This is a genomic window from Flavobacterium melibiosi (assembly GCF_048158545.1).
In the GTDB taxonomy this organism is placed as follows: domain Bacteria; phylum Bacteroidota; class Bacteroidia; order Flavobacteriales; family Flavobacteriaceae; genus Flavobacterium; species Flavobacterium melibiosi.
In genome coordinates this window covers 57,672-115,342 of record NZ_JBLNKU010000010.1, presented here as the reverse complement: position 1 = coordinate 115,342, position 57,671 = coordinate 57,672, and the positions used below count along the sequence as shown (strand labels likewise).

The window sequence follows — 57,671 nt, the reverse complement described above, 5'->3', positions numbered from 1 at the left end:
AAGATCACAGAAATATCCAAGAGTCAAAATTTTTACTCTAAATTATGATACATTGTTTGAACAAGCTGCAAGAGAAAGTATGTTTACCGTTATTGATGGTTTTACATTTTCTAATCCTAGAGAGTTTAACGGAAAATATTTCGACTATGATATTATAGAAACGCGTCATAATAGGCAAGATAAAAAGGATAGTACAATTTCAAAACTTTTCTATCTTTATAAAATGCATGGCTCTTTGAGTTGGCAAAAAGTTGATAATAAAATTACTCAGGCTGATGAAAAAAGTATCAAAATTGATAATAGAGTAATGGTGTTTCCTCAGGACAGTAAATATGAGCACTCTTATGAACAACCTTATTTTGAAATGATGGCACGTTTTCAGCAAGCTTTGCGAACTGAAAACACATTATTGATTACAATAGGATTCAGTTTTATAGATAAGCATATATCATCAGTAATATTAGAGTCTTTAAAACAAAACCCTTCATTAAATCTAATAGCTTTTAGTTATCCAGAAGTTATTCCAAATGGTAATGAATATCAAAAAGAATTAAATACTATAGCTGAACATTATGAACATGTTACACTTGTTGCTGAAAAGTTTGAAGATTTAGCAAATGAATACCCTAAAAACAATGCACATAAAAGAAACGATATTATTGAAGAATTAGCTAAAGTTTTAAAATCAAAAAAGTAAATGAATCCATATTCAGAAAGTAGATTTATCGGTTTTGTCTCAATGGTTTCTCCATTACAAACAAAAGTTCATTTTCCATCTTCTGTATTATTAAAGAAATTTTTTAATGCAGACAAAGGGTATCATGCAATTACAGGAAAATATATTGTAATTGAAGGAACCGGAGTAGGTTTTTTGGGGAAAATAACTGAGATTGCTTTGCCTGAAAAAGAACGTTTTGAATTAACCGAAGCTAAATTTGAAAAAGAAGTTTTTCACCCAACAGGAAAAGTCGAAATTTTACTTTGCTTTGACAACTATAAACTAAAAGCAAAAAAGGGATTAGACCAATTGCCTCCAGTTAGTGCAAAAGTATATTTATGTTCAGATGAATTTTTAGGTTCATTACTTACTGAGTTTGGAGTTAAAGATGGCTTAAAACCAATTACAATTCCATTAGCTAGTTTACCCGATAATGAAAATCATAAAATAAATGTTTCTTCACAAGCCTTGTTTGGAAGACATTGCGCAGTAGTTGGAACTACAGGTGGTGGAAAAAGTTGGACAATTGCAAAACTAATTGAGCAAGTTGTTGAGCAAAATGGAAAAGCAATTTTAATTGATGCTACAGGGGAGTATGAAACATTAAAATCTTCTAACATAGAATACTATAAGTTTAATGAAATTTCAGATGATGGTATATATTTTAATTACAAAAAATTAAGAGAGACAGATTTATTTGCTCTTTTTAGGCCTTCTCAACAATCTCAATTGCCAAAGTTACAAGAGGCGATGAAGAGTTTAAGATTATTTGAAATTTTGAAAACAAAACAGCATGAAATTGGCGATGCAAGTGATGCAAAAATTATAGCTGAATTTTATAGGAAAAATATAGAGCATGATTATACAACTATAATTAAAAAAGGATTTAAAGAAGATTTAAATTATTTGTCAAGCTGTAAAAACAATCCTAAAGTTTATTCAAATAATTGTGAGTTTGAAGTTAAGGCTCTTTCATCTCAAATTTTAAACGAATGTATTTATGAAAATGGTACTGAAGATAAAACAGCAAAAAACAATTGTCAATCTTTAATTTCAAGAATATTATTAACCACAAATGACAAGTCTTTTTTAAATGTATTTGATTTCAAAAACGAACTTAATGCATTGTGTAAGAATGAATTTGAAGATGTTTTTGATAATTTCATAAAAAATAAATCAAATGTTTTAGTTCTTTCTGTTTCAAATGTTTCAACTGAAAATAAATTAAGAGAGATTTTAGTGAATTCAATTGGACGTTTTTTATTAGAAAAAGCTCTTGCTGAAAATTTTAAAGCTAGATCTAAAAAAAGTCTTTTGTTATTTTTAGATGAAGCACATTTGTTTTTAAATAAAAGAATAAAAGATGAATATTCAATAGAAGTAGAGTTAGATGCATTCGATAGAATCGCAAAAGAGTGTAGAAAGTTTGGTTTGTTCTTAGTTATTTCAACACAAATGCCACGAGATATTCCTAGAGGTGTTTTAAGTCAAATGGGAACTTTCATTGTTCATCGATTAATCAACCAACAAGACAGAGAAGCTATTGAGTTTGCTTGTTCGGATGCCAATAAAAGTGCTTTATCTTTTTTACCAATCCTAAGTTCTGGTGAAGCAATGCTTACTGGAGTTGATTTTCCAATGCCAATGATTTTGAAAATCACAGAGCCAAATATTAAACCCGATTCTAATACTCCAAGTGTTTTTTAAAAGATGAATAAAACACAACAAGCATTACCAATAGAACAAAACGAATATGTCAAAGACAACTTTGGTAAACACGTTTATATTCTTGATGTTGAAAGTGCTCAAAAACGTGATCCCGCATTCCGATAAAAAACAAATATTAATTTCGTATGAAATCTAAAAAGACACCCAAAAGCCTGATGTAGCAGATTTACAATCCGTTTTAGTAAAGGGATTTTCAAAAGAATGTTATTATATTCTTATTTCCTAACAATGTTAATTACTATTAAATTTCACTTATAAGTGAAATATTTATTTATCTTTGCACTCTCAATACAACTATGGAATGTACATTAGTAAAACTTGAAAACTTTAGTGGAACACATTCATCCATATATTCCGTGTATATTGAAGAGGAAGAAAAAACATTATTTGACAAATTCATTGAAGAGAATATTTCAGAGTATAACCTTGAAATAAAAGACATCGTTCAAAGACTACTTACTATTGGAAAGAAAACAGGAGCAAGAGAGCAGTTTTTCAAAACAAATGAAGGTGTTCCTGGAGACGGTGTTTGTGCGTTATATGATGATCCAAATTCTAAATTAAGATTATATTGTATTAGATATGGTAATGATATTGTTATTTTAGGTGGAGGTGGTTTTAAACCTAAAACAATAAGAGCATTACAAGAAGATAAAAAACTAGAAGCAGAAAATTATTTTTTAAGAGATCTTTCAAAAGAAATTACTCAAAGATTAAAAGATAAAGATATTACTAAGCCCAACTTTATGGATTTTGAAGGCGATTTAACCTTTAATTTTGAAGATTATGAAATCACCAAGATTCAGAAAAATAAATAAAAACGAAAAATGGGGATACCATATTCCAATAAAAAACAAATAGTAACTTCGTATGAAATCTAAAAACACACCCAAAACCTACAATAGCCCAATATTAGATTCTCTTATAGCAACTATTTCTAATGAAGAATTAGAAAGAACAGAGCGTAAAATGAGATTGGCAATTAAAATTGCAGATGCTATTGAAGCTACAGGCTTAAAAAAATCGGAATTTGCCAAAAAAATAAATAAGAACAATTCAGAAATAAGTAAATGGCTAAGCGGTACACATAATTTTACTACCGACACACTGTTGTTATTGGAAGATGTGTTGCCTATTAAATTGGTGAATTCAGAACTTAATGAAAAGATAGCCATAAAAAATGTGCATATTGAAGTAGCGTCATCTGGCGAACTTAAGAGAAGTTTTAATTTTTCCAGCTTGCTTAATTTTACAAAGCTAGATATATCGCATTCTTATTCATTAACAGCGTAAACATGGATATATCACAAAATATCAATTTTAGATTAAAGAACATCGAAATTGCTCAGTCGAGTTTAACTGCTATAGATTATGCACTTCCGGATGATGTTATTTTTAAATTCAATATCAATATAGAGCATTTGGTTAATATCGATCAAAATTTGATTGTTATTAAACCTATTGTTGCCATTTTTGTAGAAGATGAGAAATCTATTTTAGCTAATCTTTCGGTAAACTTGGTGTTCGAAATAGAAGATTTAGCAAGTTTTGCAATTGAAAAAGAAGTTAAATTGCCATCTGATATAATAATAGCTATGAATTCAATATCTATTTCAACACTTCGAGGTATTATGTTTTCGACACTTAAAGGTACTTATTTGCATAATGCTATTCTGCCAGTGATAGATCCTAAATCTTTTCATGTAAATAAATAAAAGATAACCCTGTGTGTAATTATTTTTTCAAAAGCGAATATCTTGACAAAATCCTGCGATACTATTAATTATAAATTTTTGTTCGTAAATTTGCGCACTCAATTTTTTGACAACGATTTCATTAATTGAGTTATCTTATGGAAAACAGAAAAAAAGTGGCTTTTTATACGCTTGGTTGCAAACTGAATTTTTCGGAAACTTCTACAATTGCCCGAAATCTTCAAGATGAAGGTTTTGATCGGGTAGATTTTGAGGAAGTGGCTGATATGTATGTGATTAATACGTGTTCGGTTACTGAAAATGCAGATAAGCAGTTCAAGCAAGTCGTGCGAAAAGCAATGAAATTGAATGATAAGGCATTTGTTGCAGCGGTAGGGTGTTATGCACAATTGAAACCGGAGGAATTAGCGGCAGTTGATGGCGTTGATTTAGTTCTTGGTGCAACTGAAAAATTTAAATTGGCTGATTATATCAATGATTTGTCCAAAAATGATTTTGGAGAAGTACATTCTTGTGAAATTGCTGAAGCCGATTTTTATGTGGGAAGTTATTCGATAGGAGACAGAACCCGTGCTTTCTTGAAAGTGCAGGATGGTTGCGATTATAAATGTACCTATTGTACGATTCCGTTAGCAAGAGGGATTTCGAGAAGTGATGAACTGGAAAATGTGTTGAAAAATGCATCTGAAATTTCGAAACAAAATATCAAAGAAATTGTTCTTACCGGTGTAAATATTGGGGATTACGGAAAAGGGGAATTTGGAAATAAAAAACACGAACATACATTTTTAGAATTGGTTCAGGAATTAGACAAAGTGGAAGGAATCGAAAGATTGCGAATTTCGTCTATTGAACCTAATTTATTAAAAAACGAAACGATTGAATTTGTATCGAAAAGTAGAACTTTTGTACCACATTTTCACATTCCGTTGCAATCCGGAAGTAATGATATTTTGAAGTTGATGAAACGTCGTTACCAACGCGAAGTATATACGGAACGAGTAAATAAGATTCGTGAAGTCATGCCGCATGCTTGTATTGGTGTGGATGTGATTGTTGGTTTTCCTGGTGAAACAGATGAACACTTCTTGGAAACCTATCATTTCCTGAATGATATGGATATTTCCTATTTGCATGTTTTCACCTATTCAGAACGGGATAATACAGAAGCGGCAGCAATGGAAGGTGTTGTTCCTGGAAATGTTCGGGCCAAGCGAAGTAAAATGATGCGTGGACTATCCGTTAAAAAACGCCGTGCCTTTTATGAAAGTCAATTGGGAACAAACAGAACTGTTTTGTTTGAAAGCGAAAATAAAGAAGGGTATATTCACGGTTTTACTGAAAACTATGTGAAAGTAAAAACACCTTGGAATCCAGAATTAGTAAATACATTACATGATATCAATTTAACAAAAATTGATGAAGATGGAAGTGTGCGAATGGAGTTCTTGAATGTTGAGGTTTAAAAAGATAGTTTTTTAGCACAAAGAATAGGTTCTGCTACGAATTTTTAGTCACTAATTTTTTCTCGTTTAATTTAAAGGAATTAACACAAACTCTATTTAACTCTTTTCAAATGTTTGGTTTAAGAATTCGAAATAGTTAATATGAGCTATAAAATCTGCTGAATCTACAAAATCTGCGTGAAAAATTTTTAGCACGCAGATTTTGTAGATTTTTGCAGATTTTTGTTTTGGACAATCTGTGTGTCTTGTCACTAATTTACGCGAACAGTTTTGTGTAAATTAGTGAAATTCGTGTTTAACCATTTTCTTATTACGGATTTGTTGACCAAATACTGCTGTTTTTGATAAATACGCGTCGGTTTAATTTGAGTTGCGCGATGATTAATTCGGCCATATCTTCTGCTTGCATGACTTTATCAGGATTGCCATCCGTCAAATTTAATTCTTTGGCCATGTCAGTGGCAACAGTGCTAGGCGTTAAAGCCGTTACACGAATATTATGTTTGCGAACTTCCTGCATTAACGATTCCGTTAATCCTAAAACAGCAAATTTAGAAGCACTATAAGCGCTCGTTAGCGCATTTCCACTTAATCCGGCTGTTGAAGAAATATTGATGATATCGCCAGTTTGTCTTTCAATCATATTTGGCAAAACGGCGCGTGTCACATAATAGGTTCCCATAAGGTTTACCTGTATGATGCGTTCCCAATCCGTTGGTTCTAATTCTAAGAATTTTCCAAAAGCGGCTATCCCGGCATTGTTGATTAAAATATCAATAGTTCCAAATTCAGCTAATGCTTTGGCAACGGCAGCGTTTACCGAATTAATATCAGCAACATCAGCGGTTATCGCCAGTGCTTTTACTCTTAAAGAACGTACTTTGGCAGCTACACTGTCTATTTCTTCCTGTGTTCGTGCTACTAAAATTATATTTACGCCTTCTTTGGCTAATGCCAAAGCGATTGCTTTTCCAATTCCTTTTCCTGCGCCGGTGATTAGGGCATTTTTATTTTTTAAATCTGTCATTTTATTCAAATTTGTAAGTTGTAAGCAAAGTTAAACTATTCACTTTTTTTTGAAGGAATCATAATGTGAAAAAAAGTATAATTTTATATTACTGTAATTGCGATGTTTTGTTGAGTAGAACTAATAAATCCCATAAGAAATGGCACATTATTAAAATTTTAATGTTTTTGTATTTTTTATAATGTAGAGCAAATACAAGTCCTATAAAAATGGGACCAATTATTTGTATTAGACTTCCGTAGCTATAATGTATAAGGCCGAAAAGAATACTTGATGTAAGGATTGCTACACGAGTGTTTTTTAGTAGTATTTCTAATCGGGGAATTAGGTATCCTCTAAAGATTAATTCTTCTGAAACTCCTGCAGTTATTGATGTAAATAGGATTAAAAAAATATTGTTTTTAAAAAGTTTCATGATTTCGTTCATCTTTTTACTATCAATATTTGAATCAGCTATTTTAAAAATAAAATAGACAACAAGCATTATCAGAAAAAGAGAAAGCATTAATTTAGCTACCGATTTTAAAAAAAAGTTCAGCGAATATTTTTCTTCAGGCCATAATAGAAAAGGCTGTTTTTCGATCTTAATGGAATACATATACAGTAAAAACAGACAAACCCAAATAGCTAATCTGGAGATAGAAAATGTTATTTGTTTACTAAAATTAGTGTGCTCTAATAATTGCAAAGATGCTGCGACAGTAAATAGAATTAGTAGTAAAAATAAAATCCCACCAATTAGGACTGATTTTTTAGTTGTTTTTAAATAGTCCGTCATTTTAAATTAAGTTGATTGTCAATTTGTAAATATTTGTTTCTAAAACTTCGGTGTCTTTGTCTTCACAAAGCAGGAATTCGATTTTTTCTTTTGAATTAGCGTATAAAGTCAATCCTTCGAATTTATGAGTACTGCTAATTTTTTGAGTGAAATCGATTTTCATGGTTTTCAGGTTGATTCTCCCAATAAGACTTCCTAAAACTTCACCATCATCATAAGTAGATTCGGTATCTTCGGCTGTGGCCAAAAAATAAATGCTGTCATCGACTAAAACGGCATCGGTAAAACTACTGCGTACTCCTTTTATTTTAGGGAGTTTGTATGCATTTGAAAGAATAGTAAAATCGTTAATCAGGTTTTTTCCTTCGATGGTGAAAAGGACATTCTTATTGGAACTTCCGTTGCCACGATTCAATAAAAACCAACTTTCGCCATTATATATGGCGCCTTCAATGTTGAAATCTTCGGGTTTTATTTCTCCAAAATTTTGCATGACCGCATATAAATCGGCGATGTCATTTGTAGCAATCACCTTTTTATCGCTGGAGTTGAGTTGTATCATTTTGTTCCTTTTTTCGGTGGAACCGGAGCCAAAAACATACAAACTATCACCAAAATAGGTTATGGCTTCAAAATCAGCTTTGTCTTTTTTTAGCGTGTTTTCTGTTGGGTTTTCTAATAACGGATGACGTTTTAAATTCTGGGAATCCATGTGGTATTCGTAAAGAAAACCGCTGTTGTCACCAATAATCAGTAGTGAATTGTCTTTGTAAATGAGTCCTGATGCTGAACCAATACCGATGATTTGAAATAATAATTCGAGTGTGAATTTTTCCATTGTATATGTTTTGAGAACGAGTGCCTAGCCCAGATAGCAGTGGAAATCCTTTTATTATTTTTCTTTAAAATAATAAAAGATTGCAACGAATAGCTGGAAAATGCTCCTTATAATTTGTTATATTTGAGTTTGCAAAGATAAAATATTTCTTATGAAGTCTATAAATCCCGATGATTTTAAAGTGATTGGCAAAATTGAATTGGCCAAAATCCCTACTAACTTGTTCAATGATTCCAGTGATGATGATAAAGAGGAAAAACTGGATAAAGTTCAGGCGAAATTGAGCGAGTTGCAGGATGTGATGTATGCACACAATCGATACGGCGTTTTGATTTGTTTGCAAGGCATGGACACATCGGGGAAGGATAGTCTGATTCGGGAGGTTTTTAAGGAATTTAATCCGCGTGGTGTTGAGGTGCATAGTTTTAAAACACCCAATTCTACGGAACTGGAACACGATTATTTGTGGAGACATTATTTGGCTTTGCCCGAGAAAGGGAAGTTTGCAGTTTTTAACAGAACGCATTATGAGAATGTTTTGGTTACCCGTGTGCATCCGGAATATATTATGAATGAAAATTTGCCGGGAATTGAAAATGTTTCAGCTATAACGCCACAGTTTTGGGAAGACCGATTGGAGCAAATCAATAATTTTGAAAAACACATCACGCAAAACGGAACCATTGTTTTGAAATTTTACTTTCACATGAGTAAGGAAGAGCAACGCAAACGCTTGCTACGCCGACTGGAAGAAGTAGAGCACCACTGGAAATTTTCACCCGGAGATTTGAAAGAGCGCGAGCATTGGGATGAATACATGCAGTATTATGAAGAGGCAATTAATAAAACCGCTACCGAAAATGCACCTTGGTATATCATTCCTGCTGACGATAAGGAAATGGCACGATATGTTGTCGCCAAAATTATCTGGGAAGAAATGCAAAAATATACCGATATCAAAGAACCGCAATTAGATGAGAAAGTAAAAGCTAATTTTGAAATGTATAAAGAGATGTTGAAGAAAGAATAGACCAAAAAAAATGCGCTGAATTTCAGCGCATTTTTTTATAGAATTATTTATGTTTTATAGTTTAAAACCATAAGCGATACGTAAAGCAATTTGATTTGTATCATATTCTGTGTATCCTTCATAACGTAAACTTACATCAATATCTTTACCAGCATATCCAATTCCTGGAGACCATAAGTAAGTATCTTGTTTGTGACCGTTTGTAACGGCGATTCCACCACCAACTTCACCTAAAACATAGAATTCGTCATTCCAAACGAAAGCTTTAAAACCTGCTTTTACAGGGATAAAACCTAAATCTTTAGTGTTCGTTAAATCTTGTGCATCTTTGTAATTAAATAAGTTTGTAAAACCAGTAGTTAATAAAAGTGAATATCTTTTAGTTAAATCATATTGACCTCTAACATCTGCACCTAATGACCAGTCGTAAACATCATTATTAGTTGGAACACCACCATTTATACCAACTCCTAAACGAAATCCTTGATCGTAATTTTTAACTTCTTTTGTTTCTTGAGCTTCAACATTGCTTGCGAATATTGCTGAGATTGCTAATACTAATACTGTTTTAATTTTTTCTGAAATTTTCATAATTGTAATATTTTGTTTAATAATTGTTTCATCATTTTGTTTTTTAATGATACAAAACGATGGTACAAAAGTAGTAGTAGTGTAACTCTGAAATGTTATAGAATTAATTGGTTTTGTTATAGAATTCCTCGTTTTGTTTAAAAAACCAATAAAAAAGAGGTGTTATATTTGCAATAGTATCGATGCAATTGAAACCTTCTAATTATCTTTGCCCAAAAAAGTATAAAAGTGAATTTATCTCAATATACCAAAGAGTTTTCTTATAATATTAAATTAGCATACCCTGTAATTTTAGGAATGCTCGGCCATACTTTGATTGGGATCGTAGATAATTTTATGGTTGGAAAATTGGGTTCTACGGAGTTGGCTGCCGTTTCTCTGGGTAACAGCTTTATATTCATTGCTTTGTCTTTAGGAATAGGGTTTTCGACAGCAATCACTCCATTAGTGGCTGAGGCTGACGCTGAAAAAGATGATCAAAAAATCCGTTCGACTTTTCATCATGGGTTGCTTTTATGCACGGTTTTAGGAGTTGCATTATTTATTCTGACGGTGCTCTCTAAACAAATTATGTATTTGATGCACCAACCCAAAGAAGTCGCTGATATGGCTGCTCCATATATTGATTGGGTTGCATTTTCTTTAATTCCGGTGATTATGTATCAGGGATACAAACAATTTGCAGATGGTTTAGCTAAAACAAAGTATTCGATGTATGCTATTTTCATGGCTAATGTTGTGCATGTATTTTTTAATTATGTACTGATTTACGGAATTTGGATTTTTCCAAAATTAGGAATTCTGGGGGCAGCATTAGGAACAGTACTATCAAGGGTAATGATGGTGGTTTTTATGCATTACCTAATGAAAAGAAATTCAGCGTTGAAAAAATATTTTAAGAATTTTAGTTTTAAAGAAATACGGAAATCAATTTTGAAAAAAATTATCAATCTTGGTTTGCCTTCAGCAATGCAAATGTTGTTTGAAGTAACTTTGTTTACCGCTGCGATTTGGCTTTCGGGTTCTTTAGGAAAAAATAGTCAGGCCGCCAATCAGATTGCACTTATTTTGGCATCCTCAACTTTTATGGTTGCAATGGGTTTAAGCGTTACTGCAATGATCCGAGTGAGCCATACTAAAGGAATGAACGATTATAAAAAATTGATTACTGTAGCGCGATCTATTTTTTTATTGGCAATTATATTAGAAACCTTTTTTGCGATAATCTTTGTGGTATTCCATAATTTTTTACCGCATTTGTTCTTAAATATGACGGATTCAGCTCAGATGCTGGATAACGAAGAAATCATCATTATAACTTCAAAATTACTCTTGATTGCAGCCATTTTCCAAATCTCGGATGGAATTCAAGTTGTTGTTTTGGGTGCATTACGCGGTTTACAAGATGTAAAAATTCCGATGTATATTACCTTTGTGGCGTATTGGGTTATTGGTTTTCCTATTTCCTATTATTTAGGAAAATACACTGAATTGAAAGCGGTTGGGATTTGGATAGGACTTTTGGCAGGATTAACAGCTGCCGCTTTATTTTTGTATATTCGCTTTGCGAGATTAACAAGAAAATTAGTTTTAAAGAATCATAATTAATAATGTTCTTACAATGTAACTTCTAATTTCTTTCCTCGTATAATAAGCATACAAACCTAACCAACCAAATAAAAAAATGATACTATTTATTATTCTTGGAATAATTTTATTGATTACAAGTTTTTCATTAAAAAGCAATGTAAATCCGTTTTCAAAATTTGCAAATGTTCTAAAAATTATTGGCGTTTTAGTAATTACTTTAGGGCTTTTTTCTTCGATGTTCAAACAGATTGATGCGGGAAAAGTGGGAGTTCAATCGCTATACGGAAGTGTGCAACCTGATGTTTTGGAAAGTGGATTGCATTTGATAAATCCATTGTTGGATGTAACTGATTTTGATATTCAAACTCAAAACTACACCATGTCAGCAGTTCATGGAGAAGGTGCTCAAGCAGGTGACGATGCGATTCGTGTTTTGTCAAATGACGGTCTGGAAGTGGTAATTGATTTGACCGTTTTATTCCGTGTTTCGCCAGAGTCAGCGCCGAAAATTTTCAAACAAATTGGTGTTGATTATTCCGATAAAATTGTTCGTCCCGTAACAAGAACCCGTATTCGTGACAACGCTGTTTATTATGATGCAGTCGCTTTATATTCTACCAAAAGAAACGAATTTCAACAACGAATTTTCAAAACAATAGAGGCTGATTTTAAAACCAGAGGATTGGTTTTAGAGCAATTGCTAATTAGAAATATCAATCTTCCTACTTCTGTAAAAACAACGATAGAAAGTAAAATAAATGCTGAACAAGACGCTCAAAAGATGACTTTTGTACTTCAAAAAGAAAAACAGGAAGCGGAACGAAAAAGAGTGGAAGCACAAGGTATTGCTGATTATCAAAGAATTATTTCTACTGGCTTATCAGATAAACAATTGCAATACGAACAAATAAAAGCACAAAAAGAACTGGCTGCTTCTCCTAATACTAAAATCATTTTTATGAATGGTAGAGGGAATACACCAGTTATACTTTCTGATAAATAGATTTTTTAAAAGTTTATTCGGTTATTTGTTTAATCGAATAAACAAAAACAACGATTAACCGATTAAACATAAAAAAATGGAATTACCAAAATTTTTACTAGGCGACAATACTGATTTTCCGGAAGATATTTTCATCATACACTTAGATTACCCAAGATTTATTATCAATCTAAAAGATGATGAGGTAGAGTTCATGGAAGAAGCAGAAGATCTTGATGAAGGCGAATTAAATGCTGAAATGGAAGGATTGATTGTTCTGGCGAATGAATTTTACGATAGGGAAATGGAGCGTTACGAAAAAGAGTAAGTTTATTTTTTAATTTTTTTCAAATAATATAAAAGCGATGCTAAAGATGAAATTTCATCATTTAGCATCGCTTTTTTTTGTTTAATTTTTTTATTATTGATTTTAAATATTATTAGTTAATTTTAATGGCTTAATTATAAGTTTGTTCTGTTAAATTTTTTTACTAAAATTGAGGGTAACAAAAATGGAACTTTATTGATATACTACTATAAACCATTAAATCTAAACTGTGATGAAAAATACAAAAACAATTTCAAAAGTTATTATTGTTTTGCTTTTATTGGCGCAAAATAGTTTTGCTCAATTAAAAAAATTAGATGCCTCTATAAAAGAGAAAAAAGTACAAAAAGATAATTCTTTAAATGGAATAGAAACAAAGGCAGCCCCAGAAACGATAGTCAATGCAAAAAGCAATATAAACAATATAAATGGAGGAATGCCAAATAGAATTTCGATGAATGTTACCGTTCCAAAACAGACTCAAGGAGCAACATTTGGCGAGAAAGTAAATGCGGGTAAAATAAATGTCATATTAACTGAAGGAGGTTGTGTCGTTTTATTTCCTTCTAATACAGGATACAAAGTTAATATAGCCAATAGTAACATTGTTGAATTGTCGAGAAATGAGAGTCTTGCTTTTGGCGAAAAAGTAAATCAAGGGTTACATGCTGCTGGAGGTGCATTATCACAAGGCGCTTCGTTATTGGGTGGTGCTTTGCCGGGTGGTGCTATTATTTCGGCAGCAGTTTCCAGTGTGGGTAATTTAGCAGGAGGTGCTGGGGGTGGTGCAGCTGCAGCTTCCTATGCAAGAACAGGAAAACTCGTTTGGAAAATGGAAGATAACGCAAGTGATTCTAAGTTGGAATTGTCAGAAGGTGATTTTGAATTAGCATTTGTTATAGTTGAAAAAGCGACTTCGGGTTTAAAAGACACCTTAAAAACTCAGGTTCGCGTTGGTTTTACCATAGAAAATGGGGTTTTAAAAACGAAACATGATACGGCTAAAAATTCCGTGGGTAATATTCGTTAAAAAATATTATTCCTATAATTTGAAGTATTCGAGACTAAAATTTAAAATATTTTTCCAATAATAATTGAGCGGCTGCAAAGGGTGAAATCTCATCATTTTGCACCGCTTTTTTAGTTGAATCCAATAATTGGTGAATTTTGGGATGATTGTAAAAATTCAATTTCAACTGTTCGTTGATGGTCTCTAACATCCAATATTGGTTTTGTTCTTTTCGTTTTTCAAAGAAATAATTGTTCTCTTTTGTCAGTTCCAGAAATTGGGCAATAGTTTTCCAAACAGCGCTAATTCCTTCATGAGTAATTGCACTACAAGTTGAAGTGGTAGGAATCCAACCTGATTTTTTAGCAGGAAAAAGATGCAAAGCTCTATTGAATTCTACTTTAGCTAAGTTGGCTTTTCTAATATTATCGCCATCGGCTTTATTGATTACGATAGCATCTGCCATTTCCATAATGCCGCGTTTGATACCTTGCAATTCATCACCGGCGCCTGAAATTTTTAACAGTAAAAAAAAATCTGCCATACTGTGAACCGCAGTTTCGCTTTGACCAACTCCCACTGTTTCAATAATAATAGTGTCAAACCCGCAAGCTTCACAAAGCGTAATTGTTTCTCTGGTTTTTCGGGCAACACCACCCAATGTTTCTCCAGAGGCAGAAGGACGAATAAAAGCATTTTCATCTTTAACCAATTCTTCCATTCGGGTTTTGTCACCTAAAATACTTCCATGCGAAATGGTGCTACTGGGATCAACGGCGAGAACTGCCACTTTTTTTCCTAAACTGGTCAAGTGTTTTCCAAAAGCTTCAATAAAGGTGCTTTTTCCAACACCGGGAACTCCAGTTATACCTATTCTTATTGATTTATTAGCATGAGGTAAACAAGCATCTATAACTTCGTTGGCTTTCGCCAAATGATCGCTATTTGTGCTTTCAACTAGCGTAATTGCTCGACTCAGCGCCGTTATATTTCCTGCTAAAATCCCCTCAACCAATTCTTTTGGGGAAGGTTGGATTTTTCTGAATTTTTTGATATGCGCAACAGCGATTGGACTGATAATCTCTGGGGGAGAAATTCCAGGTTTTTCGTGTAAGGCGCTAGGATGCTGTTTTTTATTCGACAAAATTTTTTATTTGAAGAGTAAAAGTAGTGAAAACAAAAACAGTTTCAAAAAGCAATTGCCTTATGAAACTGTTTTATTAAGAATTTGGATATGAATTAGTATGCTGCTGTAAAACGAACTTGATGATGTTTTGGATTTTCAGCTTCATCAGCAATAACAACTGCTAAATCTTCCACAGACAAAATGCTTCTTTGATTTTCATCAAAAACTGGAGTGTCTAATCCCAAACGGTATTTTCCGGTTCGTCCTGTAGTAATTCCTTGGTGCATTTCAAAAGCCGGACTGAAGAAAGCCCAATCCAACTCTTTTTCATCTTTAATAATGTTCAAATAATCCCTTGCTGCTGTCGCTCCGGCATGATATTCTTTTGGAAAATCGGGGGTATCTACCGCTTGTAAATTGGGAGCGACAAATAAACTTCCTCCGCCACCAATGGTAATAAATCGTTTCACACCTGATTTTTTAACCGCTTCCTGAATCGCTTTCGATCCTTCAAGAAAATCGGTATATAAATTTGGATTGGTCCATCCGGCACTGAAAGCATTTATTACCACATCATTTCCGGCAATAATCTTAGACAGTTCTTCAACGTTATTGATGTCTGCTTTCTTCCATTTGATGGTTGCGTTTCCATCATTTTTAGGATTTCTTGCTATAGCCGTAATTTCGTGATTTCGATTTACTAATTCATTTAAAATAGCGGAACCTACAAATCCTGTGGCTCCAATAATTGCGATTTTCATAATGGTATGTATTTAAAAGTAATAAAAAATGTTACAGTTTAATTCAAAAAAATAGTTTTAAAATTTATTCGAAAAATCTTCCAATGAAATGCCGCTTAATTGCAAGCTGATTTTTTCGTTGATGTTTTCATATAAATTTTCTAAATTTTCATTGATTTTCTTTCCTACAAGGCAATCTGGATTGGGTTTGTTTTTTGAGAAACCTAAATTTACCGTGTCAAAAGTCATTTTAAAAATGGCATCTAATGAAATATCTGAAGCAGATTTCAGCAATTTCGTTCCTCCATTTTTACCTTCTTTACTTTCTACAATATTGTTTTTCTTCAGGTTTGCTATTTCCTTTCTTACTAAAACTGGATGTAAATTCATGCTTCCCGCTATAAATTCAGAAGATAAATAGTCCTCTGGAAATTTAGAAAGTAAAGTAAGGATATGGATTGTTATTGCAAATTTACCTGAAATCATACTGTAATAAAATATATTACAAATTTACGAGTAAAATTGAAATAAGCAAGTTTTTTATTTTTTTAACATAATGGAAAAATCAAAATGGTGATTTCCTTCTTTTCTAAATAAATTTAAATAGTATTTTTGCATTCAATTCTACACTATGAATAACATTATCCTAATCTTCGTTTGTCTATTTCTTGGAATCGTATTGCAAAAAGTGAATCGTTTTCCGTCCAATGCGTACAAGATTTTAAATAATGTGGTTATTTATATCTGTCTTCCTGCTTTGGCCTTGTATTATATCCCTAAAATAGAATGGGATAATAAGCTGTTGTTTCCTATTGGTGTAACTTGGATTGGTTTTACAGTTTCGTATTTGTTTTTTAGCTTTTTAGGAAATAGGTTTGGATGGTCAAAAAAACTTACAGGTTGTTTGATTATAACTGCCGGTTTGGGAAATACTTCCTTTTTAGGTTTTCCAATTATCCAAGCTTTATATGGTGAAGAAGGTTTAAAAACTGCCATTCTGGTTGATCAGCCGGGCACTTTTGTGGTGCTTTCGACATTGGGAATTCTTGTAGCCACATTATTCTCTAGTGGAAGCCCAAGCGGATTTCATATCGCAAAAAAAATACTGTTCTTTCCTCCATTTATCACTTTTCTGCTGGCTTGTTTAATGAATGTGTTCAATTTTGATTTTCACGAATATATTCAGTTCGGCTTGCAAAAAGTGGGAAGTATAATGACTCCTTTGGCCATGCTTTCTGTTGGATTACAATTACGATTTGATAGGAAAAGCCAACATTGGAAATTTTTGGGATTGGGACTTTTGTATAAATTAATATTGACTCCGGCTTTAATCTATTTATTGTATGTCGTAATTTTAGACCAAAATTCAAAAACGATTCAGGTATCTATCATGGAAGCTGCTATGGCTCCAATGATTACAGCAAGTATTTTGGCTACTTCACATGGTTTAAAACCCAGATTGAGTAGTATGATGATTGGTTTTGGAATACCATTGTCATTCGTAACATTAGTGTTTTGGTATTTTGTGACACAGTTTATTTAATTTTTAGACCCTTTTTATTAGTAGCATATGAATATTTCCTCAGCAACAGCGTCACAAACCATCAACGCCCCAATTGTTCAAAAAACAGTTTATTCAGTTTTATTTTCAATAGCTTTTGCTCATTTGTTAAATGATTTAATGCAATCAGTTATTCCTTCGACCTATCCAATATTAAAAGAGAATTTTAATCTTAGTTTCACTCAAATTGGATTAATAACATTCGTTTTCCAACTTACAGCTTCAATTCTACAGCCTTTCATAGGTTTTTATACGGATAAATATCCAAAACCATATTCTTTAGTAATTGCGATGTTATTTACTATCACTGGATTGGGATTTTTATCGATTTCAACTTCTTTTTGGATGTTGTTGGTGTCAGTTGCATTTGTGGGAATTGGTTCTTCCATATTTCATCCGGAAGCATCTCGTGTTGCTTATTTAGGGTCAGGAGGAAAGCGAGGTTTGGCACAATCTATTTTCCAATTAGGAGGAAATTCAGGAAGTGCAATTGGTCCTTTATTAGTAGCACTGGTTGTTGCTCCTTATGGACAATCGAATATAATATGGTTTGTAATAGGGGGAATTTTGGGAATCATTATTTTGTCCCAAATCGCGCTGTGGTATCAAAATCATTTGAATCTTCGAGCTGCAAAAAAAATAGTCACTGAAGAGGATGCTGTTCCATTGTCCAAAAGAAAAATTAATATAGCATTAGCAGTTTTATTGTTGTTAATATTTTCCAAGTTTTTCTATATGGCGAGTATGTCAAGTTATTTTACTTTTTATCTGATGCATAAATTTGGGTTGACAATACAAGAATCGCAGTTTCATTTGTTTCTGTTTTTAGCTTCGGTAGCTGCAGGAACATTAATAGGTGGGCCTTTAGGAGATCGTTTTGGCAGAAAGTATATCATTTGGATTTCGATACTTGGAGCTGCACCATTCACTTTATTATTGCCTTATGCTGATTTATTTTGGACAGGAGTATTATCGGTTATCATTGGAATTGTTATCGCTTCAGCGTTTTCAGCAATTTTAGTTTTTGCGCAAGAATTAATGCCAGGAAAAGTCGGAATGATTTCGGGACTGTTTTTTGGTTTTGCCTTTGGTATGGGAGGTTTAGGTTCGGCAATTTTGGGTTATGTGGCAGATCAAACCAGTATTGAATACGTTTATAAATTAAGTTCTTTTCTGCCGCTTATTGGCGTTTTTACTTATTTCTTGCCCAATATGAAAAAGAATATTCCTTCTTAAGCTATTTGTTTTTTTGGAGCTTTTTCCCGCTATCTGTTACAATCTTTATAGCAGTAAACCTTCCAGGATTTACTGCTATAAAGGATTTTCACTTTTATCGGGGCTAGGGATTTCGGTCTCAAAAATGTTTTTTGGGTACCTAGATGTTTTTTGTAACAGAGAATAATCTTCAGCTTCCTCTTGTTAAATTTTTATTACAATTTTAAGATTTCTTTTAATTTTTATTACTCTTAATTCAATAACTTAGGACTGTTAATAATCAAAAAAAAGAAATTATTATGGCAACACTACGATTAGGCGATATTGCTCCGGATTTTGAAGCAGAAACTACACAAGGAAAGATAAAATTTCATGAATGGTTAGGAGATTCTTGGGGTGTATTATTTTCGCATCCTGCTGATTTTACCCCAGTTTGCACCACTGAATTAGGGACTGTGGCTAATTATTATCCTGAATTTGTAAAGAGAAATGTAAAAGTAATCGCATTAAGCGTTGACGGATTAGATTCTCATATGGAATGGATTAAAGATATCAATGAAACGCAAAATACAACGGTTAACTTTCCCATTATTGCTGACGAAGACAAACATGTAGCACAATTGTATGATATGATTCATCCTAATGCAAATGAAAGTTTTACAGTTCGTTCGGTTTTTATAATTGGACCTGACAGAAAAATAAAATTAACATTGACTTATCCAGCCTCAACCGGAAGAAATTTTGATGAATTACTTCGGGTAATTGATAGTTTACAGCTGACAGCACATTATAGCGTTGCAACACCGGCAAACTGGAAAGATGGAGAAAAAGTAGTTATTTCAACAGCGGTTAAAGATGAAGATATTGCCGCTAAATTTCCAAAAGGATATGAAAGAGTAAAACCATATTTAAGAATGACTCCGCAACCTAATAAGTAATTGTTTTTCTAGGATAAGACTTTAGCATAAAAAAAGTGCAATGAAAATAGGTTCATTGCACTTTTTGTTTTTATAAAAGAGATTAAAAATAGTTACTTCCTATTGGTTATCAATAAACCGGTAATAATGATTCCCATGCTTATAATTTGAGTGATCACAATAGCCTGACCCAGAAAAAAATAAGCTAAAATTCCACTGAAGACCGGAATTAAATAATAGATTAATGCTGTTTTTGAGGTGCCTATCAAGCGAATCGCTTCGTTCCACAAATAATAAGAAACAAGTGAAGCAAAAATGCCGACATAAGTGGTTGCTAATACTGTTTTAGTATCAAAAATTACTTTTTTATAAAATAAATGTTCCCAAATATAAAACGGAAGAAGGAAAATTGTGCCAATAACAAAGACACTAAATAAAAATACTTTTGCGGTTAACTCATCTGGTTTTTGTCGAACTAGTATCGTATAATAGGCAAAAAAGAAACAGGCCACGAGCATCAACAAATCCCCAATTGTAAAGTTGATATGCAGCAATGCTTCTAGAGACCCTTTGGTAATAAGAACCAAAACTCCTGTAATTATGGTTACAATTCCAACTATTTTTATAGTGGACACTTTCTCTTTAAAAATAATTCTGGAGAGAACAACAATAAATAACGGTATCGAAATGGCTATTAATGATAAATTGACCGCGCTTGTTGTTTTTCCTGCAAAGTAAATTAGCGTATTAAAAATAGTGATGCCTAACACCGCTGTACCCATGAGATACAGAATGTGTTTCTTTATAATGGTAAAACTTTCGACGGTACTTTTAATCGCAAATGGGGCCAAAACAATACAAGCGATTGTCCAGCGCCAAAAAGCCAGTCCAATAGGAGGAATATGGCCTTTAATGCCGCTGGCAATTACCATATTTACAGACCAAAGTAAAGTGGCTAATAAAGCGAAAAACGCTCCTTTAGTTTGATTGCTCATCGTTAAATTAAACGAGATTTTTTATTTTTGCATATTGTAACAACATGATTGTCTTGGCATCTTTTATTTCCCCTGATTCAATCATGGCGTAAGCTTCGTCATAGGTCATTTCTAAGACATCTATATTTTCCTCTTCATGTTCAACTCCGCCACCGTCACTGACTTTCATGGATTCATCGTATTCTCCAACGAACAAATATAAAATTTCAGTTACTGCTCCAGGAGACATATACGTTTCCATTATTTTGTCAACTTTAGTAATACGGTATCCGGTTTCTTCTTCGGTTTCTCGAATGATGCATTGCTCTGGATGGTCTTCGTCCAAAAGTCCTGCGCAAACCTCAATCATCATTCCGGTTTCATTTCCGTTAAGGTAACTTGGCAAGCGGAACTGTCGGGTTAGAATAACAGTTTTTTGTTGGGTGTTGTATAGTAAAATGGCAGCACCGTTTCCTCGATCATAAACTTCTCTTTTTTGGGTAATCCAAGAGTCGTCTTTTTTTTGATAATCAAAAGTTACTTTGTTTAAAATGTACCAATTATCAGAAAGTAATTCGGTTTTTTGTATTTTAATAGCTGGATTTTTCATTCGTTGGGATTGGTTTATGAACTAAAAAAAACGCTCTGAATTTTCAGAGCGTTAAGTAATATTATTTAAGAATAGTTTGCTTTCTATCTGGTCCTACAGAGACAATCTTGATAGGAACTTCAACTTCTTTTTCTATAAATTCAATGTATTCTTTCAATTCGACCGGTAATTCATCATATGTTGTCATGCCAGTCAAATCAGCTTGCCATCCTTTGAAATCTTGGTAAACTGGAGTCACATTTTCCGGTTCGATATTATAAGGAAAGTGAGAGATGTTTTTGCCTTTATAATTATATTCAGTACAAACTTTTAAGGTTTCAAATCCTGAAAGTACATCACCTTTCATCATCATCAGTTGTGTTACACCGTTAATTTGAACAGCGTATTTAAGTGCCACTAAATCTAACCATCCACAACGTCTTTGTCTTCCTGTAACCGATCCAAATTCATTTCCTACACGTGCCATAGTTGCACCATCTTCGTCAAAAAGTTCCGTTGGGAATGGTCCACTTCCTACACGTGTTACATACGCTTTGAAAATTCCATATACTTCTTTTATTTTATTTGGAGCAATTCCTAAACCTGTACATGCACCAGCAGCAGTTGTATTTGATGAAGTTACAAATGGATACGTTCCAAAATCAACATCCAATAATGAACCTTGAGCTCCTTCACATAATATTGATTTACCCGCTTTTTGTGCTTGGTGTAAATATTCTTCACTATCAATAAAATCTAATTTTTTTAATTCTTCGATAGCTTCAAAGAATTCTTTTTCTAATTCTTCTAAGTTGTATTGAATAGCAACATCATAAAATTTAATCATTGCTTCATGCTTGTCAGCCAAAGCTCTGTAACGATCTGCAAAATCTTCTAATTCAATATCACCTACACGAAGACCGTTTCTTCCGGTTTTGTCCATATAAGTTGGGCCAATTCCTTTTAATGTAGAACCAATTTTTGCTTTGCCTTTAGATGCCTCAGAAGCTGCGTCTAATAAACGGTGTGTTGGCAAAATTAAATGTGCTTTTCTTGAAATAATTAATTTGCTTTTGATGTCTAAATTAAATTTCTCAAGACCTTCAATTTCTTTTTGAAAAACTACAGGATCTATTACAACTCCATTTCCAATAATGTTTATGGCAGTTTTATGAAAGATACCAGAAGGAATAGTTCTAAGAACATGTTTTATTCCGTCAAATTCCAAAGTGTGTCCTGCATTTGGTCCACCTTGAAAACGAGCAATAATATCATAATTTGAAGTAAGAACATCAACAATTTTTCCTTTTCCTTCATCTCCCCATTGTAATCCTAGTAATAAATCTGCGGTCATTCTATGTGTTATTTGTAGTTAGTTTTTATATTCAAAAGACAACTAGCAAGCTGTCTATACTATTTTTGTTTTTTTATTCCGTATAAATACAAGGAATGATTGGTAATCTCTATGTCAAATATTTCTTCGATTGTCTTTTTGATACTTTGAATTCTGGGATCACAAAACTCGATTACTTCACCAGTATCCGTCATAATAATATGATCGTGTTGTTTGTCAAAGTACGATTTTTCGTAGTGTGCCTGATTTTGTCCAAATTGATGTTTGCGAACTAAAGCGCAATCCAATAGCAATTCAATAGTATTATAAAGTGTTGCTCTGCTGACACGATAGTTTTTATTTTTCATTTTGATATAAAGATTCTCTACATCAAAATGTTCTTCGCTATCGTAAATTTCCTGAAGGATAGCATAACGTTCAGGGGTTTTGCGATGTCCTTTTTTTTCAAGATACATTGTAAAAACATTTTTTACAATTTCTTGGTTTTTGGTGTTATCTGTGGAAATGAGTGTCATATGTGGGCAAAGATAAATTTTTTAGTTTAAAGTTTAAAGTTTCAGCTTTGTTTAGTTTCAAGTTTTTTCAGTTTTAACTGGAATAATGGATAACCTGAAACAAAAATTTTTGAAACTTTTCTAAGTTTTATATACTCTTGTTACCTTATCAATTCCGTCAATTTTTTTAATGTTGTTGATCATTTTCTTCAAAATCGTATTGTTTTGAACAATTACTGTCACTTGACCATGAAATATTCCGGCATCAGTACTCAAAGAAATACTTTGAATATTAACATGCATATTGTTCGAAATTACCTTTGTTAACTGGTTTGTGAGCCCTAAAACATCCATTCCGGTAATATTTATTATGGCTTTGAATTCTTCTTGTGAAGAGTCAATCCATTTGGCAGTCATTATTCTGTAAGCATAGTTGGATTGCATTCCAATGGCATTTGGACAATCTTTTTTGTGCACTTTTATTCCTTCATTGATGGTTACAAATCCGAAAACATCGTCACCCGGAATTGGATTGCAACAAGGTGATAATTTATAATCTAGTTTGTCATGTTCCTTTCCAAAAACAAGTAAATCATAGTTGCTGCTTATTATTGGTTTGTGAATGTCTTCATCAGCTGTACTACTTGTGGAACGTTTTATTTTATTTTTGAAAAAATTAATAAAAGTGTTGCTTTTTTGAGCGGCATAATCTTTGAGTTGCTGATTTTCAATCGCTCCAATTCCCACTCTGTAAAATAAATCTAAACTTGTTTTTAATTTGAAAAAGTTAACCAATTCATTAACAACGGATTCGTTTAAAGTTATTTTTAAATGTTTTAACTTTCGGGTAAGCAGTTCTTTTCCTTCTTCACCAATTTTCTTGGTATTTTCGTTTAAAACGTTTTTAATTTTCGTTTTTGCTCTCGAAGTCGTAACATAGTCAAGCCAGTTAGAAGTTGGTTTTTGATGTTGCGAGGTGATAACTTCAATTTGATCACCACTTTTTAATTCGAAGTTCAAAGGAACTAATTTGCCATTGACACGCGTTCCTCTGGTGCGAATTCCTATTTCGGAGTGTATGCTAAAAGCAAAATCAAGTGAAGTTGCCCCTTTAGGCAATGATTTTATTTCCCCTTTTGGTGTAAACACAAAGATTTCCTTAGAATATAAATTCATTTTGAAATCTTCCACAAAATCTACCGCATTCGTTTCTGAACTTTCTAACGCTTCTTTCAGTAAATTCAGCCATACATCCAGTTCACTTTCCTCGGTAGCTCCATTTTTATATTTGTAATGTGCAGCGTATCCTTTTTCAGCAATTTCATCCATGCGCTCGCTTCTCACCTGAACTTCTACCCAGCGTCCTTTTGGCCCCATAACGGTGATGTGCAAGGCTTCGTAACCAGTAGATTTGGGTGAAGAAATCCAATCTCGTAAACGACTGGGACTCGGTCTGTAATAATCAGTTACTATGGAATATATTTTCCAAGCAAGAAATTTTTCTTCGTGCGGAGTTGATTTGTATACAATACGAAGTGCAAACTTATCATAAACTTCATCGAAGCTTACATTTTGCGCTTTCATTTTTCTGCGAATGGAGTAAATGGATTTTGGACGACCTTTTATGACATAATCAATTTCCTCCACGTCCAATGCTTTTTTTAATACATCTGAAATATCTTTTATATAGGCATCCTGCTCTTCTTTAGTCTCTTTTATTTTACTTACAATTTCATTGTAAATAGCAGGTTCCGTATATTTTAATCCTAAATCTTCGAGTTTTGTTTTAATGTTGTAGAGACCCAATCGATGTGCTAATGGAGCATAAATGTATAAAGTTTCAGATGCAATCTTGGTTTGCTTGTCTTCTTGCATCGAATCCATAGTTTGCATATTGTGCAAACGATCGGCTAGTTTTATAAGAATTACACGAACATCATCATTGAGCGTCAATATCATTTTACGGAAGTTTTCCGCTTGCATGGATACATTTAAGTCTTTTTGAACCATTGAAATCTTTGTCAATCCTTCAACAAGTTGTGCTACTTTAGGATTAAACAATCGTTCAATATCTTGGACCGTCATCAGTGTATCTTCGACTACATCGTGCAATAATGCAGCAGCAATAGACGTGGCTCCTAAACCTATTTCGGAAGCAACAATTTTTGCCACAGCGATGGGATGGAAAATATAGGCTTCGCCTGATTTTCTTCTTTGATCTTTATGGGCATCAACTGCAACATCAAAAGCCTTACGGATGAGTTTTTTATCTTCATCACTTAGGGTTTGATAGCTTATACGGAGTAGCTCTTTGTATTCTTGAGCAATTGCTTTGTTTTCTTTTTCTGTATCTATTTCAATCATAACGGCATGGTTCAATTCCTAAAAATAGAAATTAGTTAGGAGATATGCAAGTAAAAAAGGGTTTCTGGGTATAAAACCCAAAATTGAATCATTAAGATTACTATTGTACTCTTTTGAAATCCAAATCCTGAAAATCATAACTAAAATCGGTTAACTCAGAAATGGGCTTCATTTTTATCGCAATTGCTTTTCCGGTTGCATCACATTCAAAAAACAAATGCGCATCAGCATGAAAATAGGCATTATCCCATTTTACCACATAATTCGTGTCTTTGTAGAAAAAAACTTCTCCAGTAAGTTGTGGAGATCGTTTCGAAGCAAAATATAATCTTCCTTTTCTTTCTGAAAGTACCACTTCACCAAACCAATTGTCTTTGTATGTTCCAATGAAACTTTTGAAATCAATTTTGATTTTCTCCTTTTTATTTTTTGATACACTTGCCCAAACATCATCGGTTACTTTATCAGCAGAGGCTTCATTTTCTTTTAAACTAGTGCTGTATTTTGTCAGGTAATCTTCTGATTGTATTCCCAAATAACTGTCTTTTACAGTATTGGTAATCGCTGAAAATGCAGCTCCTGATTGTTGATTGGTTAGAACAATAATTCCAAGGTTCAGTTCTGGTAAAAGGGTGACTTGGGTAACGATTCCTTCTAATCCGCCTGTGTGAGTTACTTGTTTGTATCCTTTTACATCACTCAAAAACCAGCCTAATCCGTATCCGCTAAAATGAGTATTATAAGGTGCTCTCGCAGTTACAGGAATTATAGTTTGCAATTGCCACATTTCCTTGTGCTCTTTTTCTGAAAAAAGTTGTTTGTTATCGGAACCATATTTTCCGCTGTTCATTTGCATGATTACCCATTTGCTCATGTCGTTAACGCTGGAATAAATACCGCCAGCTGCATCTAAAATTGGATCTTTATAGCGTTTTATCACATGCAGTTTTCCATCAATAGGCACATGCGGTGCAATTACATTTGTCGTGTCTTTCAATCGAACAAAAGAAGCGGCACTATTATTCATTTCCAATGGTTTGATAATGCGCTCTTCAATAAAATCGCACCAGCTTTTTCCACTTGCCGATTGTATTACTTCTCCGGCAACTATATAAAGTAAATTATCATAATCATATTTGGTTCTAAAAGCCGAAGTCGGTTTCAAATATTGTAAATTCTCAATAATATCTGTTGGTGTAAAGTTGCCGCCTCCAGGCCACATCATTAAATCGCCTGCACCAAGCCCCAATCCGCTACGGTGTGTCAATAAATCCCGAATCGTAAATTCATTGGTTACATACTCATTATACATCTTGAAATTAGGAAGGTATTTGATTACTTTATCATCCCATTTCACTTTTCCTTCGTCAACAAGTATCGCTAATGCGGCGCTCGTAAAAGCTTTACTGTTTGAAGCTATTCCAAAAAGCGTATTCGCATCCACTTTTTCGTTTGTTAAAATTGATTTTACGCCATATCCTTTGGCATGAATGATTTTTCCGTCCTTTACAATGGCGACAGCAATCCCAGGTACATCAAATGTTTTTAAGGTGCGATCTACTAATTCATCGACTTGAGTGGAACTGATTTGTGCGAAAGAAAGTGTCGTAGTAATTAAAGTGATTACAAGTAAGAGTTTATTTTTCATAGTATTTATATTTTATTGTTTTAAAATATGCAATCAAAAATTGTTAATCTAAAACCCTCTTTGTCTTTTGGCTTCAAAAATCAAGATGGCAGCAGCAACCGAAACATTCATAGAATCGATTTCGCCTTGCATTGGAATAATAATATTTTGTGTGGCTTCTTTTCGCCATTCTTCTGTCAAACCAGTGGCTTCCGTTCCTACAACCAGCGCCGTTGGAGTAGTGTAATCTTGTGTATGATAAGAGGTGGAGTTTTGTAAAGTCGCACAATAAAAATTGATTTTTCTTTCTTTCAAAAAAGCAATAATTTCTGATGTGGTTCCGGTTGCTATTTGGTTGGTGAATAAACAACCCACACTGGAACGCACTATATTTGGATTGTATAAATCACTTTTTGGATTAGCAATAATTACCGCATCCAGATTGGCAGCATCGGCAGTACGAAGTAAAGCTCCAATATTTCCGGGTTTTTCCGGTGCTTCGGCAATAAGAATCAATGGATTTTTAGATAATTTCAAATCGGCTAATTGCAACGATTTGGTTTTGGCTACAGCCAAAACACCTTCGGTGGTATCCCGATAGGCTAATTTTTGATATACTTCTTTGTTGATTTCTATCAGTTCTGCGTTTTTAGATAATTGTCTGGCTTCGTTTTCGGAACAAATTTCAGGTAAAAACAATAACGTTTCCATTTCATAGCCGCCTTTTATGGCAATTGAAATTTCACGTTTTCCTTCAATTAAGAATGTTCCGGATTGTTTGCGTGCTTTTGTTTTTTCCTGCAATAACACTAAAGATTTTATAAATGGATTTTGTACGGAAGAAATTTGTTTCAATGGAAAAGTCGCTTGGTTACTAAGTTGCTAAGTTACTACCTTTTTTTAAATTCTAAAATTCAATAACTGCTGTATTAGAAAACACGGTTATTGCAGTTATTAAGGAGTATTTTCTTTAAATTTGTAAAAATCCTAAATCCTAAATTATAAGTGTTTCATCTATTAGATATTATCGGTACGATGGCTTTTGCCATGTCAGGCGCATTGACGGCCATGAGTAAAAAACTCGATCCTTTTGGTGTGTTTATCATTGCATTTGTAACTGCGGTTGGTGGTGGAACGCTTCGTGACATCATGATTGGGCGAACGCCTGTGGGATGGATGCTGGACTTAAAATATGTGTATGTAATTATTATTGGGTTTATTTTGGCGATACTTTTTCGAAAAAAATTCGACAGATTACGAACGTCTTTATTCTTATTTGACACGATTGGATTGGGTGTTTTTACTTTAATTGGTCTTGAAAAAGGAATCAATATTGGTCTTCATCCTGTTATTTGTATCGCATTAGGAACCATGACGGCCTGTTTTGGAGGTGTGATACGCGATATTTTATGTACAGAAATTCCAGTTATTTTCAGAAGGGAAATTTATGCCACGATTTGTATTTTGGGAGGGATTGTCTTTTTCCTTCTTCGAAAACTGAATTTGGATAATGATGTTTTATATTTGACGACTTCAATTGTTATTATTTCGGTTCGTTTAATGGCCGTGAAATTCAAATGGTATTTGCCCACTTTAGAACATAAATAAAAATTGATTACTTTCACGGAGTCTAAAATTTAACAGTGAAAAATTATTCTGTCAAACAATATCAAAAAAGTGATTATGATAATTGGAATGCCTTTATTGGCCAGGCGAAAAATGCTACTTTTTTATTTCACCGTGATTTTATGGAATACCACAAAGATCGATTCGAGGATTTCTCGCTGATGATTTTTGAGAACGAAAAACTGGTTGCTGTTCTGCCAGCAAATAAAGTTGGAGCAATAGTTTATTCCCATCAAGGTTTGACTTACGGTGGATTGGTTTATTCCCCTAAAATAAATGGAGAAAAAGTAGAACATATTTTGGATTCTCTTTTGTCTTTTTTTAAAGGAAATGGGATGCAATCTTTTTATTTTAAACCAATTCCTTTATTCTATTCTTCAAAAGGTAACGCTGAAATGGATTTTTTCATGCTTAAAAAAGGAGCATTTTTGGACAAAAAAGAAATGAATCTGGCTATCAATTTAGCAATGCCGTTGACGATTTCAAAAAGTAAATTAAAGCATTTCAGGAAAATTGAAGAACTCGATTTAGAACTGGTAGAAGAACAGCAATTTGAATCATTCTGGAAATTAGTTTTAGAGCCAAGATTAATAGAGAAGTATAATGCCAAGCCAGTTCACACATTGCAAGAAATGACAGAACTAAAGGAGAATTTCCCTAATAATATAAAACAGTTTTCAGTGTATTATGAGGATATTATTCTTGCAGGCATTACACTATTCGAAACGGAGACGGTTGTGAAATCACAATACGGAGCTACCACTAAAAAAGGAGAGGAGTTGCGCGCATTGGATTTTTTATTTATCAATTTAATACAAAAATACAAGAGAGAAGGGAAGCTTTTTTTTGATATGGGTATCGTTAATGATGACAATGAAAAAGGGTATCACGCAGGACTTTTGAAACAAAAAGAAGAATTAGGTTGCTCTGTTTATAGTCAGGATTTTTATAAAATGAATCTTATATGATACCATTTCTTGATTTAAAAAAAATAAACGAACCTTATGAAACCGCTTTTCAGGAAAAAATGAAATTGGTTTTAGATAATGGTTGGTATATTTTAGGGAATGAAGTCAAGGAATTTGAAACCAGCTTTGCTAATTATTGTGGCACAAAGTATTGTGTAGGTGTGGGAAATGGTTTTGATGCTTTAGTTTTGATTTTCAAAGGGTATATTCAGTTAGGGAAATTGCAAAAAGGGGACGAAGTTATTGTTCCTGCGAACACTTATATTGCGAGTATTCTGGCTATTTTACAAGCAGATTTAATGCCTGTTTTGGTCGAGCCAAAGTTGGAAACCTACAACATTAACCCCGATTTAATTGTAGAAAAAATCACTTCGAAAACCAAAGCTATTTTAGTAGTTCATCTTTACGGACAACTGGCTGAAATGGACAAGATAAATGAAATTGCTGTTGCAAATGATTTATCGGTTATCGAAGATGCGGCTCAGGCTCATGGAGCAATCAGAAATCAAAAATCAAGAATCAGCAATCAAAAATCAAGCGTAGCGTATAGTTTTTATCCAGGAAAAAATTTAGGTACATTAGGAGATGCTGGTGCTGTTACCACAAATGATTTGGAATTAGCCAAAGTGATTCAATCGCTTAGAAATTATGGATCGGAAACCAAATATTACAATGATTATATCGGCGTAAATTCAAGATTAGATGAATTACAAGCGGCTTTCCTGAATGTGAAATTACCAAATTTAGATGCTGAAAATGAAAAGCGGAGAATAATAGCGGAACGTTATTTGTCAGAAATTAAAAACAACAAAATAATTTTGCCAACAGTGCCATTGCGAGGAACGAAGGAATCTAATCATGTTTTTCATTTGTTTGTTATTCGAACACAAAATAGAACCAACTTACAAGACTATTTATACCGAAATGGTATCCAAACGGTAATACATTATCCTGTTCCGCCACACAATCAAAAAGCGTTATCAGATTGGAACCATTTGTCTTTTCCCATTACCCAAAAAATTCATGATGAAGTGTTGAGTTTGCCCATAAGTCCAGTTTTGACAATGGATGAGGTGGATTATATTGTTTCAATTTTAAATAAATATTAGATGGGAATAGGTAGTAGAATAAAACAATTGTGTTTTGTTACTTTTCGGATCAAAAAGTATGAATTTCTTTCAGATTGCAAAAGAGTTTTTGGTAAACCAAACCTTTTCTATCCATTGCTGTTGAAAGGAAATGGGAAGATTTATTTTGGGACGAATGTTCAAATCGGTGTAGTTTCTTCTCCTTACTTTTTTTCAGGCTACACTTATATCGAAGCAAGAAATGAAAACAGCGAAATTAGCATTGGAAACAATGTTGCTATCAATAATGCTTTTTCTATTGTTTGTTTTTCTAAAGTTACAATCAAAGACAATGTTTTAATAGGTGGGAATTGTACTATAATAGATAATGATGGACATGATTTGAATAGTAACAAAAGAAATGAAGAAAATCCAAATTCTTTTCCAGTGTGTATTGGTGAAAATGTGTTTATTGGTTCAAATGTTTCTATTTTAAAAGGTGTTGAAATAGGGGAAAATTCGGTTATAGGAAATGGATCTGTAGTGACTAAAAATATACCCAAAAATGTTATTGCTGCAGGGAATCCAGCTAAAGTTATAAGAAATTTATAATGTTGAAATTTATAAAACAAAATGCACTTTTAAAAGTAGTATCACTCAATTCTATTTCGGTAGCGGTGAGTTTTGTTTTGGGAATTATTGCCACTAAGATTGTGTCCGTTTATTTAGGAACTTCTGGAATGGCGCTATTAGGGAGTTTCAGAAATTTCACAGGAATGATGAAGTCCTTAGCTACATTAGGCATAAACAATTCATTTATAAAATTATTTGTTGAGAATAAAGAGGATAAGAAAGAATTAGGCGTTATTTATGCTACTTTTTTTTGGTTTTTCCTCTTAGTTTCAACAGTCTTGGGTTTGCTTATTTTACTCTTTGCCAATAATATTTCCGAATTTTTATTTTTCACCAATTCGTTTGCCTATCCCATACGTTTTTTTGGATTGCTGCTGCCTTTAATTGTTATCAATACATTTTGGATGGCAATCTATAACGCCTTAGAAAAGTATAAAAAAATTGTTGTCCTACAGATTATTTCGAATGTGCTGATTTTTGGTTTCACAGCTTTTTTAATTATAAATAATGCTATAAATGGAGGATTGCTGGCTGTCGTTTTAGGCGAATTACTCATGGTAATAGTGACATTTGTATTTGTTTTAAAAGACAAGAGCTATTTTCAATTCAATCTCCAAAAAGTTTTAAAAAAGAAATACCTGAATGTTATCAAGAAATTTTCTTCGATGGCATTGTTAAGCGCTATAATTGCTCCTGTAACATTAATGCTCATACGGAATTTCATAATTGAAACACATTCCATTCAAGAAGCTGGAATTTGGGATGCAACCAATAAATTTTCCAGTTTTTATATGTTGGTTTTTAGTTCTGGATTATCACTGTATTATATGCCTAAATTAGCCTCTTTGACAACAGATGCCGCTTTTAAAATGGAATTGAAATCCTACTTTAAAGTTTTTGTTCCGCTATTTTTAACGGTGTTAGTAGCTGTTTTTTTGTTGAAAGGAATTATATTGAATATCGCTTTTACTGCAGCATTTTCAAAAGTGAATGAGGTGTTGATTTGGCAGCTTTTAGGTGATTTTTTAAGGGTTATGACATTGGCTTTTGGCTATCAAATCGTTGTTAAAGCAAGTATTAAAAAATATTTTATTCTTGAAATAGTGTTTAATGCATCGTATCTTTTATTGTCTTTTTATTTAGTCTCACTTTTTTCTTTTGAAGGAGCTTTGCAGGCATATTTTTGTGCGAATTTAATTTCGTTTATTTTAATTTTATGGATGTTTAGGGAATTGTTTTTAAATCCCAAGTTTCCAAATACTGATTCGCAATATTAATATAATCATGCTCTTTCTCGATAAATGCTCTGGCACGTTTTCCAATAGCTATAATGGCTTCGGGATTTTCGATCAAAAAAGAAAGCTCATTTACTAAAGAATCTACTTCTGGTAAGGCATTTATATTGATTCGTTCTTTTACATTATAATGCTCCATAAATTCTTTTCCACCACCTGTAAAAACCACTTTTCCTTTTGCCATAGCTTCCAAGGCATTGTAACCCTGGTCATCAGCATAGATTTGATCTAATACGATTTGTGCAGTATTGTATAAATATATATAATCTGCATAAGGAAGATTTTCGGTGATAATCACAGCTATTTTTTCAGCATATTTTTCCTGAATAATTTGCAATGTTTTTTCAAAATAAGCAATTCCTTTTTTGATGTAACTGGAACGATTTATCCCAAGAAAAATAACGATTTTGTCATTAATTTTTTGTTCTTGAAATTCAATTTTTAGGGTGTTAATTGGATTTGGAATGAAATGAACCGAATATCCCATTTTGTCCATCGGAATTTTGTAATCTAAATCGGAGGCAACTAGGTTTTGGCAGTTTTCGACCAACCAATCAAAGGTTTTTCGATAGTTTTTTGTAGTGTACTTTAATGGATATTCAAAATGTTTTTTTAACGAATTATCCTTGAAATAGGGAGTTAGGATGCTATAATCAGATTCTCTTTTTAGCAAATAATCAATAACCGGGGTTTCATCACCACAGATTAACAGGCTCCGATTTTTAATTTTTTTAAATATCTTTTTATAGAGTATTCGAGACAAAAAGGGGAATGTTTCAATTGTATCAGAATTAATGAGCTGTACGTGATCGAAGTTTTTTAATTGAGGTAATAAAAGATAAAAACGAAGCCCTCTTTCAGCTTTCTCTAAATCGATACCCGTGAGTTTATAAAGGACATTTTTGATTTTTCGAGGCAACCAATAATCGGATAAAAAGACGGAATGAAACGAATAATCAGAATCGAATTTCTTGAAGTGATCTCCTGATGACAACAAAACTACTTCATGCCCCAGCACTAACAATCCTTCTTTTAAAGAATTATGCAATCGACTGTATTCGCCAATCAAAAGTATTTTCATTTACAAAGCTGAATTATTTATATTTGTGTAAATATAATAACAAATTGATAAAAGAATTTAAAAAAGGAGATCTAGAAATAGTAATGGCTACGATGAATAGAGATTCTTTTGATTTTTTGATTCCTATCTTTCCTTTCTGTCATTTTTCAGAATTTTCAATTTTAATTATCAATCAAACCTCAGAGAGTAAGCTGCTAGTTTCAGAATTTCCTTCCATTAGAGTTGTAAATTCATTTGAAAAAGGATTGTCTAAAAGCAGAAATTTAGGCTTACAAAATGCAAAAGGAAAAATTATTTTAATAGCCGATGACGATGAAGTTTTCAAAGAAGATTTTGAAAGTAACATTCTTGAAGCACACAACAATTATCCTGAGGTAGCTAGTATTTGTTTTGCAATAGAAGATTCAAATGGTTCGTTATTTAAAAAATATCCTTCTCAAACAAAATTGCAACTAAATAATCTGGATATTTTTAATATTTTATCGATTGAAATAAGTTTGAAAAAAACGGCATTAAATCAATTAAATAGTAAGTTTGATACTAACTTCGGGCTTGGAAGTTCATTTATGATGGGAGAAGAAGCTATTTTTTTATCGGATTTGAAAAAGCAAAAACAAAGCATAATCATTGTTCCAAAGGTTATAGCAAGTCATCCGGAGGTTTCAACAGATGATAAATTAAATTTTAAACAAAGATATTATGTACGAGGTGCTTTCTTGACCAGAGTTTCAAATGATAGTTATTTCAAAGGAGTTTTTATGAAACTTTTTTTTGACATTAAACAAAACAAAATTAAAATAAACCAAGTTTTTGCAGCACTAAAAAGTGCAAACAAAGGAAAAGAAGATTTTTTACAAATTACTAAATGAAAACAACTCTTAACGCCATACAACTCTTAAAAATCCCTGTTATAGAAGATACGCGTGGGAATTTGGCTTTTATTCAAGAGGAAGTTTTACCATTTGAATTCAAGCGTGTGTATTATCTTTTTGATGTGCCCAGTAATTCTTTTAGAGGCAGCCATTCTCACATCAGTCAAAGTGAAGTGCTAATTGCTTTGAGCGGAAGTTTTGAAGTTGTTTTAAATGACGGAGCCGAAAAAAAATCATTTCTATTGAATAAGCCTAATATTGGATTGTATATTCCAACGGGCATTTGGAGAGAATTAGAAAATTTTTCATCTGGTTCAGTTTGTCTCGTTTTTGCTTCGGATGTTTTTGAAGAAGCCGATTATATTCGGGATTTTGATGAATTTTTGGAATCCAAAAAATGAAGCTTCTTTATATAGTTCCCAATATAAATAGCGAAGGTGGTGTAGCCAGAGTCCTTTCGATAAAAACCAATTATCTGGTTGAAAAATTAGGATATGAAGTTCATATTCTGACTCAAAACGAGGGGTTTTCTCCTTTGTTTTATTCTTTTAATTCCAATATTGTTTTTCATGATATGATCTTGAAAGGTAACTTTTTTCAGTTTTTTAATTCTTTTTCAAAAGGGTTAAAAAGTAAAATTAAAGCAATTCAACCCGATATTATTGTTGTTTGTGATAATGGTCTAAAGGCATATTCAATTCCTTTTATTTTAAAAAATAAAGTTCCTCTTATTCTAGAAATGCACAGTTCTAAATTTATCGAGGAAAGAGAATTAAAGAATAATTTCTTGACGAAAGTTGTGTCTAATGGCATTCGTTTTTTTAAAAAAATCGGAATAAAGAAATACGATCGATTTGTTGTTGTAACGAACGAAAGCATTGCGGAATGGAATATAAATAACACCATTGTTATTCCAAATCCCTTATGGTTTACTTCTAAAAAATCGAGTGCTTTAGAAAATAAAAAAGCCATTGCAGTTGGTCGGCATACATATGAAAAAGGATTTGACAGAATGTTGCAAATCTGGAGAAAAGTTGTTGACAAACACCCAGATTGGATTTTGGAAATTTATGGAAAATCATCCGGAAATATCGATTTACGATTGTTGGCTAAAAACCTGGATATTTCTAGAAATGTTGTTTTTTATGAACCTGTTCAAAATATTAACGAAAAATATTTAGAAGCTTCATTTTATTTGATGACGTCTCGATTTGAAGGTTTTGGAATGGTCTTAATTGAGGCGATGGCTTCCGGATTGCCTTGTATTGCTTATGATTGTCCGTGCGGACCAAGAGCAATAATTTCTCAAAACCAAGACGGATTTTTGATTGAAAACAGCAACGAAATAGATTATGTAAAGTCAGTAGAAACTTTAATCGAAAATCAGGCAATAAGAATTGAAATGGGGAAAAAGGCAAAGTTATCCAGCGAAAAATACAATATCGATGCTATTATGGAAACTTGGAATCAACTGTTTATTGGAATTAAAAAGAATTAAATTTTTTGATTTAACGAACATAAATATCCAATACGGAACAAATTAAAAATCCACAAATTAGGATTCTTTCCCGTTAAATTTTTTAGTAATGATTTTTCGAAAAAAACATATATTTTTGAAATAATAAAAGTTGATTTTGTTCTTTTTAAAAAATGATACAATTGAATCAGTTTTACAAATCCAATGTCAATTTTTTCTTCTTCGTACAACAAAATTAAATTTTCTAAAGACTCTTTGATTTTTTCTAAATAATCCAAATTCGTATCAATATCTCCGTGTTCAACTGGGTTATCAATATGATTAACTTTAGCTTGTGATACACTTAATTGATATGAAAGTTGGGTGTCATCATGACCGTATTTTTTTATTTTTCTATCAAATTTTACTCTGTTGAAACAGTGTTTTTTAATTAAGGTATTGTTGAAAAGTAGCGATTGGTACGATTTTATTTCTCTGTTTGTTACAGATTTATCTTCAATAAATCTTCCGTATTTCCAACGTAGTTTTTGATTGTCGGAGGGACATTTTTCAGGATGCAAACGACCACCATAAACAATATCAAAATCATTTAAATTGGTGATGTATTTTTTGATGTAATCGTTATGAATAATAATGGAGTCGCCGTCAATAAAAAGTAAATAATTATATTTTGCTTGTTCGGCTAGTGAATTTCTGTTTTCGCGATGGGCAATGTTTTGGTTTAATGTAATAAAACTGCAATTCGATAACGTATTTACATTCTCATTAAAAACATTTAAACTCGATTTTGATGCATCGTCTTGACATAAAATCTCAAAATGTACTCCGCAATCCGTACATTGTTTGTGCAACTCTGAAACGAGAGGGTAAACATTGTAATTGTATAGAGGAACAAGTATGGAGAGCATTACGCCGTTCTTTGCACTACTTCAAAAATTTTGGCATCTTCACATTTCAATGTTTTTGATGGGAATTTCATCAATAATGCATAATCATGCGTTGCCATAATGATTGTTTTTCCGTTTGCATTAATTTTTTTTAATACTTCCAATACTTCGGCACTGGTTTGTGGATCAAGGTTTCCGGTAGGTTCATCAGCAAGAATTAGTTCTGGATCGTTAAGCAAAGCTCTGGCTATGGCTACACGTTGTTGTTCTCCTCCAGAAAGTTGATGTGGCATTTTTTTGCCAAAATCTTTCATTCCTACTTTATTTAAAACTTCATCAATTTTATTTTGCATTTCGACATTGTCAGTCCATCCTGTTGCTTTAAGTACAAATAACATATTGTCATTTACAGTACGGTCCGGAAGCAATTTGAAATCCTGAAAAACAATTCCAATCTTTCTTCTCAAAAACGGAATGTCATCTTCTTTTAAAGTGTTTAAATCAAAATCTACGATGCTTCCTTCTCCATCTGTCAAAGGTAAATCGCCATATAAGGTTTTCATTAAGCTACTTTTTCCGGAGCCTGTTTTCCCAATGATGTAAAGGAATTCACCGTGTTTTACATCTAAGTTCACCTCAGATAAAATAGTTTTCCCTTCTTGATAAATGGTAACATTTTTTAAAGACAGTACGGATTGTGACATAATTTGCATTTGTTTATGGGGTAAAAGTAATAAGATAACGGTTCTATTCAAAATAAATTCTATTGTATTAGATAGAATTACAAAATTTTTAAATAGTATACGAAAGTCTGGAAGTTTGGATTGATGAATAATAGAACGAACGTTTGGCCGCAATAAACCTAATTTTATGATGTTAAAAAAAATGTTCATAATAAAAGCTAATAGCGATTCGTTATAGAGTTCAGAATATGATACATTTGAATTCTTAAAATAAAATCACAATGCGTAAAATTTCTTGGCTATTCTTCTTTCTTCTATTCATTATAACAGCTACCATTTCGGCACAAAAATCTACCATTTATACTCACGATTCAAAAGATTTCAATAAAGCGGTTTCTTTATTTAAAGATGCCCAGTATGCATCGGCACAAATTATTTTTAATAAAGTAAAAGAAACGGCCACTACTGAAGAACTAAAATCGGATTGTGCCTATTATGCCGCTAATTGCGCTATTAGAACCAATCAAGCCAATGCAGATGAGTTGATGGAGCGTTTCGTTTCGGATTATCCAACTAGTGTGAAGCAGAATCAGGCCTATATTGAAGTAGCACATTATCATTTTAACCAAGGAAATTATCCGCAAGCGTTGCAATGGTTTGATAAAGTAGATGAAAGTAATTTGAGTAATAGTGACCGAGATAAATTCAATTTCCAGAAAGGGTATAGTTTTTTTAATGCCAAAAAGAAAAAAGAAGCAACAGTCTATCTTAACAAAGTAGTGAATTCAGCTGAATATGGCTCTCAGGCTAAATATTACTTGGGATTCATGGCTTACGAAGGAGATGATTACAAGCAAGCTACAAAATATTTTGACGAAGTTTCTGGCGAAGAAAAATACAAAGAAAAGCTTTCGTATTATCAAGCCGACATGAATTTTAAATTAGGAAATTTCCAAAAAGCAATTGATTTAGGTGAGAAAGCGATGGCTAAATCGAATCCTGCTGAGAAATCAGAATTGAATAAAATTATAGGGGAAAGCTATTTTAATTTAAAAACATATGATAAAGCAATACCTTATTTAGTTGCTTATAAAGGAAAAAAAGGAAAATGGAATAATACGGATTTTTACCAATTGGGTTATGCATATTACAAACAGAAGGATTATGACAACGCAATTTCTCAGTTTAATAAAATTATAGGCGGAAAAGATTTTGTGGCTCAAAACGCCTATTACCATTTGGGTGAAAGTTACCTCAATACCGATAAAAAGCAACAAGCCTTGAATGCTTTCAAAAATGCTTCGGAAATGGAGTTTGACGCCGCAATTCAGGAAGACGCGAGTTTGAATTATGCGAAATTAAGTTACGAATTAGGGAATTCCTATCAAAGTGTACCGGCAGTTTTACAGGCTTTTTTGAAAAAGTATCCAGAAAACGCAAACCGTTTAGAGATTGAAAGATTGTTGATCGATTCTTATATTTCGTCTAAAAACTACAAGGAAGCATTTGTTTTATTGGAAAAAAATAAAACTCCTGAAAATAAATTAGCGTATCAAAAAGTAACATTTTACAGAGGGTTGGAATTGTACACGGATGGAAATTATCCGGAAGCTTTGAAAATGTTTGCCAAATCTATAAACGAACAAAAAGACGCTGTTTTTACGGCACGATCCACTTTCTGGAAAGCAGAAACCGAATATGTTATGGATGATTTTAAAGATGCCTTGTTGAGTTTTAAACAATTTGCAGGTTTGGCTCAGGCATCAACAACACTGGAATATAAAAATCACAATTACAATATTGCCTACGCGTATTTCAAATTGAAAGAGTACGATCAGGCGGGGAATTATTTCCAAAACCAAATTGAAAAAGTGAAAGATGACAAAGTACGTTTGAATGATTCGTATTTACGTTTAGCAGATTGTCGTTTTGTAACTTCAAAATACGGATCGGCAATGGACGCGTATTCTAAGGTGATAGAATCTAAAAGTGTTGATGCGGATTATGCCTATTTCCAAAAAGCAATTTCTTATGGTTTTATTTCTAAAAATGATAAGAAAATTGATGAGCTAAATACTTTCTTACAATTGTATCCAAAATCAGTTTATCGAGATGATGCGCTTTTTGAACTTGGAAATACTTACGTAGCTGAGAATAAAAATGACCTTGCGATAAAAACGTACGATCGATTGAATCTCGAATTTAAAAAGAGTTCTTTTACTTCCAGATCCATTTTGCGTCAGGGATTAATTTATTATAATTCAGATAAAGATGAACAAGCATTAGTGAAATTTAAAAAAGTAGCTGCGGATTTTCCTAGAACTCCTGAAGCATTAGAAGCCGTTGCCACCGCTCGACTGATTTATGTAGACAGTGGAAGAGTGGATGAATATGCAAATTGGGTACGTACTTTGGATTTTGTTGCCGTTACAGATGCAGAACTTGATAATGATACGTATGAAGCTGCCGAGAAACAATTTCAACAAAATAACACCAAGCAGGCTATTGCAGGATTTAGTGGTTATGTTTCTAATTTTCCAAGAGGAATTCATGCTTTAAAGGCTAATTTTTACCTTGCGCAATCCTATTTTTCTGAAGGATCAGAAGGCAAATCAATCCCTAATTATGAATATGTGATTGCTCAATCCGGAAGTGAATTTACAGAACAATCATTATCCCGATTGGCTCAAATTTTTCTTAAAAACAAAGAGTATAACAAGGCAATTCCAGTGTTGTCGCGTTTAGAAAACGAAGCAGATACTTCCCAGAATAAAACATTTGCACAATCGAATTTGATGAAGTCGTATTACGACAAGAAAGATTATCCAAATTCAGTTATTTATGCGGAGAAAGTTTTGATGAATCCTAAAACGGATGATAATGTAAAAAGTGATGCGCAAATTATAATTGCACGTGCGGCAATGCAAACGGGTGATGAAGCAAAAGCTCGTACTGCTTACGCAAAATTAATGACAATTGCCAAAGGAGAATTGGCTGCTGAAGCGTTGTATTATGACGCTTATTTTAAAAACAAAGATGGAAAATTTGAAGTGTCAAATGTTGCCGTTCAAAAATTAGCAAAGAATTATTCGAGTTATAAATATTTTGGAGCCAAAGGATTAGTCTTGATGGCGAAAAACTTCTACGGACTGAAAGACAGTTATCAAGCAACCTACATTTTAGAAAATGTAATTCAAAATTTCACTGATTTTTCAGATGTTGTTTCAGAAGCACAAACAGAATTGGACGCTATTAAATCCGAAGAATCCAAAACAAATTCATCAATTACCAAGTAAAGAAGTCAGAGGTAAGCGATTGGAGTAAGAAAATAAGAAAAATAGGCGTGAAATTTTTTAAATAATTGAAAGCCAAAAAAACATACGGAATGAATATACCTTTTTACATCGTTGATGTTTTTGCAGAGAAAAAATATACAGGCAATCAATTGGCTGTTTTTTTAGAGGCTGAAGCCTTAAGTGACGAACAAATGCAAAAAATTGCCCGTGAAATCAACTTTGCAGAAAGTACGTTTATAACTAAACTTGAACCTGAAAATAACGCCGCGGAAATTAGAATTTTTACTCCAGAGCATGAAATGAAGTTTGCGGGACATCCAATCATAGGAACTTCTTGGGTTTTGATGAATAGAGTATTTGAAAATCAACCCGAAAAAATTACGTTATCGGTTCCAATTGGTGAAATTCCAATTCATCAATCGGGAGATTTGTTATGGTTACAGGCGGCTCAACCCCAGTTTCTGGATATTTTTTCTGCGGAAGATTTTTTATCCTTCAGCAATTTAAGCAATACTGATTTTGATGATAAATTTCCTATTCAGGAAGTGACCACAGGAAGCGCTTTTGTGATTGTTCCTGTCAAAAATAAAAAAGCATTGGAGAATTTAATTCTTGACAAAGTTAAAATGGATGAATGGTTGCGTGGGCATTGTAAAACAAATCATAGAGCCTTGTATTTTTATTGTTTAGAAGAAACAAAGCTTAATAGTAGGATGTTGTATATAGAAGAGAATCAGCTTAAAGAAGATGCTGCAACTGGGAGTGCCAGTACTTGTTTACAGGCTTTTCTTTTAAAATATCATTCCCCTGAAATTGAAATCATAAACCATCAGGGAGATTTTATCAATAGACCTTCTCAAATTTATTTCGATGGAAAATTAGCTAATGATCATTTTGATATAAAAATTGGTGGAAAATCGCAATTTATCGCAAAAGGGGAATGGGAAGTTTAAATTACAAGGTTAAAAGTTAGAAGTAAAAAGATCAGAAGTAAAAAAATAAAACATGACATTTAAAAATAAAGTAATATCGTTTATAAATAATATCGTAACGTTCTCGACTCCCTTCTCTTCGGGGAGGGTTGGGGTGGGGATTTTATTTCTTTTAGTTTCTCAATTTTCGTTTGCACAAAAAAAGGAACAAATTGGGACAGAAACAGTAAATGTTGTGAAACCCTACACGCCAACCATTTCGGATGCTTTCAAAGTAAAGGAGACGCCTTCGCTTGATGAAGAAGAAAATACTAAAAAAGAAACGGTAAAATACACCATTTTCTCTTTTCCGGTAGCATCGACTTTTACTCCGTCTAAAGGAAAGGCAGAAGGAGTGGAGAAAGAAAAACAAGGCCATTTATTTAAAAACTACGCGACTTTTGGACTTGGAAATTATGGAACTTTTATTGGTGAATTGTTCGTAAATCATGACATTAATAATACAGATTACGTAGGTGGAATGTTTCGCCATCACTCGTCACAAGGAGGGATTAAAAAGGTAGTATTAGAGGATCGTTTTTATGACACATCGATTGATTTGATGTACGGTTCAAACCAAAACGATCTTTCCTGGAATGTAGATTTGGGATACCAAAATCAAATTTACAACTGGTATGGATTACCAGCTGGTTTTGGGAGTGCTTTGTCAACTCAGGACAGGTTGATTCTAATTAATGGTATAAAACCACAGCAAGTATATAGCACAATATCGTTAGGAGGGAATGTAGAGTTTGACGAAAGTATTTTTAATAAAATGAGCCTTAAATTCAGTCATTTTTCGGATACTTTTGAGTCTTCAGAAAATAGATTTTATGCTAAGCCAACTGTGCAATTTGATATTATGGATAGTGCTGTGAAAACAGATATAATAGTTGATTATGTTGGCGGCAGTTTCAAAGAAAATTATTCAAATACGAATACACAACCTGTAAAATATGGTTTTACTAATTTTGGTATTGCACCAAGTTTTGTAATGCAGAAAGATGATTGGACGCTGAATATTGGAGCTGGTTTATTCTATAGTTTAGACAATGAAAATAGTAATAATACGTTTTTTGTGTATCCAAAAATCAACGCTTCCTATAAAGTTGTTGGTGATTTGATGATTTTCTATGCCGGAGCCGAAGGGAATTTGGAGCAAAATTCCTATCAGGATTTTGTCGATGACAATCCGTTTCTGTCTCCAACATTAAATATTGGACCAACGGATCAGCAATATGATATTTATGCCGGATTAAAAGGGAAACTGGCTAATAGTGTGAGTTATAACATTAGAGGTTCGTATGTGAATGAAAGAAATAAAGCCTTGTTTAAAAGCAATGATTATAATGAAAACACAACCAATCGGGACTATGCTTATGGGAATTCCTTTCAAGTGGTGTATGACGATATGAGAACATTGAGTTTTTATGGGGAATTAAAAGCTGACTTTTCTAAAGATGTGTCTTTCGGAATCAATGGAACTTTCAGCAGTTTTACAAACGATTTTCAACAAGAAGCCTGGAATTTACCAGCTGTGAAAATTAATTCAAGTTTGGATTTTAATATAACTGAAAAATGGTTCGCTGGTGCAAATGTGTTTTACGTAGGCGAGCGTAAAGATTTTCAAATTAATAGGGATTTGGTTTATGTGGTTCAGCCAACGCCTGTTACTTTATCATCTTATTTTGATGTAAATGCAAATGTTGGATTCAAATATAGCGACCGATTGACTGCTTTTCTAAGGGCAAATAATATTACCAATAAAGCCTATGAAAAATGGTTGAATTATCCGGTTCAGGGTTTTCAAGTGATTTTAGGAGCGAACTATAAATTTGATTTTTAATTTTTTTTTAACCACAAAAGGCACAAAGTTTAACGCAAAAGACGCAAAAGGAGAATTCAAAATAACGAAACAATCTTTGTGTCTTTTTTAATTCCTTTGTGCCTTTTGTGGTGATTTTTTTTATTTTCCCATTTAACTATGACTTTCAAACAAAAAATACATACCCATTATCTGCAATTAGTTCAGGATCGAATCGATGTTTTCAAGGATATGATTGTGGCGCTTACCGAAGATTCTAAGAACGATGCCAAAGGTTCTGCTGGAGACAAACACGAAACTGCCTTGTCTATGATGCACATCGAGCAGGAAAAACTCAATCGTAAATTGAGGGAAGTGTTGTCTCAAAAAGCTGTTTTAGACAAAATAGATGCTACTACAATTGCCAAAACTATTATTGTGGGAAGTTTGGTCAAAGCCAATGGGATTTATCTTTATTTAAGTGCAGCGCTTCCAAAAATCAATATTGAAGGAATAAATGTCATTGCCTTGTCGCCTCAATCTCCTTTGGGGAATAAATTGATGGGGAATGAAGTGGGTTTTTCGTTTGAGATTAATGGAACGAAGTATTTGATTGAGAGTGTTGAATAAAAATCTGTTTTATCAGTGTTCTGTCCCTGATTTGAGGATGTGTTTTTCAGCCTTTAGCCATTGCCATAAAAACAGCTATTACAATCACAATTATTATAAAAGTGAGTATTTTACTGAAAATATTTTTGGTATTTTTAAGCAAGTAAAAAATTACTCCAAATACAATTATTGAGACTATTAAACCCATAATGTTTATATTTTTTAAAATTTAAAAGCGTGAAAAGAGTTCTTTTGCTGTTTTATATAAATGATCAAACCGAAGAGTAGAGATCACAAAAAAAAAGCCAAATAGAATAATATAAGTAATCAAACCTGTTATTTGAAAAAACCACTCATTAGCCAAACTTTCATAATTTTCTTCAAAATAATAAATAGTAAACCGTCCCCAACCATATATAATTAAACTTAATATTGCGACATTAAGAAGTGTAATTAAAATTAATTCAATAATATGCTTTTTTCGGGGAATATTAAATCTAGGGTATTTATTTACTCCAATTCTGTTTAAACAAAAACTATAACTTGCAATTACTGTGAAAAATTGCAGTATCATTAGAGGAGAAGTATGAACATTGGCTAATGTAAAAATGATAATTATTATAGTTAATATATTCAAATACCAAATTCCTTTATAACCAGCATAGGTCATTGATAGAAAAATTCCTATTTGAAATATAATTACTGCTATTGAAATACCCATCTGTTGTATTTATATCTTTTTATGTTTTAAAAACTTAACAAATTACTCATAAAAGTATTTAAAAGAAGCATAGCCTGTAGTGCTACCATCATAATATTCTTTATCTACTGTTGGATAACCGTTAGCATTATAAGTAATAGTATTTGCTGATGAATATCCATTCTCTGTACTTTTGATACAGTTATTTTTAGAAACATTAATGTTTACCTCACTATCATCATCAAGAGATAATACATTTATACCCAATATGTTTTTGAAAGGATTGTTTTTTGTATCATATTCATATGTTGTATGTCCATCATTTATAAGATTTCCATCTTTGAAAGTTAATTTTCCGTTGCCATTTGTTGAAGAATAAGAAATTGTACCATCTGTATTATGAACATAATTTGTCATATAAGAATAAGGATGCTGAATTTCAATATTTTTTATAAATCTGGAAGCCAACTTACCATTAGTGTAGCTGTAATCTGTTGTTGAATACAGTTTGTTAGAATCAAAGTTTTCGATTTTCGTGATTAGATCTCCAGTATAAGTAAACACACTTTTCCAACGACCATCAGTAATAAGACTAATTAATTTGTTTCCATCATAGGTCAAATAAGAATCTTGCCCCACTGATCCATAATCAGTATTTTCAATATAATTCATTTTTTTTGGCAATATCAATGATGTTGGGCTAGAAGTAGATTCTTCATCTTTAGAGCAAGACAATGATAATAATGCCAATAATAATCCTAATCCGAATAATTTAATTTTTTTCATTTCGTTTTTTTAATTGATGATTTAAAATCTGTAGTAAACTTAAAAAGTTAAAAAATCGATTATTTACGGGTTTCCTCATTTGGACGATTTTTTTTACTAATACCACCAAATGTAATTAAAAATAGATTTAAAACACAAATTTGTGTCCTGATAATTTTTTAGATGGTAGCATTTTTACTGTGTGAAAGAATTGGACGAGATAGAACTAATAAAATCTGTTGGAAATAAAATCAGAGATACTAGAATTCTGAAAGGACTTTCTCAAGCTACCTTGTCGTATGATGCAAATATCCCCAAAAATCAAGTTGGTCGAATAGAAAGGGGAGAGATAAGTACTTCAATAACTACTCTTTATAAAATTTGTAAAGCCTTAAATATCCAGATGCAGGAATTGTTTATTATTCAGGATATTGAATAAAATCTGTTATTTACGTGCGTGTTATCTTCGTTCTATTTTACAATCTGAAACTTCAAAAACTGTTTTCGTTGTTTTTTAATTACATTTTAAGTGTAAAATTCAGTATTTGATTTTAATTTAAAACCAAAATAGCCATTTGTGTTTTATAAATGTAACTGCTGTCGCATCTTTGCCCTATCAAAATAAATAAAACAATAAAAATATATAGTTATGTGCGGAATAGTATGTGCCTTTGATTTAAAACAAAAAGCGGAAGTTTTAAGACCGCAAGTATTAGAAATGTCTAAAATTATCCGTCACCGTGGACCGGACTGGAGCGGAATTTTTAGTAATGAAAAAGCTATTATGTCTCATGAGCGTTTGGCGATTGTGGATCCAGCTTCGGGTAAACAACCTTTATTCAGTGAAGATAAACAACTTGTTTTAGCGGCGAATGGTGAAATTTATAACCACAGAGAATTACGTAAACAATTTGAAGGAAAATATAACTTTCAAACGGAAAGTGACTGTGAAGTTATTTTAGCACTTTACAAAGAAAAAGGACCTCATTTTATAGATGAAATGAACGGAATTTTTGGATTTGCTATTTATGATGTTGAAAAAGACGAGTATTTTGTTGCTCGTGACCACATGGGAATTATTCCATTGTACATCGGTTGGGATCAACACGGAACATTCTATGTTGCTTCAGAATTGAAAGCTTTAGAAGGATATTGCACAAAAATCGAATTATTTCCTCCGGGACATTATTTGTCAAGCAAAGACGGTGAATTTGTACAGTGGTATAAAAGAGAATGGGTTGATTATGATGCAGTAAAAGACAACGCAACCAGCATTGACGAAATTAAAGTGGCTTTAGAAGCAGCGGTTCACAGACAATTGATGAGTGATGTGCCTTATGGAGTATTGCTTTCTGGAGGGTTAGATTCTTCTATTACTTCGGCTGTGGCCAAAAAATATGCGCAAAAACGTATCGAATCCGGAGATGTTGCCGATGCTTGGTATCCTCAATTGCACTCTTTTTCGGTAGGATTAGATGGTTCTCCAGATTTAGCGGCAGCTCAAATAGTTGCAGATCATATTGGAACCATTCACCATGAAATTAAATTCACTATCCAAGAAGGTTTAGATGCTGTTCGTGATGTGATTTATAGTCTGGAAACTTATGATGTGACTACTGTTAGAGCATCAACACCTATGTGGTTAATGGCGAGAGTTATTAAATCAATGGGTATTAAAATGGTCTTGTCAGGTGAAGGAGCGGATGAACTTTTTGGAGGGTACTTGTATTTTCACAAAGCGCCAAACGCAAGAGAGTTTCATGAAGAGAACGTACGTAAATTAAGTAAATTACACATGTATGACTGTTTGCGAGCTAACAAAAGTTTAGCTGCTTGGGGTATTGAAGGGCGCGTTCCGTTTTTGGATAAAGAATTTATGGATGTGGCAATGCGAATCAACCCACAAGATAAAATGATAAACAAAGAACATCCAATGGAAAAATGGGTAGTTCGTAAAGCTTTTGAAGATATGCTTCCAGCAAGTGTGGCATGGAGACAAAAAGAACAATTTAGTGATGGTGTTGGTTATAGTTGGATTGATTCTTTGAAAGTTGTGGTTGCTGAGGCGGTTTCAGATGAGCAATTAGCAAATGCTAAATATAGATTTCCATTGCAAACACCAACTTCTAAAGAAGAATACTATTATCGTTCTATTTTTCACGATCATTTCCCAAGTGATGCTGCAGCTTTATGTGTTCCACAAGAAGCAAGTGTAGCGTGTAGTACAAAAATTGCTTTAGAGTGGGATGAAGCATTCAAAAACATGAATGATCCATCCGGAAGAGCGGTGGCTAGTGTGCATGATGATGCGTATGTAAAAGCATAAACACAATTTAATTAAGATTTTATAATACGCAAAACGCTCTCCTTTTCGAGAGCGTTTTTTTATGGGAAATATATTTGTAGAGAAGGATGCAATTTGAAAAAACGTTATAATTACGCATTGTCTAAAATAATTTGACGGAGTTTTTTTATATTAGCATAACTAAATTGCTTACTATGAAATCTATTACATTATTTCTTGCTTTATTTTTATTGATTTCCTGTGGTCAAAAAAATAAGATTTCCGTTGATACCATTATTACAGATGCAACTATTTACTCGATCAATAACTCCTTTGAGAAGGCTTCGGCTATGGCAATCGATAAGGGGAAAATAGTGGCTATTGGTACTAATCGTGAAATTGCAAAACAATATGAATCTAAGAATACGATAGAAGGGGAAGGAAAATTTATTTATCCTGGCTTGATTGACGCGCATTGCCATTTTTATAGCTATGGGTTAAGCTTACAGGAAGCTGATTTGCGCGGTACCAAAAGTATGGCCGAAATAATTACACGTTTAAAAGCTTTTCAAAAAGATAAGAATCCAACGTTTATTGTTGGTAACGGTTGGGATCAAAACGATTGGAAAGTAAAAAAGTATCCAACAAAAGCGGAATTGGATGCTGTGTTTCCTGATATTCCTGTAGTATTGAATAGAGTAGACGGGCATGCGATAATCGTTAACAGTAAAGCGTTGAAATTAGCAGGAATTACAAAAAATACTAAAGCTGTTGGCGGTCAGATTGAAATTGCAAATGGTGAACCAACAGGAATTTTAGTCGATAATCCAATGGAATTAGTTTTTAAGATAATTCCAAAACCAACTCGTAAAATACAAATAGCAGCTTTGTTAGATGCCGAAAAAGTTATGTTTGATTATGGATTGACAACCGTAAATGATGCGGGATTAGATCCGGATATTATTCATTTGATGGATAGTTTACAAAAAGCAAAATTGATGAAGCTAAATGTATATGCTATGATTACTGCAAATCAAAAAAATATCGATTTATATCTAAAAAAAGGAATTTATAAAACGGATAATCTAAATGTACGTTCCTTTAAAATGTATGGAGATGGTGCTTTGGGTTCTCGTGGTGCTTGCATGCACAATCCATATTCTGACATGCCTGGACAATATGGTGCTTTGTTGTCTCCTGTTTCGGAATTAAAAGAAGTTGCAAGACAAATTGCGACTTCGGATTTTCAACTAAATACACACGCTATTGGAGATTCAGCAAATACGGTGATTTTAAAAATATACAGAGAAGTTTTAGAGGATACAAAAGACCGAAGATGGAAAATTGAGCACGCCCAAGTTTTGCGTGAAGCGGATTTTGACTATTTCAGATTAGGAATTATTCCATCTGTTCAACCTACACATGCGACATCTGATATGTATTGGGCTGGAGATAGATTGGGAAAAGAAAGACTAAAAAATGCGTATGCTTATAAAAAAATGCTTCAAAAAGCCGGGATGGTAGCATTAGGAACAGATTTTCCTGTGGAGGAAGTGAATCCGATGCTGACTTTTCATGCTGCCGTAGCCAGAAAAGACAGTAAGGAATATCCAAAAGATGGTTTTCAAATGGAAAATGCTTTAACCAGAGCCGAAACTTTAAGAGGGATGACCATCTGGGCAGCTTATTCTAATTTCGAAGAAAAAGAAAAAGGAAGTTTGGAAGTTGGAAAATGGGCTGATTTTGTAATGTACGATCAGGATTTAATGAAAGTGGAAGAAAATAAAATAGTGAAAATGAAACCAACCAACACGTATTTAAAAGGCAAGAAAGTCAAATAAAGGAGTTGTCAGTCTTTGATAATCTATAATTGTAATAGGATATTTTAATTTATGGATGTTTAAATTACATTTTTAATGTAAAATTTAATTTTTTGTTTTAAATATTAACTAAATAATGTGTTTGTGTTTTGTATTTGTAACTGCTATCGCATATTTGTCTAGTTGAATTGGTAAAAAATAAAAATATAGTGTTATGTGCGGAATATTAGCCATTATTGGAAGAGGAAAAGAGGAGCAATCAGTTAGAGAACTTTCAAAAAGAATGACGCATCGTGGTCCGGATGAAAGTGATTTACATGTTACGGAAAAAGGACATATTTTAAGTCATGAACGCTTATCTATAATCGATTTGCATTCCGGAAAACAACCGATACAGGGCACAAAAACGGCCTACATGGTTCATAATGGTGAAATATACAATCATCAGGAATTAAGAGATGGTGTTTTGAAAGGACATACTTTTAGAACTAAATCAGATTCAGAGGTTATTGTGCATTTGTACGAAGAGTTTGGTTACGATTTTTGCAATATACTGGATGGAGACTGGGCTTTTGTAGTAATAGATGGCGATGATTTTATAGCTGGAAGAGATCCAATGGGAGTAAAACCGTTGTATTATGGTTTGGACGAAAGAGGAAGAATCTATTTTTCATCGGAGATGAAACCTATTGCGGATCAATGTAAAACATTTTCTACTTTTCCTCCGGGACATTATTACACTCAAAAAACAGGTTTTGTAAAATACTACCAACCAGAATATGAAGATTATTTAAAAGCAGACCAAGATCTAGATTTAGCTTTAATTAGAGAGACTTTGACTGAAGCGACTCGTAAGCGTTTGATGAGTGATGTGCCAATTGGGGTATTGCTTTCAGGAGGATTAGATTCTTCATTGACCTCGGCAATTGCTTCTAGATTATTAGCGGAAAGCGGTAAAAAATTACATTCATTCTCTATTGGTTTATATGCTGATGCACCAGATGCTGCAGCTGCCAGAAAAGTAGCAGAGTACTTGGGGACTGAGCATCATGAAATCCACTTTACGATAGAGGAAGGAATTAAAATCTTGGATAAATTAATCTGGCATTTAGAGACCTATGATGTGACTTCAATAAGAGCAAGTACACCCATGTACTTCTTGTCTAAAGCGATTACTGATATGGGAATAAAAGTGGTGCTTTCAGGAGAAGGTGCAGATGAGATTTTTGGGGGGTATTTGTATTTTAGAAATGCACCTTCAACGGAAGATTTTCAAAAGGAAACAATCGAAAGGGTTCAAAAATTATTTACTGCCGATTTATTAAGAGCAGATAAATCAACGATGGCTCACGGATTAGAGGCTAGAGTTCCGTTTTTAGACAAAGCTTTCTTGGATATGGCAGTTCGTATCAAAGCAGAAGAAAAGATGCCTAAAACGTATGATGGTAAAGAAAAATACATATTGAGAAAAGCATTTGATACTCCAGATAACCCATATCTTCCTGAAGAAGTTTTATGGAGACAAAAAGAACAGTTTTCTGATGGAGTAGGGTATAACTGGATCGATCAATTAATTGAATACTGTTCTTCTCAAGTTACTGATGAGCAATTAGCCGGAGCTGCAGCAGAATTTCCATACAATTCTCCTGTAGCTAAAGAAGCTTATTTTTACAGATCAATATTTAATAAATATTATCCGCAAGTAAGTGCGGCACAAACGGTTAGGAAATGGATTCCAAAATGGCAAGAAAACCAAGATCCAAGCGGAAGAGCTAATGCAGCACACATACAGGCAGATACTGAAATTGCTAAAACAGGTGTGCCGTTTAAAATTGCAATGTCAATAGCAATGTCAATGAAAAATAGCGAAAAACAGCAATAATAAAATGACAATTGTTAAAACAATCTGATTAAATGTAAATTTCAAAACATAATTGTAATAAATTTAAATTTTCAAGGCGGCATGCGAATGTTTGTTTTGAAAATTTGTTTTTTAATATTGGGTTTCATTTTGGAATTTAGAGTTTTGTTTTTGAGTTTTATCAGAGTTATTGAAATTGTTTTTTGAAATTGCTATTGACATTTCTTTGTTAATAACTTAAGGGCTTAAAAAGGGAATTTAACGGTTATATAATTTGCGTTTTTATATATTTGCGTGTTAGACAAAAATTACATTTTTTAGAATAAAATATATATGAGCGAAGAAATCAAGAAGGACAGTTATTCAGCAGATAGTATTCAGGCATTAGAAGGAATGGAGCACGTAAGAATGCGTCCTTCGATGTATATTGGAGATGTGGGTGTTCGAGGACTGCATCATTTAGTTTATGAAGTTGTAGATAACTCTATCGATGAGGCAATGGGAGGTCATTGTGATACCATAATAGTTGATATTAATGAAGATGGATCTGTTTCTGTTGAAGATAACGGGCGTGGTATTCCAGTAGGTATTCATAAAAAAGAAGGAGTTTCAGCATTGGAGGTTGTAATGACCAAAATTGGTGCCGGAGGTAAATTTGATAAAGATTCGTATAAAGTTTCTGGAGGACTTCACGGTGTTGGGGTTTCTGTGGTAAATGCATTGTCAAATCATTTGAGAGCTACAGTGCACAGTAGCGATGGAAAAATATACGAACAAGAATATGAAAAGGGAAAATCGTTATATCCAGTTAAACAAATTGGGGAAACGACTAAAAGAGGAACAATCGTTACTTTTTATCCAGATCCAAGCATATTTACGCAAACAGTAGAGTATTCTTATGATACTTTGTCAGCTCGTATGCGTGAATTGTCGTATCTGAACAAAGGAATTACTATTACATTTACAGATAAAAGAGAAAAAGATAAAGATGGAAATTTTGTATCAGAAGTATTTCATTCTGACGAAGGTTTAAAAGAATACATCCGTTATTTAGATGGAAACCGTGAGCCAATTATTGCACACGTAATTTCTATGGATCATGAAAAAGGAGAAATTCCAGTTGAGGTGGCGTTAATTTACAACACAAGTTATACGGAAAACATTTTTTCTTATGTGAATAATATCAATACGCATGAAGGAGGAACGCACTTGCAAGGTTTCAGAACTGGTTTGACCAGATCATTAAAGAAATATGCGGATGCATCCGGAATGTTAGATAAACTGAAATTTGATATTTCAGGAGACGATTTCCGTGAAGGATTGACAGCTATTATTTCTGTAAAAGTTCAGGAACCACAATTTGAAGGACAAACAAAAACGAAACTTGGAAACAGAGAAGTTGTTTCGCCAGTGAGTCAAGCGGTGAGTGAAATGATTGAAAATTATTTGGAAGAAAATCCAAATGATGCTCGTATCATTGTTCAAAAAGTAATTCTTGCAGCACAAGCGCGTCACGCAGCCAAAAAAGCGCGTGAAATGGTACAACGCAAAACCGTAATGGGTGGCGGTGGATTGCCAGGAAAATTATCGGATTGTTCCGAACAAGATCCTGCAAAATGCGAAGTATACCTTGTCGAGGGAGATTCGGCAGGTGGAACTGCAAAACAAGGTCGCGATCGTGCGTTTCAAGCTATTTTGCCCTTACGTGGTAAGATTTTGAACGTAGAAAAAGCAATGCATCACAAAGTTTTTGAAAACGAAGAGATCCGAAATATATTTACTGCTCTTGGAGTTACAATTGGAACTGCTGAAGATAGTAAAGCTTTAAATATTGAAAAATTACGCTACCATAAAGTGATTATTATGTGTGATGCCGATGTCGACGGTAGTCATATTTCTACTTTAATCTTGACATTCTTCTTTAGATTTATGAAAGAATTAATCGAAGAAGGACACGTATATATTGCAGCACCACCTTTGTATTTAGTCAAAAAAGGAAATAAGAAAGAATATGCTTGGAATGACGTACAACGTGATCAAGCGAATGAAAGAATGGGCGGAAGTGCAGGAATTCAACGTTATAAAGGTCTTGGAGAGATGAATGCGGAGCAATTATGGGAAACTACAATGGATCCAGGTTTCAGAACGTTACGTCAGGTAACTATTGATAGTTTGGCGGAAGCCGATAGAGTTTTCTCTATGTTAATGGGTGATGAAGTACCACCAAGAAGAGAATTTATTGAGAAAAATGCTGTTTACGCAAATATTGATGCTTAATTAAAAAGTTTATTCGTTGATTTGGTTATTTGTTTAATCGATTCAACGGTTAAACAAATAACCAAATAAACGAAGAAATATGAAAGTTACCATTGTAGGAGCAGGAAATGTAGGTGCAACCTGTGCAGATGTAATTTCTTATAGAGGAATTGCTAGCGAAGTAGTATTATTGGATATTAGAGAAGGTTTTGCTGAAGGTAAGGCTCTGGATATCATGCAGTGTGCTACAAATACTGGTTTTAATACCAAAGTATCAGGTGTTACTAACGATTATTCTAAAACAGCAGGAAGCGATGTAGTGGTAATTACATCTGGAATTCCTAGAAAACCAGGAATGACTCGTGAAGAACTAATAGGTATCAACGCAGGAATCGTGAAAACAGTTGCTGAAAATGTATTGAAACATTCGCCAGATACTATTATAGTGGTAGTTTCAAATCCTATGGATACGATGACTTATTTGGCGTTGAAATCTACAGGATTACCAAAAAATAGAATTATAGGTATGGGTGGAGCATTGGATAGTTCTCGTTTTAGAACGTATTTATCTTTGGCTTTAGACAAACCGGCTAATGATATTTCGGCAATGGTTATCGGTGGACATGGAGATACTACTATGATTCCTTTAACGCGTTTGGCTTCTTATAACGGAATTCCGGTAACTGAATTTCTTTCGGAAGAAGTGTTGCAAAAAGTAGCTGCTGATACTATGGTAGGTGGAGCTACGCTTACAGGGCTTTTAGGAACTTCTGCTTGGTATGCTCCGGGAGCTTCAGTTGCTTTCTTGGTGGACAGTATTTTGAACGATCAAAAGAAAATGATCGCTTGTTCTGTTTTTGTAGAAGGAGAGTACGGTCAAGATGATATCTGTATCGGTGTTCCTTGTATTATTGGTAAAAATGGAGTGGAAGAAATTTTGGATATTAAACTAAATGAGCAAGAAAAAGCTTTGTTTGCTAAAAGTGCTGATGCCGTTAGACAAATGAATGATGCCTTGAAATCGATTTTAGCATAATATTTTAATTATAAAAGAGAGAAGACTGCACATTAGCAGTCTTTTTTTTGAGATTAATCAATAAATAAATTGGTTAATCTTAACGTTAATTATATATTTGCTCGGTTTAAAAAAATTGATGTAATTCCTGATATTCTTTTTTGGTTGCAAAAACTGATGGCAGGGCTTATTCTATAAGGTTTAAAGCAAAAATAAATAAAAAATAATTAATTTTTAGTAATAATGCAGAATAAAGGACTTATTAAATTTTTCGCAATTCTATTTGCATTGGTAAGTATTTACCAACTTTCGTTCACTTTTGTTGCAAGCAAAGTAAAAAGTGATGCAAAATCTTTTGCTGGTGGAAATCCTGAAAAAGAAGTAAAATATTTAGATTCTATTGGTAAAGAAAAAGTATTTAATCTTGGTTTTACCGATTTTACCTTCAATGAAGTTGGTGACAAACAAATCAATAAAGGTCTTGACTTAGAAGGTGGTATCAATGTTATACTTCAAATATCTGTAAAAGACATTTTAAAAGGATTATCGAATAATTCTAAAAACCCGGTTTTCAATAAGTCTTTGGCTGATGCAACTGCAAATCAAAAAGGAAATCAAACGTATTTAGATGCTTTTTATGATGCTTTTGATGCAAATTCAAAAGGAAGTGTAAAATTGGCTTCTCCTGATATTTTCGCAAACAGAAGTTTGCAAGGTGAAGGTGGGGTTGATTTTCAAATGACAGATGCACAAGTAAAAAAGGTTATCTCGAGAAAAGTAGATGAGTCTGTCGAAAGTGCTTTTGGAGTTTTAAGAAAACGTATCGATCAATTTGGTGTAACTCAACCTAATATTCAAAAATTAGGAAATTCAGGTCAAATTCTTGTTGAACTTCCTGGCGCAAAAGATGTGGATCGTGCTAAAAAATTATTATCAAGCACAGCTCAATTGCAGTTTTGGGAAACGTATAAAATTGAAGAAATTGGTAACTTTTTGATGGCTGCTAATGAGTCATTGAAAAAAACTGAAATCAAAACTACTGAAGTAAAACCAGTTGTAAAAGATTCTTTAAGTGCTTTACTTACGGATACTAAAGATTCAACTACAGCTAAAAAAGGTGAAAATCCTTTATTGGATAAAATCATTGGTCAAGGTGGAGGTCCAGTTTTAGGTCTTTTCTCTCCAAAAGATACTGCTGTTGTAAACGGATATTTGAAAAGAGCTGATATTAGAATTTTATTAGCAGGTGACCAACGTTATGCAAAATTTGTATGGGGTAAACCAATGATAATTAAAGATTCGAAAGCAAAAGATATTGATGCTGTAGAATTATACGCTTTAAAAGGAAATAGAGACAATGTGCCTTCAATGAGTGGCGGTGTGATTACTGACGCAAGCGATACATTCGATCAAACTGGTAAACCGGCTGTTTCTATGCAAATGAATGGTCAGGGTGCAAAAGCTTGGGAAGAATTAACCGGTAGAGCGTATACTCAAAAAAGCAATATCGCAATTGTTCTTGATGATGTTGTATATTCTGCTCCGGGTGTATCTAGTGGCCCAATTTCGGGTGGTAGATCTGAAATTTCAGGTGCTTTTGATGTTACAGAAACAAAAGATTTAGCGAATGTATTAAGAGCAGGGAAACTTCCTGCTGCTGCGGATATTGTTCAATCGGAAGTGGTAGGGCCATCCTTAGGTCAAGAAGCTATTGATAACGGTACTAATTCAGCTCTTATCGGATTACTTTTAGTGTCGCTTTGGATGATGATTTATTATGGTAAAGCTGGTTGGTATGCTAATCTTGCGTTAGCTGTTAACTTACTATTCTTATTCGGAATTTTAGCAAGTATTGGAGCGGTTCTAACTTTGCCTGGAATTGCTGGTATTGTTTTGACAATGGGTACAGCTGTTGATGCTAATATCATTATTTACGAAAGAGCAAAAGAGGAATTACGTGCTGGTAAAACACTTGAGGAAGCTATTAAAACTTCTTACAGTTGGAGAGGTGCGATGTCATCTATTACAGATGCAAACGTTACGCATATTTTAACAGGAGCCGTATTGTTTATTTTTGGTTCAGGACCAATTAAAGGTTTTGCGACTACATTATTGATAGGTATTGTAACTTCATTATTTACATCTATTTTTATTGCAAGAATATTTATTGATTGGAATATTAGTAAAAAGAATGATTTAACTTTTGTTACCAAGTTTTCTAAAAACATGTTTAATAATTTCCATTTTGATTTCTTAGGAGCGAAAAAATGGACCTATATATTCTCAAGTATTGTTGTTATTATTAGTGTAATTTCATTAGCAACAAATGGTCTGGATGAAGGTGTGGATTTTGTTGGAGGAAGAACATTTCAAGTGCGTTTTGAAAAACCAATTGAAGCTGAAACTGTAAAAGCAGAATTAACTAAAGTTTTTGGAAGTGCTGAGGCAAAAGTATTTGGTAGTGATAATCAATTAAAAATTACAACAAAATACAAAGTTCAAGAACCGGGAATCAAAGCCGATGAAGAAGTAAATAAATTGTTATATGATAATTTAAAACAACATTTTTCTGCTGGATTAACCTATGATAAATTTGTAAATGCTTATGATGGTAAAAAATTAGGTATTTTACAAGCTTCAAAAGTAGGTCCTACCGTTGCTGAGGATATCAAAACAAATGCGTATTGGGCAGTTCTTGGAGCAATGCTTATTGTGTTCTTGTATTTGATGATCAGTTTTAGAAAATGGCAATACAGTTTGGGAGCTATCGCTGCTGTAGCGCACGATGTTATTTTTGTGTTAGGTATTTATTCTTTATGTTATAAATTCATGCCTTTTGGAATGGAAATAGACCAACACTTTATTGCTGCGATTCTTACCGTTATTGGTTATTCGATGAATGATACCGTTATTGTATTTGACAGGGTTAGAGAGTATTTA

General features: G+C 33.1%; 53 protein-coding genes (2 of these 53 cut by a window edge). 34 read left to right on the top strand and 19 right to left on the bottom strand.

What is annotated here, in order from left to right; translation table 11 throughout:
• The 7 genes from ACM55F_RS13080 to mtaB form a co-directional block, all read left to right on the top strand.
• On the top strand, positions 1-697 hold the 3' portion of the coding sequence (locus ACM55F_RS13080) for an SIR2 family protein (protein WP_416854245.1). 530 nt of this gene lie to the left of the window's left edge; 697 of the gene's 1,227 nt are visible here — the last part of the coding sequence; its start codon lies off the left edge, out of view; it ends in the stop codon at positions 695-697.
• Positions 698-2,425, top strand: coding sequence for an ATP-binding protein (locus ACM55F_RS13075; RefSeq protein WP_416854244.1), 1,728 nt, complete (start codon positions 698-700; stop codon positions 2,423-2,425).
• Between the two features lie 3 nt (positions 2,426-2,428).
• Positions 2,429-2,551 carry a hypothetical protein gene (locus ACM55F_RS13070; RefSeq protein WP_416854243.1) on the top strand — a complete coding sequence of 41 codons (123 nt, stop codon included), beginning with the start codon at positions 2,429-2,431 and terminating at the stop codon, positions 2,549-2,551.
• 191 nt (positions 2,552-2,742) lie between these two features.
• The gene (locus ACM55F_RS13065; RefSeq protein ID WP_416854242.1) at positions 2,743-3,264 is read left to right on the top strand and encodes a hypothetical protein; all 522 of its coding nucleotides are present in this window, start codon (positions 2,743-2,745) and stop codon (positions 3,262-3,264) included.
• 52 nt (positions 3,265-3,316) lie between these two features.
• Entirely contained in the window at positions 3,317-3,739 is a 423-nt protein-coding gene (locus ACM55F_RS13060; protein ID WP_416854241.1) for a helix-turn-helix domain-containing protein, read from the top strand.
• Between the two features lie 2 nt (positions 3,740-3,741).
• The gene (locus ACM55F_RS13055) at positions 3,742-4,161 is read left to right on the top strand and encodes a hypothetical protein (RefSeq protein ID WP_416854239.1); all 420 of its coding nucleotides are present in this window, start codon (positions 3,742-3,744) and stop codon (positions 4,159-4,161) included.
• Positions 4,162-4,298: 137 nt separating this feature from the next.
• Entirely contained in the window at positions 4,299-5,627 is a 1,329-nt protein-coding gene (gene mtaB / locus ACM55F_RS13050) for a tRNA (N(6)-L-threonylcarbamoyladenosine(37)-C(2))-methylthiotransferase MtaB (protein WP_416854238.1), read from the top strand.
• 310 nt (positions 5,628-5,937) lie between these two features.
• Here mtaB and ACM55F_RS13045 read toward each other — a convergent pair whose 3' ends face one another.
• The 3 genes from ACM55F_RS13045 to ACM55F_RS13035 all read right to left on the bottom strand — a co-directional run bounded on the left by ACM55F_RS13045 (position 5,938) and on the right by ACM55F_RS13035 (position 8,270).
• Complete coding sequence (locus tag ACM55F_RS13045; RefSeq protein ID WP_416854237.1) at positions 5,938-6,654, bottom strand: 3-ketoacyl-ACP reductase; 717 nt, start codon at positions 6,652-6,654, stop codon at positions 5,938-5,940.
• Positions 6,655-6,742: 88 nt separating this feature from the next.
• Positions 6,743-7,069, bottom strand: a complete 327-nt coding sequence (locus tag ACM55F_RS13040; RefSeq protein WP_416854292.1) for a CPBP family intramembrane glutamic endopeptidase — start codon at positions 7,067-7,069, stop codon at positions 6,743-6,745.
• A 364-nt stretch (positions 7,070-7,433) separates the two neighbouring features.
• Positions 7,434-8,270: a DUF6929 family protein gene (locus ACM55F_RS13035; RefSeq protein ID WP_416854236.1), complete on the bottom strand. Its 837-nt coding sequence runs from the start codon at positions 8,268-8,270 to the stop codon at positions 7,434-7,436.
• 151 nt (positions 8,271-8,421) lie between these two features.
• On the opposite strand from ACM55F_RS13035, the gene ACM55F_RS13030 reads away from it, so the two are divergent.
• Entirely contained in the window at positions 8,422-9,300 is an 879-nt protein-coding gene (locus ACM55F_RS13030; protein ID WP_416854235.1) for a PPK2 family polyphosphate kinase, read from the top strand.
• Positions 9,301-9,354: 54 nt separating this feature from the next.
• Here ACM55F_RS13030 and ACM55F_RS13025 read toward each other — a convergent pair whose 3' ends face one another.
• Positions 9,355-9,891, bottom strand: a complete 537-nt coding sequence (locus tag ACM55F_RS13025) for a hypothetical protein (protein WP_416854234.1) — start codon at positions 9,889-9,891, stop codon at positions 9,355-9,357.
• 228 nt (positions 9,892-10,119) lie between these two features.
• Here ACM55F_RS13025 and ACM55F_RS13020 point away from each other — a divergent pair, with 228 nt between their 5' ends.
• The 4 genes from ACM55F_RS13020 (at position 10,120) to ACM55F_RS13005 (ending at position 13,821) form a co-directional block, all read left to right on the top strand.
• Positions 10,120-11,499, top strand: coding sequence for an MATE family efflux transporter (locus ACM55F_RS13020; RefSeq protein ID WP_416854233.1), 1,380 nt, complete (start codon positions 10,120-10,122; stop codon positions 11,497-11,499).
• Between the two features lie 76 nt (positions 11,500-11,575).
• A complete protein-coding gene (locus ACM55F_RS13015) occupies positions 11,576-12,484 on the top strand; it encodes a prohibitin family protein (protein WP_416854232.1) in 909 nt (302 codons plus the stop codon).
• A gap of 76 nt (positions 12,485-12,560) precedes the next feature.
• A complete protein-coding gene (locus ACM55F_RS13010; RefSeq protein ID WP_039110009.1) occupies positions 12,561-12,791 on the top strand; it encodes a hypothetical protein in 231 nt (76 codons plus the stop codon).
• Between the two features lie 232 nt (positions 12,792-13,023).
• Entirely contained in the window at positions 13,024-13,821 is a 798-nt protein-coding gene (locus ACM55F_RS13005; protein WP_416854231.1) for a hypothetical protein, read from the top strand.
• A gap of 34 nt (positions 13,822-13,855) precedes the next feature.
• On the opposite strand, the gene meaB is transcribed toward ACM55F_RS13005, so the two are convergent.
• The 3 genes from meaB to ACM55F_RS12990 all read right to left on the bottom strand — a co-directional run bounded on the left by meaB (position 13,856) and on the right by ACM55F_RS12990 (position 16,152).
• Positions 13,856-14,944 (bottom strand): methylmalonyl Co-A mutase-associated GTPase MeaB, encoded by a 1,089-nt coding sequence (gene meaB / locus ACM55F_RS13000; protein ID WP_416854230.1) that lies wholly within the window; start codon positions 14,942-14,944, stop codon positions 13,856-13,858.
• A 95-nt stretch (positions 14,945-15,039) separates the two neighbouring features.
• Positions 15,040-15,687, bottom strand: coding sequence for an NAD(P)-dependent oxidoreductase (locus ACM55F_RS12995; protein WP_416854229.1), 648 nt, complete (start codon positions 15,685-15,687; stop codon positions 15,040-15,042).
• Between the two features lie 57 nt (positions 15,688-15,744).
• A complete protein-coding gene (locus ACM55F_RS12990) occupies positions 15,745-16,152 on the bottom strand; it encodes an Rrf2 family transcriptional regulator (RefSeq protein WP_416854228.1) in 408 nt (135 codons plus the stop codon).
• Between the two features lie 145 nt (positions 16,153-16,297).
• On the opposite strand from ACM55F_RS12990, the gene ACM55F_RS12985 reads away from it, so the two are divergent.
• From ACM55F_RS12985 to ACM55F_RS12975, 3 genes are all read left to right on the top strand, one after another.
• A complete protein-coding gene (locus ACM55F_RS12985) occupies positions 16,298-17,209 on the top strand; it encodes an AEC family transporter (protein ID WP_416854227.1) in 912 nt (303 codons plus the stop codon).
• 27 nt (positions 17,210-17,236) lie between these two features.
• Entirely contained in the window at positions 17,237-18,463 is a 1,227-nt protein-coding gene (locus ACM55F_RS12980; protein ID WP_416854226.1) for an MFS transporter, read from the top strand.
• Between the two features lie 278 nt (positions 18,464-18,741).
• Positions 18,742-19,380, top strand: a complete 639-nt coding sequence (locus ACM55F_RS12975) for a peroxiredoxin (protein WP_416854225.1) — start codon at positions 18,742-18,744, stop codon at positions 19,378-19,380.
• Between the two features lie 92 nt (positions 19,381-19,472).
• Here the strand turns inward: ACM55F_RS12975 and ACM55F_RS12970 are convergent, their stop codons facing one another.
• The 7 genes from ACM55F_RS12970 to ACM55F_RS12940 form a co-directional block, all read right to left on the bottom strand.
• Positions 19,473-20,354 (bottom strand): DMT family transporter, encoded by an 882-nt coding sequence (locus ACM55F_RS12970; protein WP_416854223.1) that lies wholly within the window; start codon positions 20,352-20,354, stop codon positions 19,473-19,475.
• A gap of 7 nt (positions 20,355-20,361) precedes the next feature.
• Positions 20,362-20,943, bottom strand: coding sequence for a GDP-mannose pyrophosphatase NudK (gene nudK, locus ACM55F_RS12965; protein ID WP_416849057.1), 582 nt, complete (start codon positions 20,941-20,943; stop codon positions 20,362-20,364).
• Positions 20,944-21,004: 61 nt separating this feature from the next.
• Positions 21,005-22,276, bottom strand: coding sequence for an adenylosuccinate synthase (locus ACM55F_RS12960; protein WP_416854222.1), 1,272 nt, complete (start codon positions 22,274-22,276; stop codon positions 21,005-21,007).
• A gap of 59 nt (positions 22,277-22,335) precedes the next feature.
• On the bottom strand, positions 22,336-22,791 hold the full coding sequence (locus ACM55F_RS12955; RefSeq protein ID WP_035670620.1) for a Fur family transcriptional regulator: 456 nt from the start codon (positions 22,789-22,791) through the stop codon (positions 22,336-22,338).
• Positions 22,792-22,911: 120 nt separating this feature from the next.
• Positions 22,912-25,134, bottom strand: a complete 2,223-nt coding sequence (locus tag ACM55F_RS12950; RefSeq protein ID WP_416854221.1) for a RelA/SpoT family protein — start codon at positions 25,132-25,134, stop codon at positions 22,912-22,914.
• A gap of 100 nt (positions 25,135-25,234) precedes the next feature.
• Positions 25,235-26,782, bottom strand: coding sequence for a serine hydrolase (locus tag ACM55F_RS12945; RefSeq protein ID WP_416854219.1), 1,548 nt, complete (start codon positions 26,780-26,782; stop codon positions 25,235-25,237).
• A gap of 48 nt (positions 26,783-26,830) precedes the next feature.
• Positions 26,831-27,616: a TrmH family RNA methyltransferase gene (locus ACM55F_RS12940; protein WP_416854218.1), complete on the bottom strand. Its 786-nt coding sequence runs from the start codon at positions 27,614-27,616 to the stop codon at positions 26,831-26,833.
• Positions 27,617-27,766: 150 nt separating this feature from the next.
• Between ACM55F_RS12940 and ACM55F_RS12935 the strand changes: the two genes are divergently transcribed.
• From ACM55F_RS12935 to ACM55F_RS12915, 5 genes are read left to right on the top strand one after another with little or no spacing between them, the layout of a single operon-like run.
• Complete coding sequence (locus ACM55F_RS12935; RefSeq protein ID WP_416854217.1) at positions 27,767-28,369, top strand: trimeric intracellular cation channel family protein; 603 nt, start codon at positions 27,767-27,769, stop codon at positions 28,367-28,369.
• A 35-nt stretch (positions 28,370-28,404) separates the two neighbouring features.
• Positions 28,405-29,355 (top strand): FemAB family protein, encoded by a 951-nt coding sequence (locus tag ACM55F_RS12930; protein ID WP_416854216.1) that lies wholly within the window; start codon positions 28,405-28,407, stop codon positions 29,353-29,355.
• Positions 29,352-30,464 carry a DegT/DnrJ/EryC1/StrS family aminotransferase gene (locus ACM55F_RS12925; protein ID WP_416854215.1) on the top strand — a complete coding sequence of 371 codons (1,113 nt, stop codon included), beginning with the start codon at positions 29,352-29,354 and terminating at the stop codon, positions 30,462-30,464. Before ACM55F_RS12930 ends, ACM55F_RS12925 begins: the two co-directional genes overlap by 4 nt.
• The gene (locus ACM55F_RS12920; protein ID WP_416854214.1) at positions 30,465-31,034 is read left to right on the top strand and encodes an acyltransferase; all 570 of its coding nucleotides are present in this window, start codon (positions 30,465-30,467) and stop codon (positions 31,032-31,034) included. It abuts the gene before it with no gap.
• A complete protein-coding gene (locus ACM55F_RS12915; protein WP_416854213.1) occupies positions 31,034-32,332 on the top strand; it encodes an O-antigen translocase in 1,299 nt (432 codons plus the stop codon). The genes ACM55F_RS12920 and ACM55F_RS12915 overlap by 1 nt, the downstream gene beginning before the upstream one ends.
• On the opposite strand, the gene ACM55F_RS12910 is transcribed toward ACM55F_RS12915, so the two are convergent.
• Positions 32,280-33,431: a glycosyltransferase family protein gene (locus ACM55F_RS12910; protein WP_416854212.1), complete on the bottom strand. Its 1,152-nt coding sequence runs from the start codon at positions 33,429-33,431 to the stop codon at positions 32,280-32,282. The genes ACM55F_RS12915 and ACM55F_RS12910 overlap by 53 nt on opposite strands.
• A gap of 44 nt (positions 33,432-33,475) precedes the next feature.
• On the opposite strand from ACM55F_RS12910, the gene ACM55F_RS12905 reads away from it, so the two are divergent.
• Genes ACM55F_RS12905 through ACM55F_RS12895 form a run of 3 tightly spaced genes read left to right on the top strand, consistent with a single transcriptional unit; the run spans position 33,476 to position 35,801 of the window.
• On the top strand, positions 33,476-34,300 hold the full coding sequence (locus ACM55F_RS12905; protein WP_416854211.1) for a glycosyltransferase family 2 protein: 825 nt from the start codon (positions 33,476-33,478) through the stop codon (positions 34,298-34,300).
• Positions 34,297-34,704: a sugar 3,4-ketoisomerase gene (locus ACM55F_RS12900; RefSeq protein ID WP_416854210.1), complete on the top strand. Its 408-nt coding sequence runs from the start codon at positions 34,297-34,299 to the stop codon at positions 34,702-34,704. Before ACM55F_RS12905 ends, ACM55F_RS12900 begins: the two co-directional genes overlap by 4 nt.
• Positions 34,701-35,801, top strand: a complete 1,101-nt coding sequence (locus tag ACM55F_RS12895; RefSeq protein ID WP_416854209.1) for a glycosyltransferase family 4 protein — start codon at positions 34,701-34,703, stop codon at positions 35,799-35,801. The genes ACM55F_RS12900 and ACM55F_RS12895 overlap by 4 nt, the downstream gene beginning before the upstream one ends.
• Here the strand turns inward: ACM55F_RS12895 and ACM55F_RS12890 are convergent.
• Both ACM55F_RS12890 and ACM55F_RS12885 read right to left on the bottom strand, forming a co-directional pair.
• A complete protein-coding gene (locus ACM55F_RS12890) occupies positions 35,798-36,688 on the bottom strand; it encodes a glycosyltransferase family 2 protein (RefSeq protein WP_416854208.1) in 891 nt (296 codons plus the stop codon). The genes ACM55F_RS12895 and ACM55F_RS12890 overlap by 4 nt on opposite strands.
• Complete coding sequence (locus tag ACM55F_RS12885) at positions 36,688-37,371, bottom strand: cell division ATP-binding protein FtsE (RefSeq protein ID WP_416854207.1); 684 nt, start codon at positions 37,369-37,371, stop codon at positions 36,688-36,690. The genes ACM55F_RS12890 and ACM55F_RS12885 overlap by 1 nt, the downstream gene beginning before the upstream one ends.
• A 260-nt stretch (positions 37,372-37,631) precedes the next feature.
• Here ACM55F_RS12885 and ACM55F_RS12880 point away from each other — a divergent pair, with 260 nt between their 5' ends.
• The 4 genes from ACM55F_RS12880 (at position 37,632) to ACM55F_RS12865 (ending at position 44,051) form a co-directional block, all read left to right on the top strand.
• Positions 37,632-40,646 (top strand): tetratricopeptide repeat protein, encoded by a 3,015-nt coding sequence (locus tag ACM55F_RS12880; RefSeq protein ID WP_416854206.1) that lies wholly within the window; start codon positions 37,632-37,634, stop codon positions 40,644-40,646.
• An 89-nt stretch (positions 40,647-40,735) separates the two neighbouring features.
• Positions 40,736-41,599 (top strand): PhzF family phenazine biosynthesis protein, encoded by an 864-nt coding sequence (locus ACM55F_RS12875; RefSeq protein WP_416854205.1) that lies wholly within the window; start codon positions 40,736-40,738, stop codon positions 41,597-41,599.
• A 52-nt stretch (positions 41,600-41,651) separates the two neighbouring features.
• Positions 41,652-43,463 (top strand): TonB-dependent receptor, encoded by a 1,812-nt coding sequence (locus tag ACM55F_RS12870; protein ID WP_416854204.1) that lies wholly within the window; start codon positions 41,652-41,654, stop codon positions 43,461-43,463.
• A 138-nt stretch (positions 43,464-43,601) separates the two neighbouring features.
• Complete coding sequence (locus ACM55F_RS12865; protein WP_416854203.1) at positions 43,602-44,051, top strand: hypothetical protein; 450 nt, start codon at positions 43,602-43,604, stop codon at positions 44,049-44,051.
• Between the two features lie 208 nt (positions 44,052-44,259).
• On the opposite strand, the gene ACM55F_RS12860 is transcribed toward ACM55F_RS12865, so the two are convergent.
• Together ACM55F_RS12860 and ACM55F_RS12855 are read right to left on the bottom strand one after the other, a co-directional pair.
• The gene (locus ACM55F_RS12860) at positions 44,260-44,751 is read right to left on the bottom strand and encodes a hypothetical protein (protein ID WP_416854202.1); all 492 of its coding nucleotides are present in this window, start codon (positions 44,749-44,751) and stop codon (positions 44,260-44,262) included.
• Between the two features lie 42 nt (positions 44,752-44,793).
• Positions 44,794-45,516 (bottom strand): hypothetical protein, encoded by a 723-nt coding sequence (locus tag ACM55F_RS12855; RefSeq protein WP_416854201.1) that lies wholly within the window; start codon positions 45,514-45,516, stop codon positions 44,794-44,796.
• Positions 45,517-45,697: 181 nt separating this feature from the next.
• Between ACM55F_RS12855 and ACM55F_RS12850 the strand changes: the two genes are divergently transcribed.
• The 7 genes from ACM55F_RS12850 to secDF form a co-directional block, all read left to right on the top strand.
• Positions 45,698-45,934 (top strand): helix-turn-helix domain-containing protein, encoded by a 237-nt coding sequence (locus tag ACM55F_RS12850; RefSeq protein WP_416854200.1) that lies wholly within the window; start codon positions 45,698-45,700, stop codon positions 45,932-45,934.
• Positions 45,935-46,144: 210 nt separating this feature from the next.
• The gene (gene asnB, locus ACM55F_RS12845) at positions 46,145-47,821 is read left to right on the top strand and encodes an asparagine synthase B (RefSeq protein ID WP_416854199.1); all 1,677 of its coding nucleotides are present in this window, start codon (positions 46,145-46,147) and stop codon (positions 47,819-47,821) included.
• Between the two features lie 173 nt (positions 47,822-47,994).
• A complete protein-coding gene (locus ACM55F_RS12840) occupies positions 47,995-49,620 on the top strand; it encodes an amidohydrolase (protein ID WP_416854198.1) in 1,626 nt (541 codons plus the stop codon).
• A gap of 193 nt (positions 49,621-49,813) precedes the next feature.
• Positions 49,814-51,481: an asparagine synthase B gene (asnB, locus tag ACM55F_RS12835; RefSeq protein ID WP_416854197.1), complete on the top strand. Its 1,668-nt coding sequence runs from the start codon at positions 49,814-49,816 to the stop codon at positions 51,479-51,481.
• A 312-nt stretch (positions 51,482-51,793) separates the two neighbouring features.
• Positions 51,794-53,737: a DNA topoisomerase (ATP-hydrolyzing) subunit B gene (gene gyrB, locus ACM55F_RS12830; protein ID WP_416854196.1), complete on the top strand. Its 1,944-nt coding sequence runs from the start codon at positions 51,794-51,796 to the stop codon at positions 53,735-53,737.
• A gap of 79 nt (positions 53,738-53,816) precedes the next feature.
• Positions 53,817-54,752: a malate dehydrogenase gene (gene mdh, locus ACM55F_RS12825; protein WP_416854195.1), complete on the top strand. Its 936-nt coding sequence runs from the start codon at positions 53,817-53,819 to the stop codon at positions 54,750-54,752.
• 222 nt (positions 54,753-54,974) lie between these two features.
• A protein-coding gene (secDF, locus tag ACM55F_RS12820; protein WP_416854194.1) for a protein translocase subunit SecDF crosses the window boundary here: on the top strand, positions 54,975-57,671 show its 5' portion. It continues 273 nt past the right edge of the window; only the first 2,697 of its 2,970 coding nucleotides appear in the window; the start codon lies at positions 54,975-54,977; its stop codon lies beyond the right edge, outside the window.

Coding starts and splice junctions, on each gene's coding strand:
- ACM55F_RS13075 (WP_416854244.1), top strand. CDS start 698: ATGAATCCATATTCAGAAAGTAGATTTATCGGTTTTGTCTCAATGGTT.
- ACM55F_RS13070 (WP_416854243.1), top strand. CDS start 2,429: ATGAATAAAACACAACAAGCATTACCAATAGAACAAAACGAATATGTC.
- ACM55F_RS13065 (WP_416854242.1), top strand. CDS start 2,743: ATGGAATGTACATTAGTAAAACTTGAAAACTTTAGTGGAACACATTCA.
- ACM55F_RS13060 (WP_416854241.1), top strand. CDS start 3,317: ATGAAATCTAAAAACACACCCAAAACCTACAATAGCCCAATATTAGAT.
- ACM55F_RS13055 (WP_416854239.1), top strand. CDS start 3,742: ATGGATATATCACAAAATATCAATTTTAGATTAAAGAACATCGAAATT.
- mtaB (WP_416854238.1), top strand. CDS start 4,299: ATGGAAAACAGAAAAAAAGTGGCTTTTTATACGCTTGGTTGCAAACTG.
- ACM55F_RS13045 (WP_416854237.1), bottom strand. CDS start 6,654: ATGACAGATTTAAAAAATAAAAATGCCCTAATCACCGGCGCAGGAAAA.
- ACM55F_RS13040 (WP_416854292.1), bottom strand. CDS start 7,069: ATGAAACTTTTTAAAAACAATATTTTTTTAATCCTATTTACATCAATA.
- ACM55F_RS13035 (WP_416854236.1), bottom strand. CDS start 8,270: ATGGAAAAATTCACACTCGAATTATTATTTCAAATCATCGGTATTGGT.
- ACM55F_RS13030 (WP_416854235.1), top strand. CDS start 8,422: ATGAAGTCTATAAATCCCGATGATTTTAAAGTGATTGGCAAAATTGAA.
- ACM55F_RS13025 (WP_416854234.1), bottom strand. CDS start 9,891: ATGAAAATTTCAGAAAAAATTAAAACAGTATTAGTATTAGCAATCTCA.
- ACM55F_RS13015 (WP_416854232.1), top strand. CDS start 11,576: ATGATACTATTTATTATTCTTGGAATAATTTTATTGATTACAAGTTTT.
- ACM55F_RS13010 (WP_039110009.1), top strand. CDS start 12,561: ATGGAATTACCAAAATTTTTACTAGGCGACAATACTGATTTTCCGGAA.
- ACM55F_RS13005 (WP_416854231.1), top strand. CDS start 13,024: ATGAAAAATACAAAAACAATTTCAAAAGTTATTATTGTTTTGCTTTTA.
- ACM55F_RS12995 (WP_416854229.1), bottom strand. CDS start 15,687: ATGAAAATCGCAATTATTGGAGCCACAGGATTTGTAGGTTCCGCTATT.
- ACM55F_RS12990 (WP_416854228.1), bottom strand. CDS start 16,152: ATGATTTCAGGTAAATTTGCAATAACAATCCATATCCTTACTTTACTT.
- ACM55F_RS12985 (WP_416854227.1), top strand. CDS start 16,298: ATGAATAACATTATCCTAATCTTCGTTTGTCTATTTCTTGGAATCGTA.
- ACM55F_RS12980 (WP_416854226.1), top strand. CDS start 17,237: ATGAATATTTCCTCAGCAACAGCGTCACAAACCATCAACGCCCCAATT.
- ACM55F_RS12975 (WP_416854225.1), top strand. CDS start 18,742: ATGGCAACACTACGATTAGGCGATATTGCTCCGGATTTTGAAGCAGAA.
- ACM55F_RS12970 (WP_416854223.1), bottom strand. CDS start 20,354: ATGAGCAATCAAACTAAAGGAGCGTTTTTCGCTTTATTAGCCACTTTA.
- nudK (WP_416849057.1), bottom strand. CDS start 20,943: ATGAAAAATCCAGCTATTAAAATACAAAAAACCGAATTACTTTCTGAT.
- ACM55F_RS12960 (WP_416854222.1), bottom strand. CDS start 22,276: ATGACCGCAGATTTATTACTAGGATTACAATGGGGAGATGAAGGAAAA.
- ACM55F_RS12955 (WP_035670620.1), bottom strand. CDS start 22,791: ATGACACTCATTTCCACAGATAACACCAAAAACCAAGAAATTGTAAAA.
- ACM55F_RS12950 (WP_416854221.1), bottom strand. CDS start 25,134: ATGATTGAAATAGATACAGAAAAAGAAAACAAAGCAATTGCTCAAGAA.
- ACM55F_RS12945 (WP_416854219.1), bottom strand. CDS start 26,782: ATGAAAAATAAACTCTTACTTGTAATCACTTTAATTACTACGACACTT.
- ACM55F_RS12925 (WP_416854215.1), top strand. CDS start 29,352: ATGATACCATTTCTTGATTTAAAAAAAATAAACGAACCTTATGAAACC.
- ACM55F_RS12920 (WP_416854214.1), top strand. CDS start 30,465: ATGGGAATAGGTAGTAGAATAAAACAATTGTGTTTTGTTACTTTTCGG.
- ACM55F_RS12915 (WP_416854213.1), top strand. CDS start 31,034: ATGTTGAAATTTATAAAACAAAATGCACTTTTAAAAGTAGTATCACTC.
- ACM55F_RS12910 (WP_416854212.1), bottom strand. CDS start 33,431: ATGAAAATACTTTTGATTGGCGAATACAGTCGATTGCATAATTCTTTA.
- ACM55F_RS12900 (WP_416854210.1), top strand. CDS start 34,297: ATGAAAACAACTCTTAACGCCATACAACTCTTAAAAATCCCTGTTATA.
- ACM55F_RS12895 (WP_416854209.1), top strand. CDS start 34,701: ATGAAGCTTCTTTATATAGTTCCCAATATAAATAGCGAAGGTGGTGTA.
- ACM55F_RS12890 (WP_416854208.1), bottom strand. CDS start 36,688: ATGCTCTCCATACTTGTTCCTCTATACAATTACAATGTTTACCCTCTC.
- ACM55F_RS12885 (WP_416854207.1), bottom strand. CDS start 37,371: ATGTCACAATCCGTACTGTCTTTAAAAAATGTTACCATTTATCAAGAA.
- ACM55F_RS12880 (WP_416854206.1), top strand. CDS start 37,632: ATGCGTAAAATTTCTTGGCTATTCTTCTTTCTTCTATTCATTATAACA.
- ACM55F_RS12875 (WP_416854205.1), top strand. CDS start 40,736: ATGAATATACCTTTTTACATCGTTGATGTTTTTGCAGAGAAAAAATAT.
- ACM55F_RS12870 (WP_416854204.1), top strand. CDS start 41,652: ATGACATTTAAAAATAAAGTAATATCGTTTATAAATAATATCGTAACG.
- ACM55F_RS12865 (WP_416854203.1), top strand. CDS start 43,602: ATGACTTTCAAACAAAAAATACATACCCATTATCTGCAATTAGTTCAG.
- ACM55F_RS12860 (WP_416854202.1), bottom strand. CDS start 44,751: ATGGGTATTTCAATAGCAGTAATTATATTTCAAATAGGAATTTTTCTA.
- ACM55F_RS12855 (WP_416854201.1), bottom strand. CDS start 45,516: ATGAAAAAAATTAAATTATTCGGATTAGGATTATTATTGGCATTATTA.
- asnB (WP_416854199.1), top strand. CDS start 46,145: ATGTGCGGAATAGTATGTGCCTTTGATTTAAAACAAAAAGCGGAAGTT.
- ACM55F_RS12840 (WP_416854198.1), top strand. CDS start 47,995: ATGAAATCTATTACATTATTTCTTGCTTTATTTTTATTGATTTCCTGT.
- asnB (WP_416854197.1), top strand. CDS start 49,814: ATGTGCGGAATATTAGCCATTATTGGAAGAGGAAAAGAGGAGCAATCA.
- gyrB (WP_416854196.1), top strand. CDS start 51,794: ATGAGCGAAGAAATCAAGAAGGACAGTTATTCAGCAGATAGTATTCAG.
- mdh (WP_416854195.1), top strand. CDS start 53,817: ATGAAAGTTACCATTGTAGGAGCAGGAAATGTAGGTGCAACCTGTGCA.